General features: G+C 63.9%; 63 protein-coding genes and 1 tRNA gene (1 of these 64 running past the window's edge). 33 read left to right on the top strand and 31 right to left on the bottom strand.

The genetic code is table 11. The annotated features are described in order from the left end of the window. The 3 genes in view from menA to DXY02_RS01375 are tightly spaced (each overlapping or abutting the next) and all read left to right on the top strand, a layout consistent with a single transcriptional unit that may run on beyond the window. A protein-coding gene (gene menA, locus DXY02_RS01385) for a 2-carboxy-1,4-naphthoquinone phytyltransferase (RefSeq protein WP_114987623.1) crosses the window boundary here: on the top strand, positions 1-133 show its final stretch. Its footprint begins 812 nt before the window's first position; the window shows 133 of its 945 coding nt (coding positions 813-945); the start codon falls outside the window, past its left edge; its stop codon occupies positions 131-133. Next, on the top strand, positions 130-1,098 hold the full coding sequence (menC, locus tag DXY02_RS01380; protein ID WP_114987621.1) for an o-succinylbenzoate synthase: 969 nt from the start codon (positions 130-132) through the stop codon (positions 1,096-1,098). Before menA ends, menC begins: the two co-directional genes overlap by 4 nt. After that, positions 1,095-2,261, top strand: a complete 1,167-nt coding sequence (locus tag DXY02_RS01375; protein ID WP_114987619.1) for an AMP-binding protein — start codon at positions 1,095-1,097, stop codon at positions 2,259-2,261. Before menC ends, DXY02_RS01375 begins: the two co-directional genes overlap by 4 nt. Here DXY02_RS01375 and DXY02_RS01370 read toward each other — a convergent pair. Then, entirely contained in the window at positions 2,232-2,681 is a 450-nt protein-coding gene (locus DXY02_RS01370; protein WP_114987617.1) for a thioesterase family protein, read from the bottom strand. The genes DXY02_RS01375 and DXY02_RS01370 overlap by 30 nt on opposite strands. A gap of 59 nt (positions 2,682-2,740) precedes the next feature. Between DXY02_RS01370 and DXY02_RS01365 the strand changes: the two genes are divergently transcribed. Next, on the top strand, positions 2,741-3,418 hold the full coding sequence (locus tag DXY02_RS01365) for a hypothetical protein (protein ID WP_114987615.1): 678 nt from the start codon (positions 2,741-2,743) through the stop codon (positions 3,416-3,418). Positions 3,419-3,422: 4 nt separating this feature from the next. Here the strand turns inward: DXY02_RS01365 and DXY02_RS01360 are convergent, their stop codons facing one another. Together DXY02_RS01360 and DXY02_RS01355 are read right to left on the bottom strand one after the other, a co-directional pair. Further along, positions 3,423-3,785 carry a DUF2752 domain-containing protein gene (locus tag DXY02_RS01360; RefSeq protein WP_114987613.1) on the bottom strand — a complete coding sequence of 121 codons (363 nt, stop codon included), beginning with the start codon at positions 3,783-3,785 and terminating at the stop codon, positions 3,423-3,425. A gap of 24 nt (positions 3,786-3,809) precedes the next feature. After that, positions 3,810-4,994 carry an NAD(P)H-quinone oxidoreductase subunit H gene (locus DXY02_RS01355; RefSeq protein WP_114987611.1) on the bottom strand — a complete coding sequence of 395 codons (1,185 nt, stop codon included), beginning with the start codon at positions 4,992-4,994 and terminating at the stop codon, positions 3,810-3,812. 54 nt (positions 4,995-5,048) lie between these two features. On the opposite strand from DXY02_RS01355, the gene rsmH reads away from it, so the two are divergent. Further along, complete coding sequence (gene rsmH / locus DXY02_RS01350) at positions 5,049-5,933, top strand: 16S rRNA (cytosine(1402)-N(4))-methyltransferase RsmH (protein ID WP_114987609.1); 885 nt, start codon at positions 5,049-5,051, stop codon at positions 5,931-5,933. On the opposite strand, the gene DXY02_RS01345 is transcribed toward rsmH, so the two are convergent. Then, positions 5,930-7,102, bottom strand: coding sequence for a cysteine desulfurase family protein (locus DXY02_RS01345; protein WP_114987607.1), 1,173 nt, complete (start codon positions 7,100-7,102; stop codon positions 5,930-5,932). The genes rsmH and DXY02_RS01345 overlap by 4 nt on opposite strands. 26 nt (positions 7,103-7,128) lie before the next feature. On the opposite strand from DXY02_RS01345, the gene DXY02_RS01340 reads away from it, so the two are divergent. The 3 genes from DXY02_RS01340 to DXY02_RS01330 are packed head-to-tail and all read left to right on the top strand — an operon-like array spanning position 7,129 to position 9,374. After that, the gene (locus DXY02_RS01340; RefSeq protein WP_170951433.1) at positions 7,129-7,641 is read left to right on the top strand and encodes a hypothetical protein; all 513 of its coding nucleotides are present in this window, start codon (positions 7,129-7,131) and stop codon (positions 7,639-7,641) included. A 39-nt stretch (positions 7,642-7,680) separates the two neighbouring features. Beyond that, a complete protein-coding gene (locus DXY02_RS01335) occupies positions 7,681-8,418 on the top strand; it encodes a response regulator transcription factor (RefSeq protein ID WP_114987603.1) in 738 nt (245 codons plus the stop codon). Then, positions 8,415-9,374 (top strand): RNA pseudouridine synthase, encoded by a 960-nt coding sequence (locus DXY02_RS01330; protein WP_114987601.1) that lies wholly within the window; start codon positions 8,415-8,417, stop codon positions 9,372-9,374. Before DXY02_RS01335 ends, DXY02_RS01330 begins: the two co-directional genes overlap by 4 nt. On the opposite strand, the gene bchM is transcribed toward DXY02_RS01330, so the two are convergent. Together bchM and DXY02_RS01320 are read right to left on the bottom strand one after the other, a co-directional pair. Beyond that, positions 9,338-10,051, bottom strand: coding sequence for a magnesium protoporphyrin IX methyltransferase (bchM, locus tag DXY02_RS01325; RefSeq protein ID WP_114987599.1), 714 nt, complete (start codon positions 10,049-10,051; stop codon positions 9,338-9,340). The genes DXY02_RS01330 and bchM overlap by 37 nt on opposite strands. A gap of 27 nt (positions 10,052-10,078) precedes the next feature. Then, positions 10,079-11,278, bottom strand: coding sequence for an N-acetylglucosamine-6-phosphate deacetylase (locus DXY02_RS01320; protein ID WP_114987597.1), 1,200 nt, complete (start codon positions 11,276-11,278; stop codon positions 10,079-10,081). A gap of 11 nt (positions 11,279-11,289) precedes the next feature. On the opposite strand from DXY02_RS01320, the gene purE reads away from it, so the two are divergent. Genes purE through DXY02_RS01305 form a run of 4 tightly spaced genes read left to right on the top strand, consistent with a single transcriptional unit; the run spans position 11,290 to position 13,579 of the window. After that, positions 11,290-11,844: a 5-(carboxyamino)imidazole ribonucleotide mutase gene (gene purE, locus DXY02_RS01315; protein WP_114987595.1), complete on the top strand. Its 555-nt coding sequence runs from the start codon at positions 11,290-11,292 to the stop codon at positions 11,842-11,844. Beyond that, positions 11,841-12,320: a hypothetical protein gene (locus DXY02_RS01310; protein ID WP_244276099.1), complete on the top strand. Its 480-nt coding sequence runs from the start codon at positions 11,841-11,843 to the stop codon at positions 12,318-12,320. The genes purE and DXY02_RS01310 overlap by 4 nt, the downstream gene beginning before the upstream one ends. Continuing rightward, positions 12,302-12,472, top strand: coding sequence for a hypothetical protein (locus DXY02_RS12870; RefSeq protein ID WP_244276098.1), 171 nt, complete (start codon positions 12,302-12,304; stop codon positions 12,470-12,472). Before DXY02_RS01310 ends, DXY02_RS12870 begins: the two co-directional genes overlap by 19 nt. Positions 12,473-12,493: 21 nt before the next feature. Next, the gene (locus tag DXY02_RS01305) at positions 12,494-13,579 is read left to right on the top strand and encodes an AI-2E family transporter (RefSeq protein WP_114987594.1); all 1,086 of its coding nucleotides are present in this window, start codon (positions 12,494-12,496) and stop codon (positions 13,577-13,579) included. Here DXY02_RS01305 and cysC read toward each other — a convergent pair. Both cysC and DXY02_RS01295 read right to left on the bottom strand, forming a co-directional pair. Next, positions 13,539-14,183, bottom strand: a complete 645-nt coding sequence (cysC, locus tag DXY02_RS01300) for an adenylyl-sulfate kinase (protein WP_114987592.1) — start codon at positions 14,181-14,183, stop codon at positions 13,539-13,541. The genes DXY02_RS01305 and cysC overlap by 41 nt on opposite strands. Before the next feature lie 31 nt (positions 14,184-14,214). Next, positions 14,215-14,541 carry a translation initiation factor gene (locus tag DXY02_RS01295; RefSeq protein WP_114987590.1) on the bottom strand — a complete coding sequence of 109 codons (327 nt, stop codon included), beginning with the start codon at positions 14,539-14,541 and terminating at the stop codon, positions 14,215-14,217. A 99-nt stretch (positions 14,542-14,640) separates the two neighbouring features. Between DXY02_RS01295 and trpB the strand changes: the two genes are divergently transcribed. After that, on the top strand, positions 14,641-15,897 hold the full coding sequence (gene trpB / locus DXY02_RS01290; RefSeq protein ID WP_114987588.1) for a tryptophan synthase subunit beta: 1,257 nt from the start codon (positions 14,641-14,643) through the stop codon (positions 15,895-15,897). 10 nt (positions 15,898-15,907) lie between these two features. Here the strand turns inward: trpB and hrcA are convergent, their stop codons facing one another. Together hrcA and DXY02_RS01280 are read right to left on the bottom strand one after the other, a co-directional pair. After that, positions 15,908-16,882, bottom strand: coding sequence for a heat-inducible transcriptional repressor HrcA (gene hrcA / locus DXY02_RS01285; RefSeq protein WP_114987586.1), 975 nt, complete (start codon positions 16,880-16,882; stop codon positions 15,908-15,910). Continuing rightward, positions 16,882-17,238 (bottom strand): rhodanese-like domain-containing protein, encoded by a 357-nt coding sequence (locus DXY02_RS01280; protein WP_114987584.1) that lies wholly within the window; start codon positions 17,236-17,238, stop codon positions 16,882-16,884. The genes hrcA and DXY02_RS01280 overlap by 1 nt, the downstream gene beginning before the upstream one ends. Before the next feature lie 53 nt (positions 17,239-17,291). On the opposite strand from DXY02_RS01280, the gene DXY02_RS01275 reads away from it, so the two are divergent. From DXY02_RS01275 to DXY02_RS01235, 9 genes are read left to right on the top strand one after another with little or no spacing between them, the layout of a single operon-like run. Then, positions 17,292-18,872, top strand: a complete 1,581-nt coding sequence (locus tag DXY02_RS01275) for a DUF3352 domain-containing protein (RefSeq protein ID WP_244276097.1) — start codon at positions 17,292-17,294, stop codon at positions 18,870-18,872. Then, positions 18,850-19,338 carry a phosphohistidine phosphatase SixA gene (gene sixA, locus DXY02_RS01270; protein ID WP_114987580.1) on the top strand — a complete coding sequence of 163 codons (489 nt, stop codon included), beginning with the start codon at positions 18,850-18,852 and terminating at the stop codon, positions 19,336-19,338. The genes DXY02_RS01275 and sixA overlap by 23 nt, the downstream gene beginning before the upstream one ends. A gap of 13 nt (positions 19,339-19,351) precedes the next feature. Next, on the top strand, positions 19,352-20,542 hold the full coding sequence (locus DXY02_RS01265) for a citrate synthase (protein ID WP_114987754.1): 1,191 nt from the start codon (positions 19,352-19,354) through the stop codon (positions 20,540-20,542). A 27-nt stretch (positions 20,543-20,569) separates the two neighbouring features. Beyond that, entirely contained in the window at positions 20,570-21,688 is a 1,119-nt protein-coding gene (gene nuoH, locus DXY02_RS01260; RefSeq protein WP_170950528.1) for an NADH-quinone oxidoreductase subunit NuoH, read from the top strand. A 59-nt stretch (positions 21,689-21,747) separates the two neighbouring features. Beyond that, positions 21,748-22,395, top strand: a complete 648-nt coding sequence (gene ndhI / locus DXY02_RS01255) for an NAD(P)H-quinone oxidoreductase subunit I (RefSeq protein ID WP_114987576.1) — start codon at positions 21,748-21,750, stop codon at positions 22,393-22,395. Continuing rightward, complete coding sequence (locus tag DXY02_RS01250) at positions 22,392-22,991, top strand: NADH-quinone oxidoreductase subunit J (protein WP_038552703.1); 600 nt, start codon at positions 22,392-22,394, stop codon at positions 22,989-22,991. The genes ndhI and DXY02_RS01250 overlap by 4 nt, the downstream gene beginning before the upstream one ends. Beyond that, positions 22,991-23,320 carry an NADH-quinone oxidoreductase subunit NuoK gene (gene nuoK, locus DXY02_RS01245; protein WP_038552705.1) on the top strand — a complete coding sequence of 110 codons (330 nt, stop codon included), beginning with the start codon at positions 22,991-22,993 and terminating at the stop codon, positions 23,318-23,320. The genes DXY02_RS01250 and nuoK overlap by 1 nt, the downstream gene beginning before the upstream one ends. An 18-nt stretch (positions 23,321-23,338) precedes the next feature. After that, positions 23,339-24,289 carry an NAD(+) kinase gene (locus DXY02_RS01240; RefSeq protein ID WP_114987574.1) on the top strand — a complete coding sequence of 317 codons (951 nt, stop codon included), beginning with the start codon at positions 23,339-23,341 and terminating at the stop codon, positions 24,287-24,289. Positions 24,290-24,292: 3 nt separating this feature from the next. Next, entirely contained in the window at positions 24,293-24,799 is a 507-nt protein-coding gene (locus tag DXY02_RS01235) for a CYTH domain-containing protein (protein ID WP_114987572.1), read from the top strand. Between the two features lie 207 nt (positions 24,800-25,006). Here DXY02_RS01235 and DXY02_RS01225 read toward each other — a convergent pair whose 3' ends face one another. Further along, positions 25,007-25,285, bottom strand: a complete 279-nt coding sequence (locus DXY02_RS01225; RefSeq protein WP_011365335.1) for a helix-turn-helix transcriptional regulator — start codon at positions 25,283-25,285, stop codon at positions 25,007-25,009. Between the two features lie 67 nt (positions 25,286-25,352). Between DXY02_RS01225 and DXY02_RS01220 the strand changes: the two genes are divergently transcribed. Continuing rightward, a complete protein-coding gene (locus DXY02_RS01220) occupies positions 25,353-26,258 on the top strand; it encodes a methylenetetrahydrofolate reductase (protein ID WP_114987568.1) in 906 nt (301 codons plus the stop codon). On the opposite strand, the gene DXY02_RS01215 is transcribed toward DXY02_RS01220, so the two are convergent. The 6 genes from DXY02_RS01215 to DXY02_RS01190 form a co-directional block, all read right to left on the bottom strand. Then, positions 26,239-27,417 carry an NDP-sugar synthase gene (locus DXY02_RS01215; protein WP_114987566.1) on the bottom strand — a complete coding sequence of 393 codons (1,179 nt, stop codon included), beginning with the start codon at positions 27,415-27,417 and terminating at the stop codon, positions 26,239-26,241. The two genes, DXY02_RS01220 and DXY02_RS01215, sit on opposite strands and share 20 nt — an antisense overlap. Positions 27,418-27,463: 46 nt before the next feature. Continuing rightward, a complete protein-coding gene (locus DXY02_RS01210; RefSeq protein ID WP_114987565.1) occupies positions 27,464-28,366 on the bottom strand; it encodes a segregation/condensation protein A in 903 nt (300 codons plus the stop codon). A 58-nt stretch (positions 28,367-28,424) separates the two neighbouring features. Continuing rightward, positions 28,425-28,826, bottom strand: a complete 402-nt coding sequence (locus tag DXY02_RS01205) for a lipopolysaccharide assembly protein LapA domain-containing protein (protein WP_114987563.1) — start codon at positions 28,824-28,826, stop codon at positions 28,425-28,427. Positions 28,827-28,893: 67 nt separating this feature from the next. Next, positions 28,894-30,531, bottom strand: coding sequence for an NAD(P)H-quinone oxidoreductase subunit 4 (locus DXY02_RS01200; RefSeq protein ID WP_114987561.1), 1,638 nt, complete (start codon positions 30,529-30,531; stop codon positions 28,894-28,896). Between the two features lie 89 nt (positions 30,532-30,620). Then, the gene (locus DXY02_RS01195) at positions 30,621-32,630 is read right to left on the bottom strand and encodes an NAD(P)H-quinone oxidoreductase subunit 5 (RefSeq protein ID WP_114987559.1); all 2,010 of its coding nucleotides are present in this window, start codon (positions 32,628-32,630) and stop codon (positions 30,621-30,623) included. Between the two features lie 34 nt (positions 32,631-32,664). Then, entirely contained in the window at positions 32,665-33,396 is a 732-nt protein-coding gene (locus DXY02_RS01190; RefSeq protein WP_114987557.1) for an NnrU family protein, read from the bottom strand. Positions 33,397-33,477: 81 nt separating this feature from the next. Here DXY02_RS01190 and DXY02_RS01185 point away from each other — a divergent pair, with 81 nt between their 5' ends. Continuing rightward, positions 33,478-34,467 carry a LysR family transcriptional regulator gene (locus DXY02_RS01185; protein ID WP_114987555.1) on the top strand — a complete coding sequence of 330 codons (990 nt, stop codon included), beginning with the start codon at positions 33,478-33,480 and terminating at the stop codon, positions 34,465-34,467. Here DXY02_RS01185 and DXY02_RS01180 read toward each other — a convergent pair. Together DXY02_RS01180 and DXY02_RS01175 are read right to left on the bottom strand one after the other, a co-directional pair. Then, the gene (locus DXY02_RS01180) at positions 34,458-35,093 is read right to left on the bottom strand and encodes a DUF3172 domain-containing protein (protein ID WP_114987553.1); all 636 of its coding nucleotides are present in this window, start codon (positions 35,091-35,093) and stop codon (positions 34,458-34,460) included. The genes DXY02_RS01185 and DXY02_RS01180 overlap by 10 nt on opposite strands. Next, complete coding sequence (locus DXY02_RS01175; RefSeq protein ID WP_170951432.1) at positions 35,090-35,437, bottom strand: NAD(P)H-quinone oxidoreductase subunit M; 348 nt, start codon at positions 35,435-35,437, stop codon at positions 35,090-35,092. The genes DXY02_RS01180 and DXY02_RS01175 overlap by 4 nt, the downstream gene beginning before the upstream one ends. Positions 35,438-35,525: 88 nt before the next feature. Between DXY02_RS01175 and pds the strand changes: the two genes are divergently transcribed. Both pds and DXY02_RS01165 read left to right on the top strand, forming a co-directional pair. Then, on the top strand, positions 35,526-36,944 hold the full coding sequence (gene pds, locus DXY02_RS01170; RefSeq protein ID WP_114987550.1) for a 15-cis-phytoene desaturase: 1,419 nt from the start codon (positions 35,526-35,528) through the stop codon (positions 36,942-36,944). 3 nt (positions 36,945-36,947) lie between these two features. Continuing rightward, complete coding sequence (locus DXY02_RS01165) at positions 36,948-37,856, top strand: phytoene synthase (protein ID WP_114987548.1); 909 nt, start codon at positions 36,948-36,950, stop codon at positions 37,854-37,856. A 70-nt stretch (positions 37,857-37,926) separates the two neighbouring features. On the opposite strand, the gene DXY02_RS01160 is transcribed toward DXY02_RS01165, so the two are convergent. Next, on the bottom strand, positions 37,927-38,340 hold the full coding sequence (locus DXY02_RS01160; protein WP_244276104.1) for an RNA-binding protein: 414 nt from the start codon (positions 38,338-38,340) through the stop codon (positions 37,927-37,929). Between the two features lie 79 nt (positions 38,341-38,419). After that, the gene (locus DXY02_RS01155; RefSeq protein ID WP_114987546.1) at positions 38,420-39,613 is read right to left on the bottom strand and encodes a CCA tRNA nucleotidyltransferase; all 1,194 of its coding nucleotides are present in this window, start codon (positions 39,611-39,613) and stop codon (positions 38,420-38,422) included. Between the two features lie 32 nt (positions 39,614-39,645). On the opposite strand from DXY02_RS01155, the gene DXY02_RS01150 reads away from it, so the two are divergent. From DXY02_RS01150 to DXY02_RS01140, 3 genes are read left to right on the top strand one after another with little or no spacing between them, the layout of a single operon-like run. Beyond that, positions 39,646-39,897 (top strand): Ycf34 family protein, encoded by a 252-nt coding sequence (locus tag DXY02_RS01150; RefSeq protein ID WP_114987544.1) that lies wholly within the window; start codon positions 39,646-39,648, stop codon positions 39,895-39,897. After that, positions 39,894-40,517 carry a tRNA (adenosine(37)-N6)-threonylcarbamoyltransferase complex dimerization subunit type 1 TsaB gene (gene tsaB, locus DXY02_RS01145; protein ID WP_114987542.1) on the top strand — a complete coding sequence of 208 codons (624 nt, stop codon included), beginning with the start codon at positions 39,894-39,896 and terminating at the stop codon, positions 40,515-40,517. The genes DXY02_RS01150 and tsaB overlap by 4 nt, the downstream gene beginning before the upstream one ends. Then, a complete protein-coding gene (locus DXY02_RS01140) occupies positions 40,517-41,092 on the top strand; it encodes a YdcF family protein (protein ID WP_114987540.1) in 576 nt (191 codons plus the stop codon). Before tsaB ends, DXY02_RS01140 begins: the two co-directional genes overlap by 1 nt. Here the strand turns inward: DXY02_RS01140 and DXY02_RS01135 are convergent. Genes DXY02_RS01135 through rpaB form a run of 5 tightly spaced genes read right to left on the bottom strand, consistent with a single transcriptional unit; the run spans position 41,055 to position 45,723 of the window. Beyond that, entirely contained in the window at positions 41,055-41,708 is a 654-nt protein-coding gene (locus DXY02_RS01135) for a 1-acyl-sn-glycerol-3-phosphate acyltransferase (RefSeq protein ID WP_114987538.1), read from the bottom strand. The two genes, DXY02_RS01140 and DXY02_RS01135, sit on opposite strands and share 38 nt — an antisense overlap. Then, on the bottom strand, positions 41,705-42,601 hold the full coding sequence (gene fabD, locus DXY02_RS01130) for an ACP S-malonyltransferase (RefSeq protein WP_114987536.1): 897 nt from the start codon (positions 42,599-42,601) through the stop codon (positions 41,705-41,707). The genes DXY02_RS01135 and fabD overlap by 4 nt, the downstream gene beginning before the upstream one ends. A 28-nt stretch (positions 42,602-42,629) precedes the next feature. Continuing rightward, the gene (locus DXY02_RS01125) at positions 42,630-43,619 is read right to left on the bottom strand and encodes a beta-ketoacyl-ACP synthase III (protein ID WP_244276096.1); all 990 of its coding nucleotides are present in this window, start codon (positions 43,617-43,619) and stop codon (positions 42,630-42,632) included. A gap of 57 nt (positions 43,620-43,676) precedes the next feature. Then, positions 43,677-44,996, bottom strand: a complete 1,320-nt coding sequence (gene plsX, locus DXY02_RS01120) for a phosphate acyltransferase PlsX (RefSeq protein ID WP_114987532.1) — start codon at positions 44,994-44,996, stop codon at positions 43,677-43,679. Continuing rightward, the gene (gene rpaB, locus DXY02_RS01115) at positions 44,977-45,723 is read right to left on the bottom strand and encodes a response regulator transcription factor RpaB (protein ID WP_025362545.1); all 747 of its coding nucleotides are present in this window, start codon (positions 45,721-45,723) and stop codon (positions 44,977-44,979) included. Before rpaB ends, plsX begins: the two co-directional genes overlap by 20 nt. Positions 45,724-45,813: 90 nt before the next feature. Here rpaB and radA point away from each other — a divergent pair, with 90 nt between their 5' ends. Beyond that, complete coding sequence (gene radA / locus DXY02_RS01110; protein WP_006851231.1) at positions 45,814-47,211, top strand: DNA repair protein RadA; 1,398 nt, start codon at positions 45,814-45,816, stop codon at positions 47,209-47,211. 1 nt (position 47,212) lies between these two features. Here the strand turns inward: radA and DXY02_RS01105 are convergent, their stop codons facing one another. Continuing rightward, the gene (locus DXY02_RS01105) at positions 47,213-47,734 is read right to left on the bottom strand and encodes a photosystem I assembly protein Ycf3 (RefSeq protein WP_114987530.1); all 522 of its coding nucleotides are present in this window, start codon (positions 47,732-47,734) and stop codon (positions 47,213-47,215) included. Between the two features lie 85 nt (positions 47,735-47,819). On the opposite strand from DXY02_RS01105, the gene DXY02_RS01100 reads away from it, so the two are divergent. The 3 genes from DXY02_RS01100 to DXY02_RS01090 are packed head-to-tail and all read left to right on the top strand — an operon-like array spanning position 47,820 to position 51,714. Next, a complete protein-coding gene (locus DXY02_RS01100) occupies positions 47,820-50,147 on the top strand; it encodes a cation-translocating P-type ATPase (RefSeq protein WP_114987528.1) in 2,328 nt (775 codons plus the stop codon). Then, entirely contained in the window at positions 50,144-50,773 is a 630-nt protein-coding gene (gene tmk, locus DXY02_RS01095) for a dTMP kinase (RefSeq protein ID WP_114987527.1), read from the top strand. The genes DXY02_RS01100 and tmk overlap by 4 nt, the downstream gene beginning before the upstream one ends. Next, a complete protein-coding gene (locus DXY02_RS01090) occupies positions 50,770-51,714 on the top strand; it encodes a DNA polymerase III subunit delta' (protein WP_114987525.1) in 945 nt (314 codons plus the stop codon). The genes tmk and DXY02_RS01090 overlap by 4 nt, the downstream gene beginning before the upstream one ends. 14 nt (positions 51,715-51,728) lie before the next feature. Here DXY02_RS01090 and DXY02_RS01085 read toward each other — a convergent pair whose 3' ends face one another. From DXY02_RS01085 to DXY02_RS01070, 4 genes are all read right to left on the bottom strand, one after another. Next, the gene (locus DXY02_RS01085; RefSeq protein WP_114987523.1) at positions 51,729-52,517 is read right to left on the bottom strand and encodes a response regulator transcription factor; all 789 of its coding nucleotides are present in this window, start codon (positions 52,515-52,517) and stop codon (positions 51,729-51,731) included. 282 nt (positions 52,518-52,799) lie between these two features. Continuing rightward, a tRNA-Asn gene (locus tag DXY02_RS01080) sits at positions 52,800-52,871 on the bottom strand. Between the two features lie 16 nt (positions 52,872-52,887). Beyond that, the gene (locus DXY02_RS01075) at positions 52,888-53,625 is read right to left on the bottom strand and encodes an ABC transporter ATP-binding protein (RefSeq protein WP_371639822.1); all 738 of its coding nucleotides are present in this window, start codon (positions 53,623-53,625) and stop codon (positions 52,888-52,890) included. Then, positions 53,567-53,830, bottom strand: coding sequence for a hypothetical protein (locus DXY02_RS01070; RefSeq protein WP_114987520.1), 264 nt, complete (start codon positions 53,828-53,830; stop codon positions 53,567-53,569). The genes DXY02_RS01075 and DXY02_RS01070 overlap by 59 nt, the downstream gene beginning before the upstream one ends. Between the last annotated feature and the right edge of the window lie 211 nt (positions 53,831-54,041).

Here is a 54,041-nt window from a genome sequence, read left to right as displayed (position 1 = left end):
TCTGCTCCAGCGCCACCACGACAGGCCGGAGCTGATCAGTGGCAGTAAGTTTCTGGCCCTGCGCTTCCAGGGCTGGAATGGTCTGGGGCTGAGTGCGGGCCTGGCTCTGGCGCGCGTCTGGACGGGCGGATGACGCTCCTGCTGCAGCGTCGCCGCTTCCGCTTTGCCTTGCTGCAGCCGCTGCGCACGGCAGCCGGCGAGCTGCGGGAGCGTTGTGGCTGGTTGCTGCGGCTGGATGACGATCAGGGGGCCGTGGGCTGGGGCGAAGTGGCTCCGCTGCAGCCGCAGCAGTTCATGGCCTGTGAGCAGGCTCTCGCTTTGCTGCCGGACGAGCTTCCTCAGGCTGAGCTGGAGGCTGTGTTGCGGGAGGCCCCGGGGCCGGTGGGTTTTGGCCTTGGGGCGGCCTTGGCGGAGCTGCAGGGTGTGGTGGGTGCTGATGCTCCCCAGGGCTGGCTGAATGCTCCTGCCCCGGCGCTGTTGCTGCCGGCTGGCGAGGCGATGCTTTCGGCCCTGGAGGTTGCTGCGGCATCGATGGGTGGCCTGGAGAGCTGCACATTCAAGTGGAAGGTGGCCACGGCGCCAGATGGCCTGGAGCGTCAGCTGCTTGAGCAGCTGCTCCAGCGGCTGCCGCCCACGGCCCGGCTGCGTCTGGATGCCAACGGCGGCTGGGATCGCATCACGGCTGAGGTCTGGATGCAGCGGTTGCGCGATGACCCGCGCTTGGACTGGTTGGAGCAGCCGCTGGCGGTGGAGGATCAAGCCGGCCTGGATCAGTTGGCCGCGCTGGGGCCGGTGGCCCTCGATGAATCCCTCGACCAGCACCCCGAGCTGCGCAGCAGCTGGAGTGGCTGGCAGGTGCGTCGGCCTGCGCTGGAGGGCGATCCCCGCCTGCTGTTGCGGGAGCTGCAGGCGGGGCTGCCCCAACGGATGCTGAGCACGGCGTTTGAAACCGGCATCGGTCGGCGCTGGCTGGAGCATTTGGCCGGTCTTCAGGCCCAGGGCCCCACGCCGGCAGCACCGGGCCTGGCCCCCGGTTGGACGCCAGCGGGGCCGATGTTCTCCAACGATCCAGAGCAGGTCTGGGCCGCGGCGGCATGAGCGAGCTCGAGCGGCTGGAGCAGGGGCTGGCGGCGGGGCAGTGGGTGGCCCTGTCACCTGAGGCGGAAGCGGCGCCCATTGATCAGCTGCCGCCGGGACCGGGGGTGCTGGTGCGCAGTGGTGGCAGCAGTGGCGGCAGCCGTTGCTGCGCCCAGCCTTCGCTTCATCTGGACCGTTCGGCCGCCGCCACCGCCCATTGGTTGACGGGCATCGGCGTGGACCCCGCCTCCACCCTGCTGCTCAATCCTCTGCCGCTGGCCCATGTGAGTGGTCTGATGCCTTGTTGGCGCGCCCGCTGCTGGGGCGCGGGGCATCAGCAACTGGAGCCGGGGTTGATGAAAACCCCCGCCGAACTGCTCGCGTTCTGCCAGGGCCTGCCCGCTTGGGAGACGAATCCTGCCGTGCTGTCCTTGGTGCCCACGCAGCTGGCGCGCCTGCTGGCCCATCCCGATGGGGTGGCCTTCTTACAGCAGCTGCAGCTGATCTGGATCGGTGGTGCGGCTCTCCCGTCTCCGCTGGCGGATCAGGCGCGTGCCTTGCAGCTGCCGCTGGCGCCCTGTTACGGGTCCACGGAGACGGCGGCGATGGTGGCGGCGCTCCCGCCGGACCGCTTTTTGGCCGGCGAGCCCGGGTGTGGGGACCCGCTGGTGGATGTGGAGCTGCGGCTGGCCGCTGATGGGGCGCTTGAGGTGCGCACTGATCGGTTGGCGCTGGGTTGTTGGCGGGCTGATCAGCCGGATCGGTGGGAATGGCTCGGGGATGGCGATGGCTGGTGGCGCTCCGGGGATCAGGCCGCGTTGACCCCAAGCCTTCAGATTGCCGGGCGCATCGATGGAGCCATCCACTCCGGGGGGGAAACCGTGTTCCCCGAGCAGCTGGAGCAGCGTTTGATGGCGGCGCTGCAGGCGGCATCGCTGCCGGTGAGTGCCGTGCTGCTTCTTGCTGTAGATGATCCGGAGTGGGGGCAGCGGCTGGTGGCCTTGGTGGGCAGTTCTGACCCTGCGGTGCTGCAGCGGCTTGAGGCCCTCACTCGGCCTTGGCCGCCGGCGGAGACGCCACGGCGTTGGCTGTTGTGCCCCGACCTGGCCCTCTCCGCGCTGGGGAAATGGCAGCGTCAGCGCTGGCGAGAGTGGTTAGAGCGGTTGGATGCGGCCGAGGCTTGATGCTTCCAGCCAACGGTCCACGCCATCGGGCAGGGCACAGCGGCGCCGGGTTTGGGCGTCGATGGCCACATGACGCAGGCAGCCTTGGGCCACCAGCTGCTCCTCCAGCAGCACTTGGCTGTTCACCGCAAAACTGCTGGGATCGAGCCGTTCCGGTTCCAGGCGGATCAGCAGCTTGTCGCCCACCTGCACCGGGGCGCGGAAATCGGCATGGCAGTGCACGATCGGCAAGGCCACGCTCGGTTGCTCCCCGCGGCCGCCAGGGAAGACTGAACCGGCCGGCAGGCCGAAGCGTTCCAGGCTTTCCTCCCAGGCCTGATGGCACCAGCCCAGCAGCTGCTGGAAGTGCATCACACCGGCGGCGTCGGTGTCGCTGAAGCGCACTGTTCGGCTCAGCTCCAGCCAGGGGGCAGAGGTCATGGCGATGTGTTGTTCAAGCCGGTGCCGACTGTCACCCTGACAGAAATCCCGCCCGAACCATGGCCGCGCCGATTGCCTTCGAGCCTCCGTCAATTCAGAAGGCCTGGCAGGCCTTCCTGCAGCACATCCCAGTGGTGCTGGTGAGCTGGGTGGGCTCAATCGTGCTGTCGCTGCTGGCTGTTCTGGCTTACGGCCTGATCATCGTTGCCGTGTCGGCGATCATCGGCAGCAGCGATGCGGCATTGGGGCTCGGAGCGGTGCTCGCCCAATTGGTTCAGTTGCCTTTCTCCATCCTCGCCAGCCTGTTGTCGGTGCTGTTGGTGGCCGTTCCTGCCCTCTATTACGAGCGCGGTGAGGTGGTGACGATTTCAACGGCCGCTCAGCTGCTCACCGGCCGTTGGTGGCGTTATGTGCTGGCGGGGCTGTTCTTTTCGCTGGTCACCACCATCGGCTTTCTGCTTTGCATCCTTCCCGGGATTGCCGTGGCGTTGGTGACGCCGGTGTTCGTGAATCGCATCTTCGTCACCGACATGGGTATCGGTGAAGCCTTCTCCCAGTCGTTTCAGGTGGTGTATCGCTCGGAAAATGGCTTGAGCTTCGTGGGGCTTGAGGTGTTGACGGCGATCGTTGCGGGGCTGCTGGCCCTGGCGACCTGCGGTCTGGGGGGCTTTGTGGTGATTCCCATGGCCAGCTTCTTCCTTCAGAACGTCGCCTATCAGCGCGGACTGTTGCGCTGATCGCTCAGCCGCTGGGCCAGCTGTTGGTGCTCAGGCGCAGCAGCCAGTAGCTCATCAACCCTCCAGTCACCACCGGCAGGGGCCAGAGGGGAAGACCTCTGGGGATGAGACGCCGTTGCTGGAGCGCCAGCACACTCCAGAACACCAGCCCCAGGGCGGCAATGGGACCAAACAGATGCCATTGCAGCGATCCACCCAGATCACCGGTGAGTGCTGCGCTTGTTGCTCGGGTCAGAAAGCAGGTGGGGCAGGGCACGCCGGAGAGGGCGCGAAGCGGGCAGCCGAGGCCGGGTATCCCTGGATGCAAGCCCTTCAGCCATAACGCACCGGTCACGGTTGCGGGCAGCAGATAGCCCGCATGTTGCAACCGCCGCAGAAACCGGTTCAGAGATCAGCGATCCACCGATCCCATGATCACGTCGATGGAACCGAGGATGGCCATGATGTCGGCCACCTTGTGTCCCTTGAGGATGTGGGGAAGGATCTGCAGGTTGTTGCTGTCGGCAGCGCGGATCTTGAAGCGCCAGGGGGTGACGTCGTTGTTGCCCTGAATGAAAACGCCGATCTCTCCCTTGCCTGATTCCAGCCGGGTGTAGAGCTCGCCGTTGGGGATTTTGAAGGTGGGCGCCACCTTCTTGGCCACGTACTGGAATTCGAAACCTGCAGCGTCGCTGCCCTTGCCTTCATTGAGGCGCTTGGCCTCGAGGTTTTCGGTGGGTCCGCCCGGGATCATGTCGCAGGCCTGGCGCAGGATCTTGAGCGACTGGCGCATTTCTTCAATGCGCACGCGATAGCGGGCATAGCAGTCGCCTTCCTTTTCCCAGGCCACCTGCCAGTCGAAGTCGTCGTAGCACTCGTAGTGATCCACCTTGCGGAGATCCCAGGGCACGCCGGAAGCGCGCAGCATCGGTCCGGAGAGGCTCCAGTTGATGGCGTCCTCCTTCTCGATCGTTCCCAACCCTTCAATCCGGCGCCGGAAAATCGGGTTGTTGGTGATCAGCTTTTCGTATTCGTCGATCTTGGGGCCAAACCAGTCACAGAAATCACGGCATTTCTCCAGCCATCCCCAGGGCAGGTCAGCGGCAACGCCGCCGATGCGGAAATAGTTGTTGTTGATCAGCCTCTGGCCGGTGGCGGCTTCCCAGAGGTCGTAGATCATCTCCCGCTCGCGGAAGATGTAGAAGAACGGAGTCTGGGCCCCCACGTCTGCCAGGAAGGGTCCAAGCCAGAGCAGGTGGTTGGCGATGCGGTTGAGTTCCAGCATCAGCACCCGGATGTAGCTCGCCCGCTTGGGCACCGGGATGTTCGCCAGTTTTTCCGGGGCGTTCACCACGATCGCCTCGTAGAACATCCCCGCCGCATAGTCCATGCGGCTCACGTAGGGCACGAACATCACGTTCGTGCGGTTCTCGGCGATCTTCTCCATGCCGCGATGGAGGTAACCGATCACCGGTTCGCAGTCGACCACGTCCTCACCATCAAGGGTGACCACAAGCCGCAACACCCCGTGCATGGAGGGGTGGTGGGGCCCGAAGTTCACCACCATGGGCTCCGTGCGCGTTTCCAGCTGCGTCATGGGAGCGGTGGTCCGATCGATGAGTAGATCTTAAGGAGTCTTCGCCTGTGGCTTGTGCCCCCCTTCAGCCATGTGCCCGTGCTGGCCGATGCGGTGCTGGATGCGGCCCGGCAAATCCCCCGTCCGGATGGCCTGTTGATCGACGCCACCCTTGGGGGCGGCGGCCACAGCGCCCTGTTGCTGGAACAGCATCCCGGCCTGCGCCTGATCGGACTGGACCAGGACGCCACGGCCCGGGCCGCGGCGGCGGAGCGTCTGGCCCCCTTCGGTGATCGCGTCTCGATCGTGGCCACCAACTTTGCCGACTATGTGCCGCCAGAGCCCGCCGTGATGGTGCTGGCGGATCTGGGGGTGAGCAGCCCGCAGCTGGATGTGGCGGAGCGGGGCTTCAGTTTTCGTCTGGACGGTCCCTTGGACATGCGGATGAATGCCGGCGGTGAGGGGGAGACTGCGGCTGAGCTGATCGATCGCCTGGAGGAGAACGAGCTTGCGGATCTGATCTATGGCTACGGGGAGGAGCGGCTCTCCCGCCGCATCGCCCGGCGGATCAAAGCCGACCTCAAGGACAAGGGCTCCTATGAGGGCACCGCGGCCTTGGCCTACGCCGTGGCCGGTTGTTATCCCCCCAAGGCGCGGCGGGGGCGGATTCACCCCGCCACCCGCACCTTCCAGGCCCTGCGGATTGCGGTGAACGATGAGCTGGGGGTGCTCGATCGCCTGCTGCAGCAAGCTCCCGACTGGCTCGAGCCTGAGGGGCTTCTGGGAATCATCAGCTTCCATTCCCTTGAAGACCGCCGCGTCAAGACCGCCTTCCTGCGAGATGAGCGCTTGCAACGGATCACCCGCAAGCCGGTGGTGGCCACCGAGCAGGAGGAGGAGGCCAACCCCCGCAGCCGCAGTGCCAAATGGCGTGTGGCCCAGCGTTTGGCCCCGGCTTAGCGACCGCTGAGGAACCCGGCGGCAGCTGCGGCGTCGGTGATCGCTGTGATGGCCTGATCCACGTCGTCGGCTGTGGTCTCACGCCCCAGGCTGAGTCGCAGGGAGGCTTCGGCTTCAGCCCGCGAGCGACCGATCGCCTGGAGCACGTGGGACGGCGCGCCGTTGCTGCAGGCGGAGCCACTGCTGCAGGCCAGGTGCGGGCGCAGGGCCCGGTGCAGGCGGCTGCCGTTCACCCCGGGAAGGCTGATGTTGAGGTTGTGGGGCAGGCGCTGCTGCAGGGCCCCATTGAGCAGCACGCCGGGGAGGCGCTGCTGCAGGCCCTCCCACAGCTGATCGCGCAGGTGCTGAAGATAGCTGTTGCGCTGCTCCTGTTCCTGCAGCGCAAGGCGGGCGGCGGCGGCAAAGCCCACGATCAAGGCGGTGGGCAGGGTGCCGGCCCGGAGCCCGGCTTCCTGGCCGCCCCCCCACTGCAGCGGTTTGATGGCGATGCCCTCCCGCAGCACCAGGGCGCCAATGCCCTTGGGCCCGTAGAGCTTGTGGGCACTGAGGCTGAGCAGGTCAACCCCCAGGGCATCAGGGTTCAGCGGCAGCATCCCGAAGGCCTGGGCTCCATCGCTGTGCAGGGTGATGCCATGGCGGCGGCAAACCGTTCCCAGTTGCTCGAGCGGCTGGAGCACGCCGATTTCGTTGTTGGCCGCCATCACGCTCACCAGCCGCGTTTCGGGGGTGATTGCTTCCTCCAACTGCTCGGGGCTGATCAGTCCATCGGGGCCTGGGGTCAGCAGGGTGACGCTGAAGCCTTCCCGTTGCAGTTGCTGGAGTGGATCCAGCACGGCGTGGTGTTCGGTGGCCACGCTGATCAGATGGCCGCTCCCCAGGGCGCGGGCATGGCCCAGCAGCGCCAGGTTGTTGGCTTCCGTGGCACCGCTGGTGAACACCAACCGTTCCGGCTTCACCTCCAACGCCTCTGCCAGCTGGCGCCGCGCCAAGTTCACCGCGGCAGAGGCGCTGAGGCCGAGCCGATGCTGGCGGCTGGAGGGATTGCCCCAGTCCGCACTCCAGAACGGCGCCATCGCCTCCACCACCTCAGCCGCACAGGGGGTGGTGGCCTGGAAATCAAAGGCGAGAGCCGAGCCGCTCAGGACGATGCAGGCAGATGTTGCGATCATGGTGCTGCATTGCGAACGGCACTGGCATGGGTCTGCGATTGCCAACGGCACTGCTGGGCCTGGGCGGGCTGGTGTGCCTGCAACCCGCCAGTGGCTTCGACCGTGAGCAGGTGCTGGAGCAGATGCGGCAATCGCGGCCAGCCGATCTCAAGGTGCTGATCGAACGCCCTGCTCCCGTCGGCACCCTGTCGATCGGGATTTACGCGGTGAAACCAGCCTCGTCCAATCCCGACACCCGTAGCTACAGCCTGTGGGAGGAGTCGGCGTCGGATCTCAACGTCTATGTGGAGAGCGTCAATTGCTCCCCAGAGAAGCCCTTGCGGGTGAAACGCACGCCGTCGACGGTTTACGTGCGCACCCTCAACCCTGGCGGTCCGATCACGGACGTGAATCGGGAGGATCACCTGGTGTGGTGGGCAGCCTGCGTGCCGGAGGTGGCGGGAACCGACCCTGCCACGTTGCGTCAGAAGGCTCTGGATCTGGGCTTTTCCACCCTGATTCCCGAACAGCAGGAGCAGTTACCCGCACTGGCCCGTTGAGCGTGCTCTCCATACATTGCGGCCAGAGCGATTCCAGCCATGAGCGACGCGCCCACCCCCACCGCTGAATCCGTAGAGGCCGCGGCGCCCGCCCCGCGTCTGTTGCTGGTGGACGACGAGCCCGGTCTGCGCACGGCGGTGCAGGCCTATCTGGAAGACGAAGGCTTTGAGGTGACCACCGCGGTGGACGGGGAGGAAGGCTTCGCCAAGGCGGAGCAGATGCTGCCGGATGTCGTGATCAGCGACGTGATGATGCCGCGGCTTGATGGCTATGGCCTGCTGCAGAAGTTGCGCGCCGATGAACGGCTTGGTGGCACCCCGGTGATTTTCCTCACCGCCAAGGGCATGACGGCGGACCGCACCCAGGGCTATCTGGCCGGGGTGGATGACTACATCCCCAAGCCGTTCGATCCCGATGAGCTGGTGGCGCGGGTGCGCAACGTGGCCCAGCGCCAGCAACGGCTGCTGCAGGAGGCAGCGCGCTTTGCGGATACCGATATGGGCCAGATGGCCAAGCAGATCACCGAGATCCGTTCGCTGCTGGCCCAGGCCGAAGCGTTGCCCTCCACCGAGCCGGTGGTGCACAGCTTCACGCCGCGGGAGGCGAGTGTGCTGCAGCTGGTGGCGGAAGGATTGATGAACAAGGAGATTGCCCGGCAACTGGAGACGTCGATCCGCAACGTGGAGAAGTACGTGAGCCGATTGTTCAACAAGACGGGCACCTCCAGCCGCACGGAATTGGTGCGCTATGCCCTGGAGCACCGTCTGGTGACTTGAAGGCTGGTTGGCGCGAGGCGGCGTTCAACAACGGTTGGACCTACCGCGACCGGGTGCCGCGGTCCGCTGCCGGCATCTTGGTGAGCGAATGGCTGGCGGATCGCTACCGCCACTCTGATGCTGTGTTGTGGCAGCAGCGGATCGCCGCCGGTGAGCTGGATTGGAACGGAGCGCTGCTGGCCGTTGATCGAGCCTTGCAGGGCGGTGAGACACTCTGTTGGCGGCGTCCGCCTTGGTTGGAGAAGGCGATCCCCGATCAATGGGAGACGATCCACGACGACGGCGACCTGTTGGTGATCAACAAGCCTTCCGGTTTGCCGGTGATGCCCGGTGGTGGCTTCCTGCACCACACGCTCATGGCCTTGCTCGAACCCACCGGGGCCCGGCCGGTGCACCGCCTGGGGCGCTTCACCTCCGGCCTGCAGGTGTGTGCCCGCACGCCGCAGACCCGTGCCCTTTGGTCGAAGCAGTTCCGGCCCGACGGCGGTTGCCGCAAGGTGTATCAGGCCTGGAGCCAGCGGGTGCCGGGGTTGGAGTTGGGGCAGTGCCTGACGGTGAGCAGTGATGTGGTGGAACGGCCGCATCCACTCTTGGGCTGGATCTGGGGGCCAGAACCGTTCGACGGTGCGCCGATCTGCAAACGCCTCTCAGCCCACTCCGAGCTGGAGCTGTTGGAGCGCAGGGCCGAGGGCGATCGCCTGCAGGTGACGATCACCACCGGACGACCCCATCAGATCCGCATTCATCTGGCGCAGCTGGGCAGCCCCTTGCTGGGTGATCCGCTCTATCTGATGAATCGCGAGATTTCAGCCACTGCAACGCCCGGTGATGGGGGCTATCGGCTGCATGCCTGGCGGCTTTCGGGTCTCCCTCACTTGAGGGAGCTCAACCTCCTGGTGGATCCCCCGAGTGAGGGAGATCAGGCCTTGCGGAACTCGATCAAACGCGAGAAGTAGAAGGGGGCTTTGTTCAGGCTGCGGCGCACCAGCTTGAAGCCGCAGGCTTCGGCTGCCTTCACGATGCCGTCTTCCTTGAGGGTGTAGGCCCGGGTGGTTTTGCTGGGGCCGGGGAACAGCTGGCCGATCCCCTTCAACAGCGCCAGCAGCGGGGTGTAGGGCGCAAAGCTCACGATCAGCCGCTCTTCAGTGAGGCTGCAGAGGTGCTTCACCATCTCTTCGGCCGGTTGCTGGGGGTAGTGGATGAACACATCCAAGCAGCACACCGTGTGGAAGCAGCCGCTCAGGCTTTCCAGGTCGCTGGCGAAGAAATTCAGCTTGGCCATGTCGAGGCCGGCCTCGCGGGCCCGGCGCTCGGCTTCCTGGGCCATGGCCTCGGAGATGTCGCTGGCGCTGATGGAACCGGCCCCCATCGCCGCCAGCGGCAGGCTCAGGCTGCCAACACCGCAGCCCGCGTCGCAGAAGCTCGCCTGGCTGAGTTCACCGCTCTCCTTGATCCAGGCCAGCACCTCATCCACGGTCTTCTGGTGACCGATGCGGATGTTGCGCTGCACCTTGTTCACGTCATCGCTGTCGCTGTAGATGCGGTTCCAGCGGTCGAAACCCGTGGTTTCGAAGTAGCCCTTCACTTCCTTTTTCTCGGCCTGTTTCTGCTCCAGCAGCTGATCGGGGGCCATGGCGGAAGGGTTTGCGTCGGCGGGATCCTAAGCAGCGCAGGCCCAGTGCAGCTCACCCTCCTTCAGCTGCCAGCGCAGCAGTTGCGTCAGTGGCCGTCCCATCAGGGCATCCATACACCCCGTTGCATCGCCGATCACCCGCCGCGGTGCCAACGTGGCGCTCCAGATCGCAGCACCGGGGGCGTCACTCCAGCGGGCCAGCCGTTTCACCCCCTCCAGTTGCGGCAGGGTCACCCCCGCCAGGGTGCCGTCATCGAGACGACAGGTGCCGTTCTCCACCAGCAGCACCCGCTCGTCCCAGCGGTGCTCCCCGTCGGCCAGGCCGTAGGGGGCCAGCGCATCGCTCACCAGCACCGTCTGCTCCGGTGCCAGCCGTTGCAACAGCACCGCCATCGTGGGGTGCACATGCACGCCATCGGCGATCAGCCCCAGGGCCACCCCTCCGCGCCTGCAGGCTTCCCCAAGAGGGCCCGGTGCCCGGTGGTGCAAGCCCGGCATGGCATTGAAGGCGTGGGTGAGCATGGCCACCCCCTGGTCGAAACCAGTGCTGGCCTGTTCGGCCGTGGCGGCGCTGTGGCCGAGGGCCACGCTGATGCCCAGCTCCCGCAGTCGCCCGATCACCGCAGCGGCTCCCTCCAGTTCGGGGGCCAGGGTCACCAGGGCAATCTCCGTTTCGAACCCACCGATTCGTTCCTCGAGAGCCTCCAGACTGGGGCTGGCCAGGTGTTCACGGGGATGGGCACCGCGGCGGGCTTCGGCCAGAAAGGGGCCCTCCAGATGGGCCCCCAGCAGCCGACAACGGCCTGGTCGGTGCAGGTCCCGAGCCTGCCGCAGCACGGCCAGGGCCTGGCGCAGCGGCGCGATGCCGCAGGTCACCAGGGTCGGGGCGATCGCTTCGACCCCATCGCGCCACAACAGATCGAGGAGTTGCTCCAGCCGGGGCAGATCGCTCTCGCTCAGCTCCGGGAAGGCCAGCCCCAGCCCGCCGTTGATCTGCAGGTCCACACCCCGGGGGCTGAGCCAGTTGCCGTTCCAGTCCGCATCGGTTTCTTGAGTCTCTTGTTGCTCCTCTTTTTGCGCTTCGCCGCCCATCGCCTCGATGCGGCAGATCAGACCCTTCTCGCCCAGGTCGATGGCATAGCACTGGTCTCCGTCCCCCGGCAGGGGACCCGGCAGTCGAACGTTGGTGATCCGGTGCATCAACACAACACTGGCTTCTGCAGCCATGGGGGGAGACGATGGCAGTCTTGCCCCTCTGCGTTGTGCCGCCAGTGCTCCCCCGTGTTGCCGTTGTGATGGGCAGTGACTCTGACCTGCCCACCATGGAACCCGCCGCCGCCATCCTGCGCGAGTTGGGGGTGGAGGTGGAGGTTCGGGTGCTCTCGGCCCATCGCACCCCCTTGGAGATGGTGAACTTCGCTCAAGCGGCCCGGGGTCAAGGGTTTGGGGTGATCGTCGCCGGCGCCGGCGGGGCGGCCCATCTTCCCGGCATGGTGGCCGCCCTCACCACGCTGCCCGTGATCGGCGTTCCGGTGAAAAGCCGGGCGCTGTCCGGGGTTGATTCCCTCCACTCGATCGTGCAGATGCCGGGGGGGATTCCTGTGGCCACCGTCGCCATCGGTGGGGGCCTCAATGCCGGCTTGCTGGCGGCGCAGATCCTTTCGGTGGCCGACGCTGACTTGGCCCGGAAACTTGAGGACTACCGCAGCAGCCTTCACGATGCTGTGGTCGCCAAGGATGCGCGCCTGGTTGATCTGGGCAGCACGGATTACCTCTCCCAGATGACTTCATGAGTGTTCCCGTTCGTTCCACCCTGCGATCCACGCTGCTTTGGGCGGTGGTGCCGGCGGCCATCGTCTATGCGGTTGCCCTTGTCTGGAGCGGTGCTGAGGGCATCAGCGCCAAGCTGGTGTTGAAGGACTTGGCCCAGTCCTTCAAGGCGCCTCTGGGAGAAGGTTTCCTCTCCAGCGTGGGCTACCTGCTCTGGATGGCGGCGGTGGCCATTGCCTTGTTTGCGGCGTCCACCCGGCAGATCCAAGGCTCAGTTCTGAACGGTCAATTCGCCTTCTGCGGCGGTGGTTTCTCGCTCTGGCTCTGCCTTGACGACATGTTCCTGGTGTATGACCGCTACCTCGGTGAGGCGTTGCTCTACATCTCACCTACGCCTTCTTCACCGGGTTGCTGTTGTTCCGCTTCCGTGGTCCCCTGCGGCGCTTCGGTGGCGACACCTTTCTGGTGTCCGTGGTGTTGTTGGGCCTGTCGGTTCTGACCGATGCCCTCCAGGGGCTGTGGCCGGATTCCTATGAAACGGTGCAGATCTTTGAGGAGGGATTCAAGTTCCTCGGGATTGCCGCCTGGCTCAGTTTTTGGTGCCATTACGTCAGTTCCGCCTCCAAGCCGGCCGCCCTTGAGCAGCACTGATCGATTCGCGTCATCGCCACGATGACGCCCTGGCCGGCCTGGTTGCGGCTTGGTCTTCTGCTGCCTGTTCTGGGCTTGAACGCCTTTGTGCTGAAGCGTTTGCTGGTGCAATTCGCCCCATTCCCTGGGCTGTTCCTCACCGCGGCCTTGATCGCCTTTTTGTTGGACCTGCCCTGCCGCTGGCTCGCGCAACGGGGTCTTCCCCGCGCCTGGGCCATCGTCAGCGTCGTCCTGGTGACCCTGGGGCTTCTGGTCTGGGCCGCTGTGGCCCTGGTGCCGCTGCTGATCGAACAGCTCAGCCAATTGCTCGGTGCCTCGCCGTCTCTGCTCACGGCGGCGGAGCAGTGGATCGATCGGGGTCAGCTCTGGGCTCTGGACCATGGCCTGCCGGCTGATTTCGCTGACCTCAGCAGTGATCTGGTGGCCCAGTTCAGCCGTCTGGCGACGCAGTTGAGCCAGCGTCTGCTGGGCCTGCTGGGGGCCACGGTGGGCACCACGATCAATGTGGTGATCGTGCTGGTGCTGGCGGTCTTCCTGCTGTTTGGGGCGGATCCGATAGTCGACGGTCTGGCCCGCTGGCTGCCCGACCGTTGGCGGGATCTGGTGCAGACGACCCTCGAGCGCACTTTTCGGGGCTATTTCGCCGGTCAGGTGGTGTTGGCGCTGATCCTCAGTTGTGGTCAGCTCCTGGTGTTCACCGCCCTGAACATTCCCTACGGCGTCTTGTTCGCTGTGCTGATCGGGTTCACCACCCTGGTGCCCTATGCCAGTGCCGTGTCGATCGTCTCGGTGAGTGCGGTGCTGGCGGTTCAGGACCCCCGCACAGGCCTTGAGTTGCTTGCCGCGGCGATTGTGGTCGGTCAGATCGTCGATCAGGTGATCCAACCGCGGCTGATGGGCAGCATCGTGGGGTTGCAACCGGCCTGGTTGCTGATCGCCTTGCCCATTGGGGCTCGGGTGGGCGCCCTCTATGGCGTGGGGGATCTGCTGGGCCTGCTATTGGCGGTGCCGGTGGCTAGTTGCATCAAAACCCTGGCGGATGCCGCCAGGGCTGGCGACGGCGACCTCAGGCGGCCGGAATCACCCCACGCTCCTGGAGCGCTTTGATCACCAATTCCACGGAGTCGGCCAGATCCTGCTTGCCGGTGTCGATCTTCAGCTCGGGCGTTTCCGGTGCTTCGTAGGGGCTGGAGATGCCGGTGAATTCCTTGATCTGCCCCGCCCGTGCCTTGGCGTAGAGGCCTTTGGGGTCGCGGGATTCGCAGACCTCGAGGTCTGCGGCGCAGAACACCTCGAGGAAGTCACCGTCCTCAACAAGGTCCCGGGCCTTGTCCCGGTCTGCACGGAAGGGCGACACAAAGGCGGACAGCACGATCACGCCCGCATCCAGAAACAGCTTGGCCACTTCACCGATGCGGCGGATGTTCTCTTCACGGTCAGCATCGGAGAAGCCCAGGTCTTTGCAGAGGCCGTGGCGGATGTTGTCGCCATCCAGCACATAGGTGGCGAGTCCCCGCTTAAACAGGGCTGCGTTGACGGCATTGGCCAGGGTGCTCTTGCCGGAGCCGGAGAGTCCGGTGAACCAAAGAATGGCGCTGCGGTGCCCACGCTGCTTCGAGCGCTCGTCGCGGCCCACGGAGGCCTCATGCCAGGCGATGTTGGTGGAGGCACCTTTGTTGGTGAGCTCTCCGTAGGTGGGGCTGGCAGTCATGGCCACGGCATGAAGTGGCGGCCATTCTCCCTTAGCCCCCAGCCCGTTTCGGCCGGTATCCCTCCTTGCTGAGCAGCTCGAGTGCCAGATCCACCTGATCTCCCTGCAGTTCGATCACGCCGTCCTTGGCGGTCCCGCCACTGCCGATGCGTGTTTTGAGCTTCTTCAGTAGCACCTTGAAGCCCGCAGCATCCAGCTCCAGGCCCCGGATCACCGTCACGGTTTTGCCACCTTTGCCACCACGGGTTGGTTGCACCCGCACCATCTGCTGCGCCTTGGCTGTGGGCTCCGCCGCAGGGCCGCTCGGTCGCTGCAGGCTCTCGGCACTGCTGAATTCCTGCCAGCCGCCCTTCGGCATCCACCCGTCGCAACCGAATTGCATTGTCGATGAGCGCCGATGCGGCGCCCCATGGCGTGACCGCCTGCTTACGCTGAGCCGACGCTCCGCCGTGGATCCGTGACCAGCACCCTGCCCAACGCCAGCACTCCGGATCCCTCCAGCCTGCAGCCAGCGGTGCGCCCCGGAGCCCATGGTCGCTTTGGACGGTTCGGTGGCCAGTACGTGCCCGAGACCCTGATGCCGGCCCTGGCGGAACTGGAGCAAGCTGCTGCCCAGGCCTGGAACGATCCCGCTTTCACTGCCGAGCTCAACCGCCTGCTCAAGAACTACGTCGGGCGGGCGACACCGTTGTATGAGGCCGAGCGTCTCACCGCCCACTACCGCCGCGCCGACGGTGGCCCCCGCATCTGGCTCAAGCGGGAAGACCTGAACCACACCGGTGCCCACAAGATCAACAACGCCCTGGGGCAGGCCCTGCTAGCCCTGCGCATGGGCAAGAAACGGATCATTGCCGAGACCGGTGCGGGGCAGCACGGCGTCGCCACGGCCACGGTTTGTGCCCGCTTCGGCCTGGAGTGCGTGATCTACATGGGTGCGGAAGACATGCGCCGTCAGGCCCTCAATGTGTTTCGCATGCGCCTGCTGGGCGCCACGGTGCAATCGGTGACGGCCGGCACCGCCACCCTCAAGGACGCCACCAGTGAGGCGATCCGCGACTGGGTGACCAACGTCGAGACCACCCACTACATCCTTGGATCCGTCGCTGGTCCGCACCCCTATCCAATGTTGGTGCGGGATTTCCATGCCGTGATCGGTGAGGAGTCCAAGCAGCAGTGTCAGAGCGCCTTCGGCCGGCTGCCCGACGTGCTGATGGCCTGCGTTGGCGGTGGCTCCAATGCCATGGGCTTGTTCCATCCCTTTGTGCAGGACACGTCTGTGCGGCTGATCGGTGTTGAGGCCGCCGGTGATGGTGTGGCCACCGGTCGCCACGCCGCGACGATCACCGAGGGTCGTGCCGGTGTGCTGCACGGCGCCATGAGCCTGCTGCTGCAGGACGGCGACGGTCAGGTGATGGAGGCTCACTCCATCAGTGCAGGTCTCGATTACCCCGGAGTGGGGCCGGAGCACAGCTATCTCCGGGAGATCGGACGTGCCGAGTACGCCGCAGTCACCGACCAACAGGCCCTCGATGCCCTGCGCCTGGTGAGTGAGCTTGAGGGCATCATTCCGGCCCTGGAAACCGCCCATGCCTTCGCCTGGCTTGAGCAGCTTTGCCCCACCCTGGCCGATGGCACCGAAGTGGTGATCAACTGCTCTGGCCGCGGCGACAAGGACGTCAACACCGTGGCGGAGAAGCTGGGGGATCAGCTCTAGGGAGCTGACCTCAGGCCAGCAGCAATTCCAGGTGGCGGGCCACCCGCTGTACGGCAGCCCGTGCCGTGGCATAGGCCATCCGCATCGGCCCCACCAGGGCCACATGACCGAGCCCCTCGTTGCAGCGGTAGGGCGCCTGAACCACGGCACAGGCCTCCAGGGCTGGCTGCGGATGTTCCTCGCCGATCCACACCCGTGCGGATTCACCGCGGCTGATCAAGGTGGCGGGTTGGTCATCGATCAGTTCCAGCAGCGGCCGAAGACTGGAGGTGCTTTCAAATTCCGGTTCGCTCACCAGCCTGGAAAGGCCATGCACCACCACCTGTGTGGAGTTGGCGGGGGTGGGCTGCTCAAGGGCGTTGCGCAGCACAGCACCGCTGCGTTGCAGCTGCCTGGGCAGTGCGTCCCAGTTCAGGTCGCCCTGCTCGAGCTGGGCCGACGCCCAGCGTTCCATCGCGGTGAGTTCGGCTTCAGCTCCGTGGGGCAGACGCAGGTTGAGGTGGCTGGCGCGGCCATTGGCTTCCACCAGCATCACCAGCAGTCGATCACCGCTGGGTACCAGACGGATCGTCTCCAGTTGCTGGTTCTCCTGCTGCGGTTGGGTGATCAGGCTCATCAGACCGGTGAAATCCGTCAGCCGCCGGGCCAGATGCATCAGCAGGTCGTCCAAACCGGCCCAACGAAGACTGAGGCCGGTGAGCTCCCGTTCCAGGTGTTGAACGGCGATGCCGGGTTCCGGCAGCAACGCGTCCACGTAGTGCCGGTATCCCATCGGACTGGGAACGCGTCCGGCGGAGGTGTGCGGTTGATGCAGCAGTCCTCGGCGCTCAAGCGCCCCCATGGCGGAGCGAATGGTGGCGGAGCTGGCGGGAATGCCGAAGCGTTGCACCAGGGTGCGGCTGCCCACCGGCTCCATCGTGTCGACGTAGTGGTGCACCGTCGCCTGAAGCACCTGTTCTTGCCGAAGGGACAGGGGCTTGCTCATCAGTAGCGGGGAACGCTGGGATCCACCTGAAGGCTCCAGGCATCAATGCCTCCCTCAAGGTTCCACACCTCAAGGCCCCAGGGTTGGTCCAGCAGCCACAGGCCGAAGTGGTAGCTGCGCACGCCGGCATGGCAGACCACCACGACGGGTTGATCGGGGTTGAGGTCGGCCTGCAGTGTTCCAAGCCATGCATTGGATTGGCTCAGGGGGCGGTGCAGCACCGCACCTGGAAAGGCAGCGATCGCGAGCTCAGCCTCCTCGCGCACATCCACTAGTTGCGGTGAAGGTCGCTCGCTTTGCAGCCATTGCTGCAGTTCAGAGGCTTGGATTGGTTGTGGTTGTTGGGATTGGCCCATGGCGCCATTCTGCGGTGATGGACAAAGATGAGGCGACCCGAGACCGCCGGCCCATGAAGGCCCGCCCCTTCCTCAGCGCTGCCGGCGCTGTGCTGTTGTCGCTGATTTTGCTGGCCGCTGGCCTGCTCTGGACCATGAACCGCCAGAGCCCCCTGCAGTTGGCGGAGCAGCCGTTGCATCTGCCTCGGGCGGCCCGGTTTGTGCCCCGGGATGCTGACTTGTCCCTCCATTGGTTGGCCGATCCAGGACGGTTGCCGGCCTATGCCCAGGCCGTTGCCCCTGCCTCCCAACGCCGCGATGCCCGTGATGGCGCCCGGCAGTGGCGCGAAGGAGTCTTTGCTTTGGCGGGCCTCCAGTTCGGTCTTGAGCTGGAGCCCTGGCTTGGCGAGGAGGTCAGTCTCACCCTCACCGATGGGGATTCCAACGTCGGTTGGGTGTTGGCCTTGACCAGTCGGGATGACGATGGCGCCCGGCGCTTTCTGCAACGGTTCTGGCAGACCCGCAGCCTGGCGGGCACCGACCTGCAGATCAGCAGCTACCGCGGTATCGGTGTGATCAGCGGTAAGGGGGCGTTGGTGGGGCATGACCCCCAACCCCTGGCCACGGCCTTGATTGACGACGATCTGCTGCTGGTGGCCTCAGGCCGGGGTGTGCTGGAGCAGGCCCTCGATGTCTCCCAGCTTCCGGATCAGCATCAGCTGGGGGATCAACGCCTGCAACGTCAGGTTGCTGAGCTCGGCGAAGGCGTGGCTCTGCTCACGGCATCTCCCCATGCCCTCGAGCATTGGCTGCAGCTGCCTGAGCTGGTGGCCCAACGGGACGATCTGAGCGGACTCGTGGCATCACTGCGACCGGAGGGTTCAACCATGGCGGTCGATGGGCGTCTCGGGTTCCGGCAAGCCCTTGGCGCCGACCCCTGGCCTGGGCTCACGGATCTGACGGCGTCGGCCGGCGGCCATGCCCGCTGGCTGGCTCAGCTGCAGAGCCCAGCCCGTTTGTTGGATCCCAGCGAAAGCCATCCCCTGGCCCAATGGTTCGCTCCGTTGCTGAAGCAGCGCCTGGCGGACCAGCCGGCGGCCGATGCTGTTGTGGGGGCTGATGCTGGCCCTCTTCTCTGGCAGGAGCAACCCGAGGGCTGGCTGCTGGCCACCCGCCCGCAAAGCCCCGCCAGGGATGCGGTGGATGCACGTCTGCAGGAGCAGGGCCTGACCCGTTCTGAACTGGAGGGCGATGGCGATGTGTTGAGCGTGTGGACGCGGCTGGTGCGCCAGCGGGGACGCCAGCCTGGGGTGGATGCCCAATTGGCCGTGGCTCAGGTTCGCTCGTCTGCGCTGAACTGGTGGGGCGAGTCCTTGATGGCTCTGGCGCAGCGTCAGAACGGGCGTGCCCTCCAGCCCCGCTTGAACCAATGGCAGGAACTCACAGCGTCCTCCCAACCGGCGCAGGCCCTCCTGCTGGCGGATGAGCCGGCCCGTGCGCTGTTGGGGCAATGGCGGCCCTGGGCCCTGCTGCAGGTGATGGCGGGGCGGCCGCTTCAGGATCAGGTCCGCGGCCTTGCGGTGGCCGTCGACGTTGATCGTCAGGAGCAAGGCAGTTCCGAGATTCCGTTTCATGCCCGGCTCGACCTCGGCTGACCTGGTTCTGTTGCGCCATGGCATCGCCGAGCCCCGCCAGGCGGGCCAGGACCATCCGGATCGACCCCTGACCGCCGCTGGCCGTCAGCGAACCCAGCGGGTGATGGCGGCCCTGGTGCAACGGGGGCTGCGCTTGGATCGATTGCTGTCCAGCCCCTATCGCCGGGCTCTGCAAACGGCGGAACTGGCTTTGGAGGCGGGGCTCGCTTCTGAACTCGCGGTGGATGAACGGCTCCAGCCGGGAGGGGCCCTCAACATGCTGGTGACCGCCTTCGATCAACGGCTTGGCTTGGTCGGCCATGAGCCGGATCTAGGAGATCTGGCCTGCGGTCTTCTGGGGTGTGCCCCGGGATCTCTGGTGCTGAAGAAAGCCGGCGTGATTCAGCTGCGTCGTTCCACGGGCCAGTGGCAGTTAAAGGCTTTGCTTCGGCCAGCACTGTTGATTGACGATTTAGGTTGCTGTTAGAGGCAATCAGGTGGTGGCCCAGCAGCAGACAGGCGACCTGCGCCATGCGCGGACCGGGATCGAACTGCGTCCAGGTCTGGATGGCGTGCCGGCCACCCAGTCGGCGATCTGCGACATCGATGGTGAGAAGGGGCTGCTCACCTATCGCGGCTACCCGATGCAGGATCTGGCGGCCAACAGCAGTTTTCTGGAAACGGCCTACCTGCTGATCTGGGGAGAGCTGCCCAGCCGCGACCAGTTGGCGGAGTTTGAGCACGCGGTGCAGATGCACCGGCGGGTTAGCTTCCGTGTTCGGGACATGATGAAGTGCTTCCCGGCCAGCGGCCACCCGATGGACGCGCTGCAGTCCAGCGCCGCTTCCCTGGGGCTGTTTTATTCGCGCCGGGCGATCGACGACCCGCAGTACATCTATGACGCGGTGGTGCGGTTGATCGCCAAGATCCCCACGATGGTGGCCGCCTTTCAGCTGATCCGCAAAGGCCAGGACCCAATCCAGCCCCGGGATGATCTGGCCTACTCCGCCAATTTCCTCTACATGCTCACCGAACGTGAGCCGGATCCACTAGCAGCGCGGATCTTTGATCGCTGCCTGATGCTCCATGCCGAGCACAGCCTCAACGCCAGCACCTTCAGTGCTCGGGTCACCGCCAGCACCCTCACCGACCCCTACGCCGTGGTGGCTTCAGCCGTGGGCACCCTGGCGGGCCCACTCCACGGCGGCGCCAATGAAGATGTCCTCGCCATGCTCGAGCAGGTGGGCAGTCCCGAGAACGCTGGCGCTTTCCTGGATGAAGCCATCGCGGCCAAGCGCAAAATCATGGGCTTCGGCCACCGGGAATACAAGGTGAAGGATCCCCGTGCCGTGATCCTGCAGGCCCTGGTGGAGGAGATGTTCGCCAGCTTTGGCCATGACGACCTCTACGACGTGGCCCGGGCGATCGAAGCAGAAGCAGCGTCCCGCCTCGGCCCCAAAGGCATCTATCCCAACGTCGATTTTTATTCGGGCCTTGTGTACCGCAAGCTCGGCATTCCCAGGGATCTGTTCACGCCGGTCTTCGCCATTGCCAGGGTTGCCGGCTGGCTAGCCCATTGGCGAGAGCAGCTCGGGGCGAACCGGATTTTCCGGCCTTCGCAGATCTACTCCGGATCCCAGCCACGCTCCTGGATGCCCATTGAGGAGCGCGTCTCGGCTCCGGCCGCCTAAGTTGCACCCACTTCCGTCGACACCATGGTGAGTCCGGGACTGGACCTGGAATTGAGCTTTAGCCAGGCCCTGCAAGGGTTTGGCTTCTCCCCGGAGGTGGCTAGGCTGCTTTGGCTGCCGCTGCCGATGCTGCTGGTTCTGGTGGCTGCAGTGGTGGGTGTGCTGGTTTCGGTGTGGCTGGAACGCAAGATTTCCGCCGCCGTCCAGCAGCGGATCGGTCCGGAGTATGCCGGTGCCCTGGGCGTGCTTCAGCCCCTGGCCGACGGCCTCAAGCTGCTCGTCAAGGAAGACATCATCCCGGCGCGGGCCGACAGCCTGCTGTTCACCCTCGGCCCGGTGCTGGTGGTTGTGCCGGTGATCATCTCTTGGCTGATCATTCCTTTCGGCCAGAACCTGCTGATCAGCAATGTGGGCGTGGGGATCTTCCTCTGGATCGCCTTCAGCAGCATCCAGCCGATCGGCTTGCTGATGAGCGGCTATGCCTCCAACAACAAGTACTCGCTGCTCGGTGGGCTGAGGGCCGCGGCTCAATCGATCAGCTACGAGATTCCCCTGGCTCTGGCGGTGCTGGCCATCGTGATGATGACTAACTCGCTGAGCACGGTCGACATTGTTGGTCAGCAGACCGGTGCCGGCATCTTGAGCTGGAACATCTGGCGCCAGCCGGTGGGCTTCCTGATTTTCTGGATCTGTGCCCTGGCCGAGTGTGAGCGGCTGCCCTTCGACCTTCCCGAAGCTGAGGAAGAGCTAGTCGCCGGCTATCAGACCGAGTACGCGGGCATGAAGTTCGCCCTCTTCTACTTGGCGGGTTACATCAACCTGGTGCTCTCGGCCGTTCTGGTCAGCGTTCTGTATCTCGGAGGTTGGGGCTTCCCGATTCCTGTCGAGTGGCTGGCCGGCTGGTTGAACCAGCCCATCGATGCCCCCGTGGTGCAGGTGATCACGGGCACCGTTGGCATCGTGATGACGGTGCTCAAGGCTTATCTGCTGGTGTTCGTGGCGATCCTGCTGCGCTGGACCACCCCCCGCGTGCGCATTGACCAGCTGCTCGATCTCGGCTGGAAGTTCCTGCTGCCTCTGTCCCTGGTGAACCTTCTGGTGACAGCAGCCCTCAAGCTCGCATTCCCCGTTGCATTCGGCGGCTAGGTTTTCCTACCTAGGATTTCTTCGCTCCCGGCTCCGCTTCGTTCTCTCCCCTTCAGACCATGTTCGGCTTCCTCAAACAGGTCGGTGATTACACCCGGGATGCAGTCGATGCAGCCCGGAATCTGGCCCAAGGCTTTTCGGTCACCTTCGACCACATGCAGCGCCGTCCGGTCACGGTGCAGTACCCCTACGAGAAGCTCATTCCTTCCGAGCGTTATCGGGGCCGGATTCACTACGAGTTCGACAAGTGCATCGCCTGTGAGGTGTGCGTGCGGGTCTGCCCGATCAATCTTCCGGTGGTCGATTGGGTGATGAACAAGGCCACAAAGAAGAAGGAGCTGCGCAACTACTCCATCGACTTCGGCGTCTGCATTTTCTGCGGAAATTGCGTCGAGTACTGCCCCACAAACTGCCTCTCGATGACGGAGGAGTATGAGCTGGCGGCTTTTGATCGCCACAGCCTCAACTACGACAACGTGGCCCTCGGACGCCTTCCCACCAGCGTCACCACCGACCCCTCCGTTATTCCCCTTAGGGAACTCGCCTATCTGCCGCAGGGCGAGATGGATCCGCACGGTGTTGCCGCCGATCGTCCCCGAGCTGGTCAGTTGCCGTTTCAGGTGTTGGAGACCCTCACCCCTCCTGCCAAGTCCTCTGCCAAGAATGAGGGACAATCCTCCAGTGAGGCCAAGGAGGGCGACGCATGACCATCGCGACAACCACCGAGCTGATCTGTTTTCTGGTGCTGTCCGCCGTTGTGGTGATCGGCGCCCTTGGTGTGGTGCTGCTTAGCAACATCGTCTATTCCGCCTTCCTGCTGGGCGGGGTGTTCACCGCCGTCGCAGGGCTCTATCTGCTCCTGAACGCCAGTTTCGTGGCCATGGCCCAGATCCTGGTGTACGTGGGCGCGATCAACGTGCTGATCCTGTTCGCGATCATGCTCGTCAACAAGCGGGAAGACCTCAAGGCCATCGCCAACCTCACCACGCGCCGTGTGGTGTCCGCCGGCGTCTGCGCCGGTCTGCTGGCGTTGCTGGTTCGTGTTGTGGTCACCACCCCCTGGTCGCTGCCCGGTCCTGCCGCCGTGGGTGAAGAGGCCACGGCCCGCATTGGTGAGCACCTGTTCACCGATTACCTCTTGCCATTTGAGGTGGCATCGGTGCTGCTGCTGATGGCCATGATCGGCGCCATCGTCTTGGCCCGTCGTGATGTGCTGGCCACCGATGTGGTCACCGGTGAGGTGGCCGATCAAGGCCTGATTGAGAAGGCCCGTACTCCCCTGCTGATGAATCGAGCGGACTGATGAGCGATTTCCTTGCCACGCTTCCCTCCCTGCAGGCCTACCTCCTGGTGGCCGCGATGCTCTTCTGCATCGGCGTTTGGGGTCTGATCAACAGCCGCAATGCGGTGCGCGTGCTGATGAGCATTGAGCTGATGCTCAACGCCGTGAACATCAACCTGATGGCCTTCTCCTCCTTCGTGGATGGTGATCTGATTCGCGGCCAGGTCTTCGCTGTGTTCGTGATTACGGTGGCCGCCGCTGAGGCCGCTGTCGGTCTCGCGATCCTGCTGTCGCTTTATCGCAATCGCGTTACCGTCGACATGGAGCAGTTCAACCTGCTGCGCTGGTAACCCCCGCACACCTGGGTCATGCGTCTCGATCGGGTCTGGGTGATCTATCGGGCCGACAGCCAGCCTGCCCAGCGTGAAGCCCGGCAATGTGCCAAGGAGCTGAAATCTCTCGGTACCCATGTGGTCACCGCGATGTCGGGGCCCCGGGTGAATCCTTTTCCCGGCCTTCTGGCCGTTGAGGAGTCGTTGCCCGACCTGGCGCTGGTGCTGGGGGGGGATGGCACGGTGCTGGGGGCTGCCCGCCACCTGGCGGTGCATGACATCCCGATCCTCAGCATCAATGTGGGAGGCCATCTGGGCTTTCTGACCCATGACCGGCGTGTGTTGCGCGGCGATCAGATCTGGCAACGCCTCCAAGACGATCAGTTCGCGATCGAACGGCGCATGATGCTTCAGGCGATGGTGGATCGACGCTCCGCTGAAGATCGAGCGGCTTCGCCGGGCCCGTTGCAACAGCCGGATCTCGAAGACGATGAAGAGCACCACTGGGCCTTCAACGACTTCTACCTGCGGGCCTACCGCGATGAGATTTCGCCCACCTGCACCCTGGAGCTCGAGATCGATGGGGAAGTGATCGACCAGGTGCGTGGTGATGGCCTGATACTCTCCACGCCCACGGGGTCCACCGGGTACGCCCTGGCGGCAGGGGGACCGATTCTTCACCCCGGCATCGATGCCATCATCGTTGCCCCGATCTGCCCGATGAGCCTCTCCAGCCGAACGCTGGTGGTGCCGCCTCGGGCCAGGTTGGCGATCTGGCCCCTCGGGGCTGGGGATCACCGCATCAAGCTGTGGAAGGACGGTGTGGGCTGCACGGTGCTGGAGCCTGGTGAGTGCTGTGTTGTTCAGCAGGCGCGCCACCATGCCCTGATGGTGTTGCTCAATCAAAGCCCGTCGTATTACCGAACCCTCTCCCACAAGCTGCATTGGGCGGGAAGCCTGCACGCGTCTCAGCCCTCGCAGAATTGAGCCATGGCCCTCGAGATTGAACGGCGCTTTCTGGTGCGGTCGGACGCCTGGCGCAGCAGTGCCGGCCCCGCACAGCCGCTGCGTCAGGGCTACCTGGCCGCCAGTGCCGACGGTGTGACGGTGCGGATGCGTCTGCGCGGATCGGATCAGGCCTGGCTCACCCTGAAGGCGGCGGCTGATGCCGTTGGCCTGGTGCGCCACGAGTTCGAATATCCGATTCCCGTGGCGGATGCCGAAGCTCTCTGGGATCTGGCGCCGCACCGCCTGGACAAAGTCCGCTACGCCCTGGATTGTCCTGGTGGTGACTGGGTGGTGGATTGTTTCCAGGGCGAGAACGCCCCCTTGGTGCTGGCGGAGGTGGAGCTGGCATCGGCCCAGGCGGATCTGCTGATTCCGCCCTGGTGTGGCGAGGAGATCACCGGGGAATCCCGCTGGAGCAATGCGGTGCTGGCCCAGCATCCGGTTCAGTCCTGGCCCGAGGAGCAGCGTCGACGTTTTGGCCTGACGTAAGACGGACTGGATTTGTCTTCAGATTTCCTTTAGCTTTGAGGGGTCCTGATTGGTGAATCCGTCCAGTGGTGGGTTTGTACGACACAACTGGAATGCTTCGCTTCGCAGGCTCCAGCGTGGAGGCCTGTCTGGAATACGCCACGCTGTTTGAGATCCCTGTGGGCCCCACCTCTCTTCAAAGCTTACCGGAGCCTGTCAGCTCCACGATCAGGCTGAGGGGGGATCGTGTTCTGGAAGGACGCAACAGTTGAAGCCGTCCCGGCAGATCTTGCCGTTGTCCATGGCCCAATTAAGCAGTGCCACCCGGTTCTTCGAGCCGGTCTTGGTGAACACGTTGCTCACATGGTTGTCCACCGTTCGTTTGCTGATGGTGAGACGGTCAGCGATTTCCTGATTGGTCAGTCCTTCGGCCACGAGCTCGATGATCTCGATCTCCCTGGCAGAGAGGGAGATCTCCAGAGGATCGGTACCGTCGAGGGAGGACATGGGCGACCACCGTTGGGATCATGCTAGTCCGGACGACCGGTCTGATCCTGCATAGTGGGCCGGTGAAATGGAACGAGATTTGAGCACGGCGCTGCAGCGCGCAATTGAGGCCGGGGATCAGGTGCTCACGGCCGAGGTAATGCCTCCCCGTGGAGCCGATCCCTCCCACATGTTGGCCATGGCCGCCTCGCTGCAAGGCCGTGTCCATGCCATGAATGTGACCGATGGCAGTCGCGCCGTGATGCGGATGAGCAGCCTGGCCTCCTGCAAGTTGCTGCTTGAGGCCGGTCTGGAGCCGGTGTTGCAGATGGCCTGCCGGGACCGCAACCGCATCGCCCTTCAGGCCGATCTGCTCGGGGCCCATGCCTTGGGGATCCGCAACCTGTTGTGTCTCACTGGCGATCCGGTGCGGGCGGGCGATCAGGCGGATGCCCGGCCGGTGAATGAGTTCGAGTCGGTGAAGCTTCTGCAGCAGGTCGATTCCCTCAATCGGGGCGTGGATCCCGTGCAGGGCACCCTGCCCGATGGGGCGACCACGCTGTTTGCCGGGTGTGCCGCCGACCCACAATCGAGGAGCTGGAGCGGTCTCCAGCGCCGGTTGCAGCGCAAGCAGGCGGCGGGAGCCCGCTTCGTTCAAACCCAAATGGTGATGGACCCTGAAGCGCTCGAGCGCTTCCAGCGCGAACTGGCCGGCCCCCTGGACCTTCCCGTGCTCGCTGGCGTGTTTCTGCTGAAGTCAGCCAAGAATGCCAGGTTCATCAACCGTGTTGTGCCGGGAGCCTGCATCCCCGATGCGTTGATCCATCGGCTGGAGTGCGCCGAGAATCCCGCCATGGAGGGCGTGGCCATCGCCGCTGAACAGGTGAAGCGCTATCTCGGCATCGTTCGTGGCGTGCACCTGATGGCAATCAAGGCCGAGGAGCGCATCCCGTTGATCCTGGATCGCGCCGGACTTAGCTCGCTGCCTGGGTGAGGTCGGTGCCGAGCAGCTCCGCCATGGCTTTCTGCTGCGGGGAAGGCTCCACAAGGTCCTGACGACGGGCATCGGTGATCAGCCAGTCGAGCGAGGCCTCCTGCAGATCGAAGTGATCACCGTCCTTGCCCACGCAGTAGCGGCCGAACACCAGCTTCTCGAGCAGCTGCACGCCGGGGCCGATGCGTGAGTAGTCGAAGATGATCGAGTTATCGACCGTGGCGCCCTCACAGATGTGGCAGCTGGGGCCGATCATGGTGGGCCCAACGATCGTTGCGCCATCTTCGATCTTGGTCATGCCGCCCACGTAGACCGGGCCGGTGACATTGATCTTGTCCCAGTTGGCGGCCACATTCAGACCGGTGTAGACCCCTGGACGCACCTCCTTGCCGGGGATGCCCACCTGACGGACGTCACCCATCAACACGCTGCGGATGGCTTGCCAGTAGTCGGGAACCTTGCCGATATCCACCCATTCGAAATCCATCGGAATGGCATAGAAGGGTGCACCGAGCTCGGCCAGTTTAGGGAACAGATCCGAGCCGATGTCGAAGGACTGTCCCGAAGGGATGTGTTCAAAGATCTCCGGCTCAAAGATGTAGATGCCGGTGTTGATCGTGTCGCTGAGGGCTTCGTCGACGCTGGGCTTTTCCTGGAAGCTTGAAATTCTGTTCTGGTCATCGGTGACTACAACGCCGTAGCTGCTCACCTGATCCCTGGGGACCCGTTTGGTGACGAGGCTGGCGATCGCACCCTTCTCTTTGTGCAGGCGTACCGCTTCGCTGAGATCAAGATCGATCAGCGCATCGCCGCAGAGCACCACGAAGGTGTCGTCAAAGAAGTGCTGGAAATCCTGTATTTTTTTGAGCCCGCCAGCAGACCCCAGGGCACTGCCGATCAGTTCGCCGTCTTCAATCCGTCCTTCAAAGCTGTAGGCAATTTCAACCCCGAAACGCTGGCCATCCCGGAAGTAATTTTCAATCTCTTCGGCCAGGTGGGAGACGTTCACCATCACTTCGGTGAAACCGTGCTCCTTGAGCAGTTCCAGAAGAAATTCCATCACCGGCTTCTGCAGGATCGGAATCATTGGCTTGGGGATCACATGGGTAATCGGTTGGACCCGCGTCCCCTTACCAGCCGCCAGAATCATCGCCTTCATTGGCGTTTGGTCGGGTCAATACAAGGTAGTGACCATAGACCCGGTCTTAGGCCGCCACGACCGTCCGGGTCGGCGACGGATCTGGCACCTGAAGGCTGCGGATCGGCAGTTGCGTTGCAGTGCCACTCGCGGGGATGAATTTCAGTCGCAGCGGTCCGTGGAGCCAGCCCTCCTGCTCCAGCTCAACCCGGCCCTGGGAGGAGAGAAACAGCAGGGCCCAGAACACCCCGACCCGGTCACGGTCCAAGTCCGCGGCGGCGGCCACCTCCCACTGATCCACCAGTTGATCGAAGCCCACCCAGTCCAGGGCGATCTCCCAACCGTTAAGAAACACCCCCAGTGCTGCGGTTGTTTCCGGCAGCTTTTCGCGGTGGGCCAGTCCGGCCACCTGGGCGATGGCTTCACGGTTGCTGTAGCGCTTCTGCCGTTTGCGGCGGCGTGCCTCGAGTTCGTCTGATTCCAGCTGCTCGGCAATTGTTTCCAGCTGTTCGATCAGCTCCCCTAGGGTGACGGGGCGACGCAATGGCGGGGGTGCCACGGGTCGCCGCTGCAGATGACGTTCCGGCCGTCGGGGCAGATCAAAGGCCGGATCCAGCCAGCCTTGCTCATCGAAGTCGGCATCGAAGTGATCTTCGACTTCAGGCGGCGGCGGCAACATGCTGGTTTCAAGCATCTCCGCCTTGAGTCCCACCAGCACGGAGGCGGCCAGGAAGGCTTCGCTGCTATCAGCCAGGTCCCGTTCGTAGCTGCCGCCCCGTCCGGCCAGGGCGGCCGCCACCTGCCCGGGAACTTCGATGCGTTGCCGGAGTTGATCTAGAAAGCCGTCGATGACGGCAATCACATCCACATCCCAGGGATCGAGATCGCCCCGCTCCGCTGCGTCCTGCAGCAGTCGAATCGCAAGGCGGGCTCCAGCATCAGCGCCGTCGTTGGGGGCCACCTGGAGCAAGTCAATTCACCCTTTCCCGGCAAGGTATCGGTCCTCAACCGGTGTTGCCAGTGCTGCCTCAGGCCGCGCTGCTGGCATCGCTGACCTCCGCCTGGTCGTTGTCTTCGCTCTCGGCACTGGTCGCGCTGACGGTGGTGGCAGGCAGCAGGCCCAGCTGGGTTTCAACGGTGGAGCGGTAGCGGCTGAGGTCGGTCTCCAGTTCCTGGATCCGCACCTGCTGGGCCTCGTATTCGTTCGCCTTGCTGAACTGTTCAACGTTGTTGAGCATCCCGGTCCAGGCTGCGAAGAACCAGGCCGACACGGCTCCCAACCCCGCTGCCAGCAGCAGCAGACCTGCCAAAGGCAGGGTGTACTCCACACCGGGCAACACGTGAACCGTCGTGGGGCTGGTGTTCGCCAGGGTGAAGAACACCGTGATCAGGCCGAAGCTGAAGATCAGGCCGAAGTTGATCTGACGCATTGCAGGGGAGCGTTCCCCTGGAACTTACGGACGGTTGGCTGGGAATGAATCGGAATCGATACGTGATTTATGACGCGCCCACGGCGGGGGCCTGGATGACTGCTGGAACGGGCGCCTGACCTCGAATCAAGGGGGCCGTTGGTGAGATCACCTGTTCCATCGCACCCAGGTTTCGGTTCACCAGGGCTTCGATCGAGCTGCGGTAGCTGTCGGTCATCAGCTTGGGGTACAGCCCGATTCCGATGATCGGCACCAGCAGGCAGCCGATGATGTAAACCTCGCGTGGCTCCGCATCCACCAGGTTGGTGTGGGACACCAGCTCCTCTTTCTCCTTGCCGAAGAAGATTTCGCGAAGCATCGAGAGCAGATAGATCGGTGTGAGGATCACGCCGACGGCGGCCAGCCCGCAGATCACCACGCGGAAGGGCAGGGTGTAGGCCTCATCCGTGGCGAAACCAGCGAACACCATCAGTTCGCTCACGAATCCGCTCATGCCGGGCAGGGCCAGGGAGGCGAGAGCACACACCGTCCAGAGCGCGAACATGATGCGCATCTTCTGGCCGATGCCTCCCATCTCATCCAGCTGAAGCGTGTGGGTGCGGTCGTAGGTGGCACCCACGAGGAAGAACAGGCTGGCGCCAATCAAGCCGTGGCTGATCATCTGCAGCATGGCGCCACTGGTGCCCAGGGCACTGAAGCTGCCCACGCCGATCAGCACGAAGCCCATGTGGCTGATCGAGCTGTAGGCGATCTTTCGCTTGAGGTTGCGCTGGGCGAAGGAGGTGAGTGCGGCGTAAATGATGTTCACCACCCCCAGCACGATCAGCAGTGGGGCGAACTGAGAGTGGGCCGCTGGTAGCAGTTCACAGTTGAAGCGCAGCAGGGCATAGCCGCCCATCTTCAGCAGGATGCCGGCCAACAACATGTGCACCGGTGCAGTTGCTTCGCCATGGGCATCCGGCAGCCAGGTGTGCAACGGCACGATCGGAAGCTTCACGCCGAAGGCGATCAGCAGACCGGCGTAGCAGAGCAGTTGAAAGCCCGTGCCGAAGTCTTTGGCTGCAAGAGCGGTGTATTCAAAACTGGGGGTGCCGCCGCCGAAGAAGCCCATGGCCAGGGCGGCCAACAGGATGAACAGGGAGCTGCCGGCGGTGTAGAGGATGAATTTGGTTGCGGCGTACTGGCGTTTCTTGCCGCCCCAGATGGCCAGCAGCAGATACACAGGAATTAGTTCCAGCTCCCAGGCCAGGAAGAACAGCAGCATGTCCTGCACGGCGAACACAGCGATCTGGCCGCCGTCCATGGCCAGCAGCAGGAAATAAAACAGCCGCGGTTTGAAACTCACCGGCCATGCCGCCAGGCAGGCCAGGCTGGTGATGAAGCTGGTGAGCAGGATCAACGGCATTGAGAGCCCGTCGGCTCCCACCGCCCAGGTGAGGCCAAGATCCGGCAGCCAGCTCACCCGTTCGGACAGCTGCAGACCACTCAGGTTGGGGTCATAGCCGGTGAGGTAGGCCGCAACGGTGATCAAGAAGGTGATCAGCGTCACGATCAGGGCGTACCAGCGCACCTGTTTGCCCTCGCCTTTGTCTGGAACCAGCGGAACCAGCAGGGCACCCACAATCGGCACCAGGATCGACAGGCTCAGCCATGGAACGGTTGCCTGCACCGGATCGCTGAGTCCGGCGACTGCGAATTCGAACACGCTGATCCGATCCTCACTGGATGGATCGTAGAAATCATGGCCGCTGTGTCATCACCTCGATAGGCGATGACACACATGGATGCTGAGCTCTATGCGATTGGCCTGCCGATCACGCCGAATAGCACCACCAGGCCGATCACACCGGCAAACACAATCAGGGCATAGAACTGGGCCCGTCCGGTCTCGAGATATTTGAGACCTTCGCCGCTGCCCAGGGTGAGCAGTCCGGTGAGGTTGACCACGCCATCTACCACTTTGGCGTCCACCTCGAGCACCTCCCGCGCCAGTTTGCGGGTGCCGCGAACGAACATCTTTTCGTTCAACACATCGAGATACCACTTGTTGGTGAGGAAGGCATTCACCGCCGGGAAGCGGTCGGCCACCAGCTGCCCCAGATCAATCCGACGCAGGGCATAGGCCAGAACAGCCAGGCTGATGCCGGCAATGGAGATGGCCACGGAGGCGCCCGCCAGGGGGAGAAACTCGCCCCAGCTGAACTGTTCGGCCATCTCGAGGGCTTCTTCCGGATTGAGAAGGCCTGCAAAACGGCTGTTCCATGGGGTGCCCAAGAGGCCAATCAGGACGGAAGGCACCGCCAGCACCGCCAAGGGGGCAGCCATCGGCCAGGCCGATTCGTGCACGCTGCCGCCATGGGCGTGGTGCTCGGAAGGATCCTTGCCAGCGGCGGTCAGCAGCTGGGCCTGCATGGCGGTGTCATTGCCGCGGAATTCCCCTTCAAAGGTGAGGAAGTAGAGCCGGAACATGTAGAAGGCCGTCATCCCCGCCGTCAGGAAGCCCACTGCCCAGAGCAGTGGGTAGCTGTTGAAGGCCTGACCAAGAATTTCGTCCTTGCTCCAGAAGCCGGCCAGGGGCGGAATGCCACTGATGGCGATGCAGCCGATGAAGAAGGTGATCGAGGTGACGGGCATCTTTTTGCGCAGGCCGCCCATCAGGCGCATGTCCTGGGCAAGAACGGGCTCGTGGCCCACCACCTCCTCCATGGCGTGGATGACGGAGCCTGATCCCAGAAACAACATTGCCTTGAAGAAGGCATGGGTCACCAGGTGGAAGATGCCGGCGACCGGGGCACCGCAACCCATCGCCAGCATCATGTAGCCGAGCTGGGAGACGGTGCTGTAGGCCAGACCCTTCTTGAGGTCCATCTGGGTGAGGGCGATGGAAGCCCCCAGGAAGCAGGTGATCGTGCCAACGACGGCGATCACGGTTTGAACGATGGGGAACTGGGCGTAGAGGGGATCAAGGCGGGCCACCAGGAACACCCCTGCGGCCACCATCGTTGCGGCGTGAATCAGCGCTGAAATCGGCGTCGGGCCCTCCATGGCATCGGGCAGCCAAACGTGGAGAGGGAACTGGGCCGACTTGGCCATCGGACCCATGAACACCAGCAGGCAGAGCAGCAGCGCTGCCCATGGGGCCACCGTTCCGGCGGCCAGGCCGTTCTGCAGACCATCGGCGATCCCCTGGAAATCGAAGCTTCCGGTGGCCCAGAACAGGCCAAGGATGCCCAGCAGCAGACCGAAGTCACCAACCCGGTTCACCACAAAAGCCTTTTGAGCGGCGTGGGCGGCACCGTCGCGGTCGTACCAGAAGCCCACCAGCAGGTAGGAGCACATGCCCACCAGCTCCCAGAAGACGTAGATCTCCAGAAGATTGGGGCTGATGATCAGACCCAGCATGGAGCTGCTGAACAGCGCCAGGTACGTGAAAAAGCGCACATAGCCTTTGTCATGGGCCATGTAGCCGTGGGAATACACCAGCACTAGCAGGGCGATGGTGGTGACCAGCGCCAGCATCACCGCCCCGAGTGGATCCACCACGTAGCCCATCGGCAAAACGAAGTTGCCTGCGCTGGCCCATACGAACAGATGCTCAACGGGCGGGGCGCCATTGAGCTGGTTGAACAGGATGCTGTAGCTGAGGGCCGCAGCTGCGCCAACGCAGGAGATCAACAGCAGCGCAACGGGTTTGCGCAACCGATTGATCGTGCGGTTGAAGCTGATCAATCCCAACCCGGTCAGCACTGCGCCGAACAGGGGCAGAACCGGAATGAGCCAGGCGAGTTCCTCGGCCGAGGGCATCCGCAAAAAGGAGGTTGAAGCGAGTGTAGGCAGCTCAGCCCAGCAGGTTCTGGAGTGCTGAATTGCGCATCAACTCGGCAGCCGTCGGAATGAAGCGATGGGCCCACCAGAACACGCCGACGGCGATGGTGATGCCCAGTTGCGCCGGTCGAACGAATTCCTGCCACTGCAACTGCTGGCGTCCATCCAGCACCGCTGCGAAAGGCACGATCGAGGTGCTGGCCTTGAGCTCGTCAAAGGCTTCGCCGAAGCGGGCCTTCAGGCGCCGGTCGCCATGCCAGACGGCGAAGAGGTGATGGCCGATCAGGCCCACGCAGGTCACCAGCATGAAGCTGCTGCCGATCCAGAGGGCGTGGGTGAGGCACCAGAGGATTTGCCCGATGGCCTGGGGATGGCGGCTGATGCGGATGATCCCCGCGGCGTAAAGACGCACCTGCGGTTTCAGCACCGCCGGGATCTCCAGCAGGTTGTAGGTGGCTGGATAGAGGAAGAGAAAACTGATGGCGGTTCCGATCCACACGAGTGGAATCACCCCAGGCACGCCCTGGAGATTCCACAGCCGCACCCCGTCGTAACGATGGGCCAGGAACCATCCGATCACCACCACGGCCGAGGGAATGCTGGCTGCCGCGAAGATCAGGCGCCAGGCCCGTGCTCCGATCAAGGCTTCAGCCCGGCTGCGCAGTGCAGCCCCACCGCTGTGAATCACTGCAAACAGGATTAGCAGCACCAGCATCACGACGCTGCTGTGGTGGGTGGAGGCCATGGCGGCTGCGTTGGAAGGGCGTGATTCTGGCTGTCGGACGTGGCGGTCCTAAATTTCCAGTGTTCCTCCGGGTGTTCCGCGGTGGCCGATCTGCCGTTCACCCTCGACCAGCTGCGGATCCTTCGCGCGATTGTCAGTGAGGGCAGCTTCAAGAAAGCCGCCGACAGTCTCTACGTCACCCAGCCCGCCGTCAGCCTTCAGATCCAGAACCTGGAGAAGCAGCTGGAGGTGTCGCTGTTTGATCGCGGCGGGCGTAAGGCGCAGCTCACTGAAGCTGGCCATCTGCTGCTGAGTTACTGCGACCGGATCCTGAGCCAGTGCCACGAAGCCTGTCGGGCTCTGGATGATCTCCACAACCTCAAAGGTGGATCCCTGATCGTGGGGGCAAGCCAGACCACCGGCACCTACCTGATGCCCCGGATGATCGGTCTGTTCCGCCAGAAATATCCTGACGTCTCCGTGCAGCTCCAGGTCCACAGCACCAGACGCACGGGCTGGAGTGTGGCCAACGGTCAGATCGACCTGGCGATCATCGGTGGTGAATTGCCGGCGGAACTCAATGAACTGCTGCAGGTGGTGCCCTACGCCAGTGATGAGCTGGCGCTGGTGCTGCCGGTGAAGCACCCCTTGGCCCGACTGGCTGAACTCACCAAGGAAGACCTGTATCGCCTGGGCTTTGTCTGCCTCGATGCGCAATCCACCACCCGGAAGATGGTCGACCAGCTTCTGGCGCGTTCCGGCCTCGATGTGCAGCGCCTGCGCATCGATATGGAGCTGAATTCGCTGGAAGCCATTAAAAATGCTGTTCAGGCGGGCCTGGGCGCTGCCTTTGTTCCCGTGGTGTCGATCGAGAGAGAGTTGTCGGCGGGAACGATTCACCGGCCCCAGGTGGCTGATCTGCAGGTGCGGCGCCAGCTCAAGCTGATCACCCATCCCGCCCGCTACTGCTCACGCGCCTCGGTGGCGTTCCGCAATGACGTTCTGCCCGTCTTTGCCAGCGCTGACAGCCCGATTCGTCAGGCAGCGAAGGTCGTGCCTGAAGCGATCGGGGAGCAACTGGTTCAGAACTGATCGGCCTCGGGTGTCACGCCCACAGCGTCATCTGCCACGCCTCGGGTGAGGAATTTGTTCTCACTGATATCGGTTTGGTAGACGCAGCGCACCACGGGCTTGTCCCGGACGGAGCCGATGTAGGCAAAAGTGTTCATCCGCTGTTTGCACTCACGCTCCTGCTCGGCGGTGATGGCCCCCTCCTTGCGCAGCACCGACCAGTTCTCCCGACGGATCACACAACCCGGTTGCAGGGTTGGCTGGGTCACAAAGCTGCTGGAGGGGTTGAGCGTCGTGTACATCTCGATGTCCATGACGAAGGCGCTCGCCCCCCACTGGCGGCAGAACTCCGGGTCGGGAACGGCCATGTCCAGTTGCTGGGAGCTGGCGATGTTTCCCTGGTCGCCCGTGGTGGTGCTGGTGACAGCGCTGCCGATGCCGATTCCCACCACGAGAACTCCTGCCAAGACGGCCACGGTGAGGGTGCTGAATTGAAAGCCGCCCTGGCCACCTCCTCCACCTTGTGGGGGGCCGGGAGGACGGCCGTATCCGCCACGGGGAGGAGCGTCGTAACGATCCCGCTCACCGCGGTCGTAGCGGCCATCACGCGGTCGGCGGCTGCCGCGGTCGTAGCGCGAGCCGGTCACAACAGTTCTGGGGTGCGGGGCAGGCCCATGGAGAAATTCTGCACGCGGCCATCCGGGTTGTAGCTGAGTTCTCCGGCCTGGAGCAGTTGCCGGATGAATCCCTCCAGGTCTGTACCAATGCGGCGCAGGGTGTAGTCACTCAGTTCGCCACCGGCTGCGGCATCCACCAGTTCCTTGAAGCGTCCCTGCACCTTGGCGAGGCTGGCGGCATCCCAGAGAAATTCGTTGTCGGGATCCAGATCTAAGGTCAATTGGTCATCCGAAGGAACCAGATCCTCCTCTTGAAGTGCAGCTGTGAACAGGTGCACGTGGCGGGTGGTGCACTTGAGAAGGGTGTCAGCCAAGACGCGCCCACGGGAAAGCTGACACGACTTTAAGAAGCGAACGGGGGTCAAGCCCTTTTAAGGTTGGTTTAACTTTCGAGACGGCCGCATGCGCGTCGCTATTGCCGGAGCTGGTCTTGCTGGACTTTCCTGTGCCAAATATCTGGCGGATGCCGGCCACACCCCCATCGTTGTGGAAGCCAGGGATGTTCTCGGCGGCAAGGTGGCGGCCTGGAAGGACGAGGACGGCGATTGGTATGAAACCGGTCTGCACATCTTCTTCGGGGCTTACCCGAACATGCTGCAGTTGTTCCAGGAGCTGAACATCGAAGACCGGCTGCAGTGGAAGAGCCATTCGATGATTTTCAACCAGCAGGACGAACCAGGCACCTACAGCCGCTTTGATTTCCCTGACCTGCCGGCACCGGTGAACGGTGTGGCGGCGATTCTGGGCAACAACGACATGCTCACCTGGCCGGAGAAGATCAGCTTCGGCCTGGGACTGGTCCCCGCCATGCTCCGGGGTCAGGGGTATGTCGAGGAGTGCGACAAATACTCCTGGACCGAGTGGCTGCGGGTCCACAACATTCCCGAACGGGTGAACGATGAAGTGTTCTTGGCGATGAGCAAGGCGCTGAATTTCATCGATCCCGATGAGATCTCCGCCACCGTGGTGCTCACGGCCCTGAACCGCTTCCTGCAGGAGAAGAACGGCTCCAAGATGGCGTTCCTGGATGGTGCACCGCCGGAGCGCCTCTGCCAGCCGGTGGTTGAGCACATCGAATCACTGGGTGGTGAAGTGCACCTCGACAGCCCCCTGCGTGAGATCAAGCTCAATGCCGATGGTTCGGTAGCGGCTTTCCATATAGGTGGCGTGAAGGGCAAGGAGAGCTTCGACCTCACCGCTGATGCCTACGTCAGTGCCTTGCCGGTGGATCCCTTCAAGCTGCTGCTGCCTGAGCCCTGGAAGCAGATGGAGGTGTTCCAGAAGCTGGATGGTCTCCGGGGTGTCCCTGTGATCAACCTGCATCTCTGGTTCGATCGCAAGCTCACTGACATTGACCATCTGCTGTTCAGCCGCTCCCCCCTGCTCAGCGTGTATGCCGATATGAGCATCACTTGCAAGGAGTACGAAGACCCCGACAAGTCGATGCTTGAGCTGGTTTTTGCTCCTGCCAAAGACTGGATCGGCCGTCCCGATGAGGAGATCATCGAGGCCACCATGGGTGAGCTCAAGAAGCTGTTCCCGATGCACTTCAGTGGCGACAACCCCGCCACCCTGCGCAAATACAAGGTCGTGAAGACGCCCTTGTCCGTCTACAAGACGACCCCCGGTTGCCAGGAGCTGCGTCCGGATCAAACCACCCCGATCAAGAACTTCTTCCTCGCGGGCGACTACACGATGCAGCGCTATCTCGCCTCGATGGAGGGTGCTGTTCTCAGCGGCAAGCTCTGCGCCGGCGCAGTGGACCGCAAGACAGGTCAACTGGCATCATCGACCTCTTCCAGTGAGCCTGTGACGGCCTGAGCCATGCCCCTCGCCTCCCCGGATCTCGACGCAGCCTTTGAGGCCTGCCGTCGGGAGACCGCCGAGTGGGCCAAGACGTTCTATATCGGCACCTTGCTTCTCCCTCCGGAGAAGCGGCGTGCCATTTGGGCGATCTATGTGTGGTGCCGGCGCACGGATGAGTTGATGGACAGCCCGGAGGCCCAGGCGCGTCCGGTGGAGGAGCTTGCAGAGCGGCTCGACCGTTGGGAAGAGAAGACCCGTGCTCTTTTTGAGGGTCGGGTGGAGGACGACCTGGATGCGGTGATGGTCGACACCCTGGAGCGCTTCCCCCAGGGCATTCAGCCTTACCTCGACATGATCGAGGGCCAGCGGATGGACCTCACCTGGACCCGCTACCCCCGCTTTGAAGACCTCAAGCTCTATTGCTATCGCGTGGCAGGCACCGTTGGTCTGATGACCCAGGGAGTGATGGGCGTCGACCAGGCCTACACCTCAGCCCCCTGGAGCGACTGTCCGGACACCTCCGATGCCGCCGTCGCCCTGGGGATCGCCAACCAACTCACCAACATCCTTCGGGATGTTGGGGAAGATCGGGGCCGTGGTCGTATTTATCTGCCCCAGGAAGATCTCGAGCGTTTCGGCTATTCCGAGGAAGAGCTGATGGCTGGAACCCTCAACAACGCCTGGCGTGCGCTGATGCGCTTTCAGCTGGAGCGGGCTCGCGATTGGTTTGCTCGCTCCGAAGCCGGAGTCCGATGGTTGTCCGCCGATGCGCGCTGGCCGGTGTGGACGTCGTTGCGGCTGTACCGCGGCATTCTGGATGAAATTGAACGGGTCAATTACGACGTGTTCAATCACCGTGCCTATGTGGCCAAGGTCAACAAGCTGCTTGATCTGCCCCGTTCATTCCTGTTGGCTCAGTCACATTAAAAACCCCTGCCGGGATGACCGGCAGGGGTGGAGTTGATCTTCTTTTTCCCTCGATCAGATCAGCGACGGATCAAACCGCCGTCTTCTGGTTGGCCAGCAGATCCTTGAGCTTGGACAGTTCGCCGGCCCAGCGGGGGTCAGGGGCGCCTTCGCTCTTCGCATCGCTGTGGACCACCTTGTTCACAGCCTTGCGGGCCACTTGAGGTTGGCCGGCTGCATTGGGAGCTCCACGACGGTTGCCGCCAGCATTGTTGTCGCGACGCTCGGAGCGCTCGACCCGTAGGGCACTGCCACCGAACTCCTTGCCGTTGAGAGCTTCGATCACGGCGTCGGCCAGTTTCGGATCGTCCACGTTGGCGAAGCCGAAACCGCGGCATGCACCGGTTTCGCGGTCGAGAACCGATTTGAACCGAATCCCTTCTCCCACCGACTTGAGCAGAGCCACCAGCTCCTGTTCTTCAAAGGTCTGCGGCAGGTTGCCGATTTACAGGCGGATGCTCATGAAGGAAAGGAAATGCGATCTGTCGGTGTCTGACCGTCATCATTGACACCAGGAAAGTTAATCACAGAGCCTCGCTTTCACGGTGCAAGAAATGTTGGGCCTCCTTCAGTGCCTCGCTTGGGGTCTGGATGCGTTCAAAGGCATATTCCAGCTTCAGATGATGCAGCAGACGTCCGAGACGGGGACCGGGTTCGATCTCCAGGGCCGTCAGCAGGCCATTGCCGTCGACCGGGGTTCTGGGGTGGAACAGAGGGTCCTCGGCGTTGCGCCATCGACGCAGCCAGATTTCTTTTTCGGGCATGGGTAGTTGCAGGGCCAGGGCGGGGAGATCCCCCTCGAGCTCCTCATGCAATTGCAGTCGATCGCTCTCGGGTAACGCGCCCGGTGCCTGGCCGGTGCGTTGCTGCCAGCTCCGCAGCCGTTTGCAGCGCTGGCGCAGGGCGCGACTGGCGCGGAGTTGGCTGAGACCCTCATCGCTCACCAGGGCCGTCAGCCGCGCCAAGGGCACTGCTGCTGAGGCTTCCTCGCTGGTCAGGCCATCGATGTTGCCGGGCGTGGGAGGTTGCCCTCCGGCCGCCCAGGGATGCAGCAACGGCAGGCTTGTGAGGGCTGCCATCGCGGCGTCAGCGTGTTTGCCCCGCACCAGGCGCTGCAGCTCCGCCAGGATTCGCTCCGGTGCCGCTTCCGGAAGCCGTGCGGCGTGGCGCTCAATCCACGCCATGGTCTGGCTGGAGATGGTGAGAGGGATTTCCGCCATCAGCCGCAATCCCCGCAGCAACCGCAGCGGGTCGTCGATGAGGTTGGCTTCCGAGACGGCAGTCAGGTAGCCCTGCTGGAGATCGCTCAGTCCCCCTGTGGGGTCCCACAGCTCTCCCCAGGGCTGGAGCGACACGGCGATGGCATTGAGCCGGTAATCGCGCCGCCAGAGGTCGTCTTCGATGCGGTCTCCGTCCTGTCGGGCGATGTCGACCGTCCAGCCCCCAAGCACCAGCCGAGCAATGCTCCGTTTCGCGTCCAGCACCACACAAGTGCCATGCAGCTCCTGGGCCAGGGCCTGGGTCAGAGCGATGGCATCGGATGGGACCACCAGGTCAAGATCCGGCTGCTCCTGGAGACGGTCCAGCAAGCCATCCCGCACGGCGCCACCCACCAGCGCCGTGCCCTCCGGAAGCCGTGCCAGGGGGAGAGGCCACTGGGCTGGAGCCAGTCGCTCTCGCAGCTGGTCAAGCAATGCGTTGCCGGAGCCTTGGGCCATCAGAATGGGGGGAGTGAACGGCCTTGGGAGGCATGTGCATCTGCGTGGATTGCAGCTGGGTCGACCGTTGTCAGGCCTATCACGCAGTTGAGCGTCAGCATGGTGTTCCGCATCTAGCCCAGGCCCCGGATTTTGAGCCAGACGCGCCCCGTATCCACGTGTCGGTGATGGATCTCCCCGATGGAAAGGCCGGGATTGAGTGGGATGTGCGCTCCTGCTCCAGCTTCAAGGCGGATCCAGGCCGGTGGCAGCGTTGCCGTCCTGGACAGGAGCTGCCCCGATGACGGCTCCACCGCTGCTGCTCGCCTTGCACAGCTGTTCCGACTGCTTTGGCATGGCGCTGCTGGATCCTCAGCAGCCTGGGGCAGAGCCTTTGGTGCAGGCTCATCCGGATGGCCGGGGCCTCTCCAACAGCTTGATTTCGCGGATTCAGGGGCTCCTCCCGCCCGAGCGTTGGCCCCAGTTGCAGGGCCTTGCCGTCGCGACGGGACCCGGCGGCTTCACCGGCACCCGCCTCACGGTGGTGATGGCCCGCACCCTTGCGCAACAGCTGGATTGCCCCCTGCTGGGGGTGAGCAGCTATGCCCTGATGGCTCCACGCCTGGAGCTGCAACTGCCCCAATCCATGCAGGGGGAACCGTTTTGGATCACCCAGGAGTTGCCGCGCCGGGGGGTGGTGGGTGGTCAGTACCGGATCACGGCCGGGCAGGTGCACGAACTCAGCCTGCCGACCTTGCTGCCTCAGGGGGCATCACCCAAGCCCGCTGTTGAGGTGCAGCTGGATGTGGAAGCGGATGTGGCGCGGCTCCTGCAGCTGTTGCAGCGCAGCCATGCCGTCGGGGCTGCGATGCCCTGGGCTGAGGTGCTGCCGATTTACCCCACCTCACCTGTTGGACAGGTCTAATGGCGGGCGTGCGTACAGGGCTACTGCTGGGAGCTGGTCTGATGGTCTGGCTGTTGGGCCCCGGCCCGCTGTCGCCCTATCGGCGGGCTCTGTTGGATCGCAGCCCGCCCCAGCTGGTGCTGGTGCTCGGGGGAGATGTGGATCGGGAACGAATGGGTGCCCGGTTGGCGCGTCAGCTCGACCTACCCCTGCTGGTGAGCGGCGGCAGCAACCGTGAGTACGCCGAATGGATGCTCAGTGAGGAGCGCTTCAATCCCGACCGCGTCACCCTGGATTACCGGGCCCGTGACACCCTCAGCAATTTCACGTCTGTGGTGGATGAGCTGCAGGCGGATGGTGTTCGCCACGTGCTGTTGGTGACCAGCGAAGACCACCTGCCCCGCTCCATGGCGGTGGGCCAGGTGGTGGCCGGCAGCCGCGGAATTCAGCTCACCGGCGTTCCCGTGGCCTGCCGCGAGGACTGCACCCAGGAGGGACGCCTCAAGCAATGGAGTGATTGGCTTCGTGCGGTGGCGTGGGTGATGACCGGTCGCGACCTCAGGGATGCTGCGGACCCTGATCCAGCAGAGCGTTGATGCGTTCCTGCAGCAGAGCGGTGGTGGCATCCAGATCAGGCCTGCGGCGACTGGCTGGGGCTGGAATGGGGTCGCCGATGCGCAGCTGAATCGGCACAAGGCGCGGCCAGCTGCGCCCGCTGCCCAAGGCGCGGTGGCTGTTGCAGATGGCCACCGGCAGCAGCGGGGCTCCCGTGCGAGCCGCTAGCAGGGCTGCTCCGGGGAGTGGGTTGTTGATCCGGCCGTCGTTCTGTCGGGTGCCGTCCAGAAACACCCCCGTTGCCCAGCCTTCTTCAAGGCGAGTCGTGGCGGTGCGGATCGCTTCGCGATCGCTGGCACCCCGCCGCACGGGGTAAGCACCACAGGCCCGGATCAAGCGCCCCAGCAGCGGAATGCTGAACAGTTCCGCCTTGGCCATGAAGGCCACGGGGCGCCCCAGGGCATGGCCCAGGAGGGGCGGATCCAGGTGCGAGCCATGGTTGGCCACCACCACAAGGGGCCCTTGCATGGGCACTCGGTTGTTGCCGGAGGTCGATCCGCGGAACAGCAAGCGGAAGACCGGGAACACCAGCAGGCTGCTGACCAGCCGGTAGGTGAGGCTCGGCTTGGGGGTGCGGACGAGGCTGGACTGACTCACTGTCCGAGGTCTCCAGCCCCGGAGATCTGGGCGGTGGTGATCCCACTCATGCTGCGTTTGGCCAGGCCGCTGAGCACGTTGCCCGGACCGATTTCCACCAGGGTGTCCACACCGCTGTCGGTCATCGTCGCCATGGTTTCGCGCCAGCGCACACCGGTGGTCATCTGCTGCTTCAGGCGCTGTTTGAGCTCGTCCGCACTGGTGCTGGCGCTGGCGGCGCTGTTGCTGAGTACTGGTACGCGGGCATCCAGGAAGGGCACGTTGTCCAGCTTGGCGGCGAAGCGCTCAGCCGCCTCCGCCATGAACGGGGAGTGGAAGGCTCCAGAGACGGCCAGGGGGATGGCGCGTTTGCATTTCAGGGCTCCACTCACGCTTTCCACGGCCTCTGGAGAGCCAGAGATCACCACCTGCGCATCGCTGTTGTCGTTGGCGATACTGACCCCGTCCGTGGCGGCCACCAGATCTTCCAGCTGAGCGCGATCGAAGCCGATCACGGCCGTCATGGCGCCGCCCCCGGCGTTCGCCATCAGTTCTGAGCGGGTTTTCATCAGCTGTAGACCGGTCTCCAGCCCAAACACCCCTGCGCTGTACAGAGCAACTAGCTCGCCCAGGCTGTGGCCGGCCACCAGCGCAGGCTCGCGGCCCTGCTGCTGAAGGTTGTCGGCCAGCACCGATTCGATCACGAACAGGGCGGGCTGGGTGTTGCGGGTGTCGTTGAGGTCATCCAGGCCATCACCACCGCCGCTTTCCCCTTGGCAGATCGCCAGCAGATCGCGCCCCAGCAGCTCTGAGGCCATGGCGAAACGCTCACGGCAGCCTTCGATGCTGAGCAGCGCTTCTGCCATGCCCACCTTTTGAGAGCCCTGACCGGGAAAGACCCAGGCGATCGCCATTGCTGTGTTCTGCAGACCGTGCCGGAGATTAGGCGGGCCCGCTCCAGCGGAAGAGGGCTGCACCCCAGCTCAATCCCGCTCCGAATCCACTGCTGGCGATGCGGTGGCCGGGTTGGATGCGTCCATCGCGCACGGCTTCATCCAGCATCAGGGGAATGGTGGCTGCCGAGGTGTTGCCGTAGTGGGCCAGGTTGCTGAGCACTTTTTCGGAGGGCACCGAGAAGCGATCCGCCACGGCATCAAGGATGCGCTGATTGGCTTGATGCAGCAGCAGCCAATCCAGGCAATCTGCGGCAACACCACCCTGTGCAAGAAGCTTTTCGAGAATTGCCGGCACCTCGCGCACCGCGAATTTGTAGACCTCCTGCCCGTTCATCTGGATGGGGTCGAAGCCGCCACACTGATGGCTGGCATCCCCCACCAGGGGCTGGCGCTGGTTCACCTGGGGCAGCTGGAGTACCTCGCCGCGGCTGCCATCGGAGCGCAACAGAAATCCGTCGAGATCGTCCTGGCCGTTCTCTGAGGCCTCCAGCACGACGGCACCGGCCGCGTCACCGAAGAGAACGCAGGAGCGGCGATCGTCCCAGTTCACCCAGCGGCTGAGTTGATCGGCTCCCACCACGAGGATGCGGCGCATCGCCCCGCTGCGCAGATACTGGGCGGCGGTCACAACGGCGAAGAGAAAGCCGCTGCAGGCAGCGGTGAGATCAAAGGCCGCGGCATGGGTGGCGCCGAGGCGCGCCTGTAGCCGTGGAGCCGAACCGAACAGGTCGTCTGGGGTGGAGGTGGCCAACAAGATCAGATCGAGGCTGTCGGCCGACCAATCGGCCATCTCCAAGGCCCGTTCCGCCGCCAACCCGCTCAGTTCCGCCAGGGATTCGTCGCTGTTGACCACCCGTCGCGCGGCAATGCCTGTGCGACTGCGGATCCATTCGTCACTCGTCTCAACCCGCTGGCTCAGCTCTGCGTTGCTGATCGAGCGGCTGGGCGTCGCGCTGCCAGACCCTCGGAACAACACCCCCCTGGTTGTGCTGAGCGGCTCGACCAAGACGGAGGTTGATTGACGTCGCGTCAGTCAATCACAACCCTGTTGCAGCGTTGCGAGATCCTCCATAACCCCATGGCTGGCTGCGGAGTGGGCAATGCGCAGGGCACTGACCACCGAGAGGGCCTTGCTGCTGCCGTGGCCGATCACGGAAATGCCGTTTACGCCCAGAAGCAGGGCACCACCGTGTTCGGCATGGTCGAGCCGCTTCTTGATGCGCTTCAGGTTGCTGCGCAGAAACGCTGATCCCACCTTGCCGCGTCGCCCTCGGGGCAGCTCCGCCCGCAGCACCCCCAGCAGAACACTGCCGACGGACTCCAGGAATTTCAGCAGCACATTTCCGGTGAATCCATCGCAGACCACCACATCGAAGTCGCCCGAAAGCACATCCCGGCCTTCGCAGTTGCCGGCGAAGTGGAGCCTGGATTCGTCCCGCAGCAATTCGTGGGTCTTCAAGGAGAGATCGTTCCCCTTGCACTCCTCCTCGCCAATGTTCAGCAGGCCGATGCGTGGCCGTTTCACCTGCAGCACATCCCGGCTGTAGATGTTCCCCAGCAGGGCGAACTGGTGCAAGTAGGTGGGCTTGCAGTCCATGTTGGCGCCCACATCGAGCACCAACACCGGCTTGCCTGGATCCTTGGTGGGGAACAGGGCGCCGATGGCGGGGCGGTCGATGCCCTTCAGCCGTCCCAGCCGAAAAATCGCCGAGGCCATCACCGCCCCGGAATTGCCGGCGGAGTACACCGCCTCGGCCTCGCCTTTCTTCACGAGGTCCATGGCCACATTGATGCTGGCGTCCCGTTTGCGCCGCACCGCCGTGGCTTCGTCATCCATGCCGATGGAGGGCCCACTGGCCACCAGGTCCAGATGTCCTGCCGCACGCGCACTTTCCAAGGCTTCGCGTAGCCCGAGGCTGGTGGCGGCAGCCATCACCCGGTCGATCTCCCCCACGAAGCGGATCTTCAGCGGCAGCCGGTCAATGGCGTCCAGGCATCCCTCCAGGATCGGCCCCGGCGCATGGTCACCGCCCATGCCATCCACGGCCACCCAGAGGCGCTCTGCATCGTCGATCTCATCGGCATCAGTGCCCCCTTGCAGCCAGCGCAGGGGATCAAACCCCAGCGGTTGGAGCACGCTGCTGGCCACCGTGCCTGCTCCGGAGACAACGGTTTCCGCCACGTTGCCGGCCATCGAACCCGCGGCCGTTGCTGAGCTGGCAGCTCCATCAACGATGGTTGTGACGGCGGCATTGCGCCGATACCAAATCACCAGGCGACGGATCGCCCGAGGACGGTTTGTTTTATGCCGCGGCTGAGGGGCCGGGGTGGGATCAGGGTCCTTCGGAGGCAACGGAATCGACGATGCGCTGGAACAGGTAGCCGGTGCCCCGAGCTGTAAGGATCAACTCGGGATTGGCAGGATCATCCTCCAATTTGGAGCGCAGACGGGAGATATGAACATCCACCACCCGGGTGTCCACATGGCGCTCCGGGGTGTAGCCCCACACCTCTTTGAGGATTTCGCCGCGGTTGAACGGCTCGCCGGAACGGCTCACCAGCAGTTCCAACAGGCTGAATTCCATCCCCGTTAGGCGGATGCGTTCATCGCCGCGGAACACCTGGCGTTTGTTGGTGTCGATGCGCAGGTCGCTGACCTGGATGACGCCGGAGTTGGGAATGCCCGCCACCTGCTCCTTCTCGACCCGGCGCAGCACGCAGCGGATGCGGGCTTCCAGCTCCTTCGGGCTGAAGGGCTTCACCACATAGTCATCGGCACCGAGCTCAAGCCCGGTGATGCGGTCAGCCACATCGCCGAGGGCCGTCAGCATCACGATGGGAACGTCGGATTCCTTGCGCAGCTCCTGGCAGACGCCATAGCCGTCCAGCTTTGGCATCATCACGTCCAGCACCACCAGATCGGGCGTGCAGGTGGGGAACAATTCCAGGGCTTCGGTGCCGTCGCAGGCGGTTACGACGTTGTATCCGATCATGGATAGACGGGTTTCCAGGATCCGTCGGATTGATGCCTCGTCGTCGACCACGAGGATCGTTTCCTTGGTGGGAGCCGTGGCCGTCATGGGCACCGAGGCGTTAGTCACTTCTCGCCACAAATAAAAGGGCAGCCCCCCGGTCTGTTCATTCAACGGCAACTTTCTTCACAGTTCGCAGTGCCCAAATCCACCGCTGTTTTCATCTGTCAGGTCTGTGGAGCCCGTGCCCGACAGTTTTTCGGCCGTTGCCCGGAGTGCGGCAGCTGGAATTCGCTGGTGGAGCAATCCCAGCCCGCCGACGATGGCCGTCGCCGCCGCAGTGCTCCGGATCCGGAGCAGGCCGCTGCCCCGCGACGGTCCACGGCCATGGCCTCGCTGGAGGATCAGCCGCTGCAGCGGCTGGCGACAGGGTCGGCGGAATTTGACCGCGTTCTGGGTGGGGGCCTGGTTCCCGGTTCGCTGGTGCTGGTGGGAGGTGATCCGGGCATCGGCAAGAGCACATTGCTGCTGCAGAGCGCCTCGGCCATGGCGGCCGGTGCATCCGTGCTCTATGTGAGTGCTGAGGAATCAGCTCAGCAGGTGAAGCTGCGGTGGCAGCGGCTTGCCGGGGGGGCATCGGAGCTGCAGTTGCTGGCCGAAACCGATCTGGAACTGGTGCTGGAGGAGCTGGAGGCCCTTCGCCCCGCTGTGGCGATCATCGACAGCATTCAGGCGTTGCATGACGCCAACCTCACCAGTGCGCCGGGGTCCGTCGGTCAGGTGCGTGAATGTGCGGCTGCCCTGCAACGGCTGGCGAAACGCCAGAACATCTCGTTGTTGTTGGTGGGCCACGTCACCAAAGAAGGCATGTTGGCCGGCCCGAAGGTGTTGGAACACCTCGTGGATGCGGTGCTCACCTTCGAGGGAGACCGCTTCGCCAGTCATCGCCTGCTGAGGGCCGTCAAGAACCGCTTCGGTGCCACCCATGAGTTGGGTTTGTTTGAGATGCAAAGCGGTGGCCTGGCCGAGGTGGGCAACCCCAGTGAGCTGTTCCTCAGCGATGCCCGCGCCTCCGGTGTCGCCACGATCGTGGCCTGTGAGGGCACGCGCTCGTTGGTGGTGGATCTGCAGGCCTTGGTGAACGTCACCAGCTATGCCAGTCCGCGACGCACGGCGACAGGGATCGGCACCAACCGTCTGCACCAGATTCTCGCGGTGCTGGAGAAGCACATGGGACTGCCGCTCTCCCGCTTCGACTGCTATCTGGCCGTGGCCGGTGGCCTGGAGGTGGAGGAGCCTGCGGCGGATCTGGGGGTCGCTGCAGCGGTAGTTGCCAGCTTCAGAGATCTCACCCTGCCTGCGGGCACGGTGTTGATCGGCGAGCTTGGTTTGGGGGGGCAGTTGCGCCCTGTGGGTCAGCTGGAGCTTCGGCTGCAGGAAGCGGCCCGGCTGGGCTTCCAGCGGGCCGTCGTCCCCCGGGGCAGTGGCCTGGGCGATCTGGCTTCGGGTTTGGATCTTGCTCTTCTGGAGGCCGACAGCGTCACCGAGGCCCTGGTGCTGGCGCTCGGTGATGCCGTGCAGCCCGACCAGGACTGATTCAGAAGTAAACGTCCACGTTGCTGCGGCCTGTGGACTTCAGCCAGTTCTCGATATCGAGATAACCGCCGGGATTGAGGCGCACGGCCTGGGTCCAGACGTCAGCGGCCTGGTCAAACCAGCGATCCGCTGCGTCCTGCTCACCGCCTTCCTCGGCGATGCGGCCCCACTTCTCGTAAATCAGCCCCATGTTCTTCAGGCAGGAGGGCTGGTTCTGGTTTTCCTCGAGCGCCTTGCGGTAGGTCTCGATCGCTCGCTCCTCCTCGCCGTTGGACATGTAGATGATGGCCATGTTCTTGAGGGTTTCGCTCCGGTCTGTGGAGTTCTCCTCGAGCTTCAGGGCCTCCTCGTAGTTCTCCAGCGCTTCGGCGTAGTCGCCATCGTTCTGGGCGGAGAGGCCATCCCGGTAATAGACGTAGGCCTCCTTGGAGCGGGCGTTGATCGGCAACAGCTTGACGATCAGGTCCGCCATCACCGTGAAGCTCTTGTCAATGAAGTTGTCGTTGCGGTTGCTGCGGGGCACGGCGCTCCGGCGGACGGACCCCCATCCTGACGGGACCGGAGCCCGACCTAGCCTGCTCGTAAAGATCCCTGTTGCGTAAACACCTGTGAGCCCTTCGGTTCAGACCGTCGTCCTGGATGTGGAAGGGATGAAATGCGGCGGTTGCGTCCGCGCTGTGGAAACCACTCTGCTGGATCAGCCCGGTGTTCAGCGCGCCGATGTGAATCTGGTCAGCCGCTCGGCCTGGCTCGATCTCACTGCCGGTGAGAGTGATGTGGATGGTGTCTTGAAAGCCCTGGCAGACAGAGGCTTTCCGGCCAAGGAGCGTTCCCTGGATGCCCCGATCGGAGCGGCGGCTGCCGGGCAGGCGCTGCCGGGCTGGTGGCAGCAATGGCGACAGCTGATGGTGGCCCTTGTGCTGCTGTTGCTGTCGGTGCTGGGGCATCTCAGCGAGGCCGGTCACCTGTCGCTTCCCTTGATCGGCAGCCTGCCTTTTCACGCCACGCTTGCAACGGTGGCTCTGCTGGGGCCGGGCGGTCCAATCCTGGTGGGCGGTGTTGCGGCCGCTCGCGCAGGGGCCCTCAGCATGGATTCCCTCGTGGGCCTGGGGGTGAGCAGTGCCTATGTGGCCAGCCTGGTGGCCTTGGTTTGGCCCCAGGTGGGTTGGCCCTGCTTTTTCAATGAACCGGTGATGTTGCTGGGGTTCGTTCTGCTGGGACGTTTCCTGGAGGAACGGGCCCGCTTTCGGACCGGTCAGGCCCTGCAGCAGCTGGCTGAGCTCCAGCCGGACACGGCGCGCCTGCTGTTGAGCGACGGGGCGATTCGTGAGGTGCGCGTTGGCGCTCTCAGGCCCGGTGAAACCGTGCAGCTGCTGGCCGGTGACCGCATTCCGGTGGATGGAGTGGTGCTTGAGGGGGCCTCGGCCGTTGATGTGTCCAGCCTCACCGGTGAGCCCCTGCCGCTGCAGGCGGAGCCCGGCACGGAGTTGTCCTCCGGCAGCCTCAATCTGGAGTCAACCCTGGTGCTGAAGGTCACCCGTGTCGGTGCCGAAACCGCCCTGGCCCGGATCATTCGTCTGGTGGAGCAGGCCCAGGCCCGTCGGGCTCCCATCCAGGGCCTGGCCGATCGTGTAGCAGGCCGTTTCTGTTACGGCGTGATCGGCTTGGCCCTCGCCACGTTTCTGTTCTGGTGGTTGTTCGGTGCCCAGCACTGGCCTGAGGTTCTGCAGGCGTCTGCACCTGGGATGCCCATGACCCATGCGATGTCCCATGGGATTGACCATGGCCATGGGATGCATCACGGCGGCTTGGGCAGTGGAGCCAGCACCCCGATGGGTCTGGCCCTGCAACTGTCAATCGCAGTGCTGGTGGTTGCCTGCCCCTGTGCCCTCGGTCTGGCTACCCCCACTGTGATCACGGTGGCCACCGGCTTGGCAGCACGGCGCGGCTGGCTGTTCCGCGGTGGTGATGTGATCGAAACCGCCGCCGGTTTGGAGCATGTGGTTTTCGACAAGACCGGCACCCTCACCTTGGGTCGTCCCCTCGTGACCGATGTGTACGGGGATGAACCGGACTCTTTGTTGCAGCTCGCGGCCAGCCTGGAGCAAAGCAGCCGCCATCCCTTGGCCTACGCCCTGCTGCAGGAGGCCCAGCGCCGGGAGCTCGCACTACTGAGCTGCGAGGACGTTCGCACTGTCTCCGGCATGGGCCTCAAGGGTCATGTGGACGGTGCATCGGCTCAGGTGCTTGTTGGCAAGCCCGATTGGTTGGAGGAGCAGGGTGTTGCCATCGCACCCGCCGCCCAGGACTGGCTCTCTGCCGCTGAAGGCTCGGTGGTGGCTGTGGCTGTGGGAGCTGTCCTGGTGGGCCTGGTCCAGATTGAGGATCAGCTGCGCCCGGATGTTGCCCCGGCGTTGCAACGCCTGCGTTCTCACGGTCTGGCGCTTTCGGTGTTCAGTGGTGATCGGCAGGCGGCTGTGCAGCGCCTTGGTCAGCAGCTGGGTTTTGCCGCCAAGGATCTGGGCTGGCAGATGCTGCCGGAGCAGAAGCTGCAGCGCCTCGAACAGCTGCGTCAGGCGGAGCGGGTGGCCATGGTGGGCGACGGCATCAACGATGCGCCGGCCCTGGCCGCGGCTGATCTTGGGATTGCCATTGGCACTGGAACCCAGATCGCGCAGGACTCCGCTGGTCTGGTGTTGCTCGGCGATCGGCTCGACAATCTCCCCGAAGCCCTCAGCCTGGCCCGCCGCACCCTGGTGAAGGTGAGGCAGAACCTGTTCTGGGCCTTCGGTTACAACCTGATTGTTCTTCCGGTGGCCGCCGGTGCCTTGCTCCCCAGCCATGGGGTGCTGCTGTCGCCCCCGTTGGCGGCGCTCTTAATGGCCTTGAGTTCGATCACGGTGGTGCTCAATGCCCTGGCGCTTCGCTTGCCATGAACGGTCGCTTCATTGTTCTGGAGGGCATCGATGGCTGCGGCAAGACCACGCAGATCCAGCATCTGGTCGAGTGGTTGCCCAACAGCGGTCTGATGCCGAAGGGTGCTGCTGTGGTCTGCACCCGTGAGCCGGGAGGCACTCCTCTGGGGCGTTCGATCCGGGAGCTCCTGCTGCACACGGCAGACCAGGAGGCACCAGCTCCCACTGCGGAACTGCTGCTTTACGCCGCCGATCGGGCGCAGCATGTTGAAACGTTGATCCGTCCTGCTCTTGAGCGCGGTGACTGGGTGATCAGCGATCGTTTCGCGGGATCGACCCTCGCCTATCAGGGCTATGGACGCGGTCTGGATCGGGACTTGATTCAGCGGCTCGAACAGATCGCCACCACGGGGCTTCAGCCCGATCTCACCCTCTGGCTGCGCCTTTCCGTGCAAGAGAGCCTGCGGCGCCGTCTCGGGGACAAGGAGGACCGCATCGAAGCCGAGGGCGCCGCATTTCTGGAGCGGGTCGCACAGGGTTTTGCCGAGTTGGCCCAGCAGCGCTCCTGGTGCGCCGTCGCTGCAGATCAGTCAGCCAGCGCCGTTCGTGCTGCTCTGGAACTTCAGCTTCAGGAGCATCTGGCTTGAGCGCGTTGTTTGGCGATCTGATCGGCCAGCCCCTCGCCGTTGATCTGCTTTCGGCGGCCCTGGCCCAGGGCCGTGTGGCCCCGGCCTATCTCTTTGCCGGCCCTGAAGGGGTGGGGCGTCAGTTGGCGGCGGTGCGTTTTCTGGAGGGACTGCTGGCCGATGGTCAGCCCTCGGCCCGGGAACGCCGACGCCTGCTGGAACGCAATCACCCCGACCTGCTCTGGGTGGAACCCACCTATCAGCATCAGGGCCGTTTGCTGACCCGCGCCGAAGCCGAGGAGGCGGGGCTCAGCCGCCGCACGCCGCCCCAGTTGCGCTTGGAGCAGATCCGCGACATCGGACGCTGTCTGGCACGGCAGCCGGTGGAGGCGAAGCGCGGGATGGTTGTGATTGAGGCTGCTGAGGCGATGGCGGAAGCTGCGGCCAATGCCCTGTTGAAAACGCTGGAGGAACCCGGCCATGGGCTGCTGATTCTGTTGACCTCAGCCCCCGAGCGGTTGCTCAGCACAATTCGCTCCCGCTGTCAGTTGATCCGTTTCCTTCGGCTCAACCCCGAGGCCATGGCTCAGGTGCTCGAGCGCACCGGTGCCACAGCTCAGGATGCCCCGGAACTTCTGGCCTTGGCTGCCGGGTCTCCAGGCGCCCTGATCGACCATCGGCGCAGCCTGGCTGGTCTGCCTGAGGAGTTGGTTCAGCGCCTCGATTCGCTTCCCGCCACTCCCATGGAGGCACTTGCGTTGGCACGCGATCTGTGCGAAGCCCTCGATGGCGAGCAGCAGCTGTGGTTGATTGGCTGGTGGCAACACCGGCTTTGGCGCTCCGGCAGTTCTGCCTTAAGCCTCAAGCGCTTGGACACACTGCGCGGCCAGCTGCTTTCGTTCGTTCAGCCGCGATTGGCCTGGGAGGTGGCGCTGCTCGATCTCACGGCATCCGTCTCCTAGGTGCACGAAGGCGATCAAGCCGAGGCTCGATCACCTTGCTGCTTGCGCTCTTCGCGTGCCATGGCCACCACGTCCTCCAGGCCATCCATCTGAGCGCTGGTGGGCAGTTCCAGGCAGTAGCCGGCTCCGTACACCGTTTTGATGAAGCGTGGCTTGCGCGGATCGGGCTCCAGCTTGGTGCGCAGGTGTCTGACGTGTACGCGAATGGTTTCGATGTCGTCATCGGGCTCGTAGCCCCACACCTCCTTGAGGATCAACGAGGGGGCCACGGTCTGACCGTGCCGCTGCAGCAGGCAATGAAGCAGTTCGAACTCCAGGTGCGTGAGCCGAACGGGTTGATCAAACCAGATGGCTTCAAAGCGCTCGGGCACCAGGGTGAGAGGCCCGTAGCTGAGGATCTCGTTGTGGTTGCTGGTTCCAACAGGAGCTCGGTCACTGCGACGCAGCAGGGCTTTGACCCTCACCTGAAGTTCATCCAGATCGAAGGGTTTGGTCAGGTAATCGTCGGCTCCGGAATTGAAACCGCTCACCTTGTCTTTGGTGCCGCCGAGAGCCGTGAGCATCAGGATCGGAATCCCAGCGGTGCGGTCGTCGCGCCGTAGGCGCTGACACAGGGTGAGGCCATCCACTTTGGGCAGCATCAGATCCAGCAGGATCAGATCCGGGGTGTATTGCAGTGCGAGGGCCTGACCTTTGATGCCATCGTCGGCGCGCTGCACATCGAAGCCGCTGTGCTCCAAATGGCCGCTAACCAGGTCGCGCATGTCCTGGTCATCTTCGATTAGCAGGATGCAGGGCTTCATCGGTTCGGCGGCAATTCGGCAGGAGAAATAACGAGCGCTTGTCTGTAGGGATTAACGCTGAACGGATTCTCTCAAGCTTTTCAACTGTCTGCAGATTTTCAACAAAGAGCTCGCCAGGGGCATTGTTTCGGCAAATCGCATGCAGGCACAGCGATCTGGGGGTTTTTTTGCTTGTCTTTCGCCGGTGGCTGTTTAGGAAGTCTTCCGCTTCGGGCAATCACCCGTCACGAAATTCCTCTGTTCGTCAATAAAAAAGCCACAGCGTGAGCTGTGGCTTTAAAGCTCCCCGGGCGGGATTCGAACCTGCGACCAATCGATTAACAGTCGACCGCTCTACCGCTGAGCTACCGAGGAATGAGACCCGAAGAACTTACCCCTCGAATGTGCCCCCCTGCAAGCGCCGTTGCAGTTCTGTTCCCCGGGTCCATGGTCCAATCCGACCGTCTTGCATGCGAGCGGCACCATCGGCGAAGGCCAATTCCCCAAGCCTGTGGGTGATCCACAGCGCCGTGATTGGCTTCACGGGGTCTTTGCAAAGCCGTTGCACGGTGGTCAGCACGGTTGCTTGGCTGCTGGGATCGAGCAGGGCGGTCGGTTCATCGAGCAGCAGAAGCCCGGCGTCACTGGCCAGGGCTCCGGCAATGGCCAGGCGTTGTTTCTGGCCGCCGCTGAGGCTGTGAATCGGCCGCTTCTCCAGTTGGGCGAGGCCAAGCTGGTTCAGCAGGCCGCGCACGGTGCTTAGGCGGTGCTGCTGGGGCCCTTCAGGGTCCATGCCCAACATCAAATCGCTGCCGCAACTGGGGAGCAGCAGCTGATGGTCTGGGTTCTGAAACACCAGGGCCGTTTTGCTGCGGCAGACGATGCGTCCGCTCTGGGGTTCGAGCAGTCCTGAAATCAGGCGGAACAGGGTGCTTTTGCCGCTGCCGTTGCTGCCCACCAGCATCCAGAGGCCTGGGCCAGGAATGACCAGGTTGCAACGGTTGAGGGCCTGCTGGCCGTTCGGCCAGCGGTGGCTGACGGCCTCAACGCTCAGTTCGGCGGTTGAGGTGTCAGGAATCAAAGGAAAAGCCGGGACGCTTGCTGCCACCCGCTGCCGAAGCTTTCTCATAAAGCTGAACGGCGAGAACCTCACTGACCAGCAGCGTTACTTTCTTGCCTTCCACTTTCTCGCAGGTGAGCTCCAGCAGCCGCGGTTGGCCGTTCTCGAGGGCCTGGCGGATCTGCTGATACAGCGCATCGGCATCTGCATGCTCCTTGCGCTGAACAGACACCGGGACAGGACTCATGCGCAGGGCCAGTTCGATGACGTACACAGCGTTGGAAAGAAGCGATGCGTCATCTTCGCGGAGGGACCGGCATCCCGTCGGTCTAAAAATGCGCATTTCTACTCATCCCCTTGAAAAGGGTGCGGGGAGCCGCCCCATTTCGGTGATCACCCCCTAGGCTCAGCCGTGTAACGGATCATGAAGCACCTCTCATGACGATCGCTGTAGGACGCGCGCCACAGCGGGGATGGTTTGACGT

The sequence above is a fragment of the Synechococcus sp. N19 genome, from assembly GCF_900474045.1.
Taxonomy (GTDB): domain Bacteria; phylum Cyanobacteriota; class Cyanobacteriia; order PCC-6307; family Cyanobiaceae; genus Parasynechococcus.
This window is presented reverse-complemented; position numbering and strand designations above follow the sequence as displayed.

Coding starts and splice junctions, on each gene's coding strand:
- menC (WP_114987621.1), top strand. CDS start 130: ATGACGCTCCTGCTGCAGCGTCGCCGCTTCCGCTTTGCCTTGCTGCAG.
- DXY02_RS01375 (WP_114987619.1), top strand. CDS start 1,095: ATGAGCGAGCTCGAGCGGCTGGAGCAGGGGCTGGCGGCGGGGCAGTGG.
- DXY02_RS01370 (WP_114987617.1), bottom strand. CDS start 2,681: ATGACCTCTGCCCCCTGGCTGGAGCTGAGCCGAACAGTGCGCTTCAGC.
- DXY02_RS01365 (WP_114987615.1), top strand. CDS start 2,741: ATGGCCGCGCCGATTGCCTTCGAGCCTCCGTCAATTCAGAAGGCCTGG.
- DXY02_RS01355 (WP_114987611.1), bottom strand. CDS start 4,994: ATGACGCAGCTGGAAACGCGCACGGAGCCCATGGTGGTGAACTTCGGG.
- DXY02_RS01345 (WP_114987607.1), bottom strand. CDS start 7,102: ATGATCGCAACATCTGCCTGCATCGTCCTGAGCGGCTCGGCTCTCGCC.
- DXY02_RS01340 (WP_170951433.1), top strand. CDS start 7,129: ATGGGTCTGCGATTGCCAACGGCACTGCTGGGCCTGGGCGGGCTGGTG.
- DXY02_RS01335 (WP_114987603.1), top strand. CDS start 7,681: ATGAGCGACGCGCCCACCCCCACCGCTGAATCCGTAGAGGCCGCGGCG.
- bchM (WP_114987599.1), bottom strand. CDS start 10,051: ATGGCCCCCGATCAGCTGCTGGAGCAGAAACAGGCCGAGAAAAAGGAA.
- DXY02_RS01320 (WP_114987597.1), bottom strand. CDS start 11,278: ATGGCTGCAGAAGCCAGTGTTGTGTTGATGCACCGGATCACCAACGTT.
- purE (WP_114987595.1), top strand. CDS start 11,290: ATGGCAGTCTTGCCCCTCTGCGTTGTGCCGCCAGTGCTCCCCCGTGTT.
- DXY02_RS01310 (WP_244276099.1), top strand. CDS start 11,841: ATGAGTGTTCCCGTTCGTTCCACCCTGCGATCCACGCTGCTTTGGGCG.
- DXY02_RS01305 (WP_114987594.1), top strand. CDS start 12,494: ATGACGCCCTGGCCGGCCTGGTTGCGGCTTGGTCTTCTGCTGCCTGTT.
- cysC (WP_114987592.1), bottom strand. CDS start 14,183: ATGACTGCCAGCCCCACCTACGGAGAGCTCACCAACAAAGGTGCCTCC.
- DXY02_RS01295 (WP_114987590.1), bottom strand. CDS start 14,541: ATGCCGAAGGGCGGCTGGCAGGAATTCAGCAGTGCCGAGAGCCTGCAG.
- hrcA (WP_114987586.1), bottom strand. CDS start 16,882: ATGAGCAAGCCCCTGTCCCTTCGGCAAGAACAGGTGCTTCAGGCGACG.
- DXY02_RS01280 (WP_114987584.1), bottom strand. CDS start 17,238: ATGGGCCAATCCCAACAACCACAACCAATCCAAGCCTCTGAACTGCAG.
- DXY02_RS01275 (WP_244276097.1), top strand. CDS start 17,292: ATGAAGGCCCGCCCCTTCCTCAGCGCTGCCGGCGCTGTGCTGTTGTCG.
- sixA (WP_114987580.1), top strand. CDS start 18,850: ATGCCCGGCTCGACCTCGGCTGACCTGGTTCTGTTGCGCCATGGCATC.
- ndhI (WP_114987576.1), top strand. CDS start 21,748: ATGTTCGGCTTCCTCAAACAGGTCGGTGATTACACCCGGGATGCAGTC.
- DXY02_RS01250 (WP_038552703.1), top strand. CDS start 22,392: ATGACCATCGCGACAACCACCGAGCTGATCTGTTTTCTGGTGCTGTCC.
- nuoK (WP_038552705.1), top strand. CDS start 22,991: ATGAGCGATTTCCTTGCCACGCTTCCCTCCCTGCAGGCCTACCTCCTG.
- DXY02_RS01240 (WP_114987574.1), top strand. CDS start 23,339: ATGCGTCTCGATCGGGTCTGGGTGATCTATCGGGCCGACAGCCAGCCT.
- DXY02_RS01235 (WP_114987572.1), top strand. CDS start 24,293: ATGGCCCTCGAGATTGAACGGCGCTTTCTGGTGCGGTCGGACGCCTGG.
- DXY02_RS01225 (WP_011365335.1), bottom strand. CDS start 25,285: ATGTCCTCCCTCGACGGTACCGATCCTCTGGAGATCTCCCTCTCTGCC.
- DXY02_RS01220 (WP_114987568.1), top strand. CDS start 25,353: ATGGAACGAGATTTGAGCACGGCGCTGCAGCGCGCAATTGAGGCCGGG.
- DXY02_RS01215 (WP_114987566.1), bottom strand. CDS start 27,417: ATGAAGGCGATGATTCTGGCGGCTGGTAAGGGGACGCGGGTCCAACCG.
- DXY02_RS01205 (WP_114987563.1), bottom strand. CDS start 28,826: ATGCGTCAGATCAACTTCGGCCTGATCTTCAGCTTCGGCCTGATCACG.
- DXY02_RS01195 (WP_114987559.1), bottom strand. CDS start 32,630: ATGCCCTCGGCCGAGGAACTCGCCTGGCTCATTCCGGTTCTGCCCCTG.
- DXY02_RS01190 (WP_114987557.1), bottom strand. CDS start 33,396: ATGGCCTCCACCCACCACAGCAGCGTCGTGATGCTGGTGCTGCTAATC.
- pds (WP_114987550.1), top strand. CDS start 35,526: ATGCGCGTCGCTATTGCCGGAGCTGGTCTTGCTGGACTTTCCTGTGCC.
- DXY02_RS01165 (WP_114987548.1), top strand. CDS start 36,948: ATGCCCCTCGCCTCCCCGGATCTCGACGCAGCCTTTGAGGCCTGCCGT.
- DXY02_RS01155 (WP_114987546.1), bottom strand. CDS start 39,613: ATGGCCCAAGGCTCCGGCAACGCATTGCTTGACCAGCTGCGAGAGCGA.
- DXY02_RS01150 (WP_114987544.1), top strand. CDS start 39,646: ATGTGCATCTGCGTGGATTGCAGCTGGGTCGACCGTTGTCAGGCCTAT.
- tsaB (WP_114987542.1), top strand. CDS start 39,894: ATGACGGCTCCACCGCTGCTGCTCGCCTTGCACAGCTGTTCCGACTGC.
- DXY02_RS01140 (WP_114987540.1), top strand. CDS start 40,517: ATGGCGGGCGTGCGTACAGGGCTACTGCTGGGAGCTGGTCTGATGGTC.
- fabD (WP_114987536.1), bottom strand. CDS start 42,601: ATGGCGATCGCCTGGGTCTTTCCCGGTCAGGGCTCTCAAAAGGTGGGC.
- rpaB (WP_025362545.1), bottom strand. CDS start 45,723: ATGACGGCCACGGCTCCCACCAAGGAAACGATCCTCGTGGTCGACGAC.
- tmk (WP_114987527.1), top strand. CDS start 50,144: ATGAACGGTCGCTTCATTGTTCTGGAGGGCATCGATGGCTGCGGCAAG.
- DXY02_RS01085 (WP_114987523.1), bottom strand. CDS start 52,517: ATGAAGCCCTGCATCCTGCTAATCGAAGATGACCAGGACATGCGCGAC.
- DXY02_RS01075 (WP_371639822.1), bottom strand. CDS start 53,625: ATGAGAAAGCTTCGGCAGCGGGTGGCAGCAAGCGTCCCGGCTTTTCCT.